This is a genomic window from Nocardia sp. CWNU-33, from assembly GCF_046764895.1.
Classification (GTDB): Bacteria; Actinomycetota; Actinomycetes; order Mycobacteriales; family Mycobacteriaceae; genus Nocardia.
Genome location: NZ_JBKOQN010000038.1, coordinates 1 through 55,357 on the forward strand (window position 1 = coordinate 1; position 55,357 = coordinate 55,357).

Sequence of the window (55,357 nt, forward strand, 5' to 3'; positions counted from 1 at the left end):
TGCGGCTGGAAACTTCCATGGGCGAGCTGGAGGTGGGTATCCGCCCGGGCAGTGCGGTGCGGCTGGAAACCAACACTCTGCACGGCAGCGTGCAGAACGTGATGGGACCGGTCGACCGGCCGCGGGATACCGCGGACATTGTGCGGGTGGATGCACGTAACTCGTTCGGCAACATCATCATCCGGCACGCCACCGCCGTTTAGCGCACTCAGCTTCCATCGATCCCGAGGTGCCCGGCGAGCTGTTCGCCCGAGCGTGACATCAGAGAGAAACGCAACCATGAAAATCCAATCCCCAACCGCCGCACAGGATCGCCCGGAACTGCAGAAGGCTATCCAGCAGATCGTCGATTCCGGTTTCGCCGGGGTGTCACTGCGCGTGCACGATGAGCAAGGCGAGTGGGTCGGCAGCGCCGGAGTGAGCGAGCTCGGTGAGACCGAGAAGCCGCCGATCGACGGGCACATCCGGATCGGCAGCAACACCAAGACCTTTACTGCGACCCTGGTGCTGCAACTGGTGGCCGAGGGCAAGATCGGGCTGGACGACCCGGCAGCGGACTACCTGCCCGAGTTCGGGCTGGACCAGCGGATCACGGTGCGGATGCTGCTGCAGCACACCAGCGGGGTGTTCAACTTCACCGGCGAGTACTACCCCGACGGGACGACTGCGCCTGGGATCGCCTGGTCGGGCAAGGAGTGGGTGGACAACCGGTTCAAGACCTACCGGCCCGAGGAGTTGGTGCGGCTGGCGTTGTCCAAGCCGGCACGGTTCGAGCCGGGGACGGACTGGAGCTATTCCAACACCAACTACGTGCTGGCCAGACTGCTGATCGAGAAGGTCACCGGCCGCTTGTTGGCCGAGGAGATGCAGCGGCTGATTCTGGAGCCGCTCGGACTGTCGGACACCGTGGCACCGGCCATCCAGCCGGAGCTCCCCGAGCCGCACGCGCACGCCTACTACCGGTACGAGGACGCCGGCGAGGAGAAGACGGTCGACGTCACCCGTCAGAACCCTTCCTGGATCTCCAGCGGCGGTGACATGATCTCGACTACCCGCGACCTCCACACGTTCATCTCCGCGCTGATGGGCGGCGAGCTGCTGCCGGCCCCGCTGCTGGCCGAGATGTGCACGCCGGAATCCAAGGTCGGTTACGGCCTGGGGGTGTTCGTGCAGGACGCGGGCCCGAACGGCGGCACCGTCATCTCCCACAACGGCGGCATCGCGGGCCACGCGGCGCTGATGTACAGCACGCCCGACGGCGCCAAGACCCTGACCGCCTCGCTGAACTATGTGGACGACGCCGCAATGTCCTTGGCAGCGGCGTTCCAGAAGGCGACGCAGCGACTCGTCGAGGAGGTGTTCGGCGGCGGGCAGGCCGGGTCTGCTGACGCGGCCTAGCCGGCACAGCCGACGGGTTGGACACCGCATGTGCCACGTTCAACGAGCGAGCGTAGACGCGACCAGTTCACGCCAGCTCGCTTGTGCACCCTCCCTCGTCGCCTCGGTGAAGCGCGCTTCACCGAGGCGACGTCGTGCTGTCTGCTCGATCCGGGCCACATCCGGTTGGGAACGATCGGGCAGTCCGCGTACTCCGGCACTCGCCGCGAGCAGCCGCACAGCCTGCTCGTTTTGGTCGTCACGTAGCGCCAGGTCAGCGATCCCGACGAGTATCTGAGCGACAAGAGGCGCGTGCCCCGCCGTGGTTGCTGCCTGGAAGGCCGCGGCATGTTGTTCCCGGGCTTCGTCGAGACCGCTTGCCAGATAGCCGAGCAGGTCATGTATCACCGCACTCATGTTCACCTGCTCCGCGTCGCTGCCCACCATGGTCGTCGCGACGTCGATCTGCTGGTACGCCTGCTCGGTATCACCGCTCCAGCGGGCCAGCTCCGCCTTCGCCAGGGCCAGTTCGGCCAGTGCGTTCGGCCAGGCGACCTGATCCGCGCAGCGCTGCGCCTCGGCCATAGCGGCCGCGCTCGCCTCCGCATCACCCAGTAGCCAGTACAGCTGAGCCTGCCGCGATCGCATCCGGACCACATCCTCGATCGCGCCGACCTCGGTGACCACCGCGATCGCCTGGTCGAGGTGCTCGCACGCACCGGCGAACTCGCCGCGCATGGCGATTCGATTCGCCAGCTCGGTCAGCGCGAACGACATCCCCCAGCGCTCGCCGAGGGCCCGGAACTCGGCGAGCGCCAGCTCGAGATACGCGTCCGCATCCCGCCCGTCGTGGCCGAGCACAATCCGCAACTTGCCCAGCTGCAGCCGGGCCAGTGCACGCACCCAGGGGTCATCGTCGGTGAGCAGCGATTCGAACGCGGGCAGATACTCGTCCGGCCCTTGCAACATGCGTTCCAGCGCGACGACGAACGCCAATGTCGGATGGCCGGCCCGACTGCCCCGGCTGAACTGGTACGCCTTGTGGATCCATTCCTCCACCTGGTACTCGTCATTCCGTCCGGAGCTCACGAAATGCACGACCAGCCCGTACACCGTCGCGCGGGTCCCGTCGTCCACCTCGCCGGGCGCGTCGGCGGCCGCGGTGATCAGTTCCAGGCCCTCGGCCTTGTGCCCGCCGAGCCACCAGTACCAGCCGGCGGCCGCCGCGAGCCGCAGCGCCCCGGTCGCGTCGCCGGCCGCGAGCGCGCCGCGCATCGCAACCGCGATGTTGTCGTGCTCGACCTCGAGCGTGGCGAGCCACTCCAACTGCTCGGCGCGGCGCAGATGCGGCTCCGCGGTGTCGGCGAGTCCGGTGAAGTACGAAAGATGCGCATGGCGTGCCGAATCCGATTCCCCCGCCTCCACGAGCCGGTCCCGGGCGTACTGCTTGATCGTGTCGAGCATCCGATAGCGCGGCCCGCTTTCCCCCGCAGTGTGCAGCAGCGATTTCTCGGTCAGCGCGGTCAGCAGCTCGAGGACCTCCCACTGCTCTACCGCCGCGTTCTTCCCGCCCCCCTGCCCTTCGGGTCCGCCGCCTGTGCCCGTGCAGACCTGCTCGGCCGCCTCCAGGCTCGCGCCGCCGGCGAACACCGCGAGCCTGCGCAGGACCATCCGTTCGGCGTCGGTGAGCAGCTCCCAGCTCCAGTCGACCACCGCTCGCAACGTCCGGTGCTGCGGCAGCGCGGTACGGCTGCCGCCGGTCAGCAGGCGGAACCGATCATCGAGACGGTTGGCGAGCTGATCGAGGGACATGGTGCGCAGTCTGGCCGCGGCCAGTTCGATCGCCAGCGGTATCCCGTCGAGCGCCCGGCAGACGCGCGCCATGGTCGACAGTGTGCGGGCATCGGCCGTGAGATCCTTGTGCACCGCACTGGCCCGGTCCCACAACAGCTGAATGGCCGGGGAGGACTCGATCTCGCTGGGGTCCGCGTTCTCGGTCGGCAACGCCAGCGGCTCGACCTGCCATAATGCCTCACCCGTGATGCCGAGCGGTTCCCTGCTCGTGGCAAGGATCCGCAGCCGCCGGCACTCCCCGAGCACCCGGTGGGCGAACGCCGCCGCGGACTCGATCACGTGCTCACAGTTGTCCAGGATCAACAGCGTTTCGCGCTCGCGGATCGCCGCGATGAGCCGGTCCATCGGTTCCGCATTCGGTGCGCCGCCGAGCAGCGCATCCCGGAGCCCGAGCGCGGCGAGCGCCGATTGTGCCACGTCACCACTCGCGCCGACGGACGCCAGTTCCACCACCCAGGCCCCGTCCGGCAGGTCGTCGAGCAGGGTCCGCGCGGTTTCCAGGGCCAGCCGGGTTTTCCCTGAGCCACCGGGCCCGGTCAACGTGGTGAGCCGATGGTCGGCGATGAGTTCGCGCACGACGGCGACGTCGGCGTATTTGCCGACGAAACTGGTCAACTCGGCCCGCAGGTTCGTCCTGCGGTCTTCCTCCCGCACTCCCACTTCGCCGCGCAACAGCGCAACGTGCAGCGCGGACAGCTCCGGTGAGGGATCTACGCCCAGCGTGTCGGCGAGTGCCTCCCGTGCACTTTGGTACACGATCAGTGCCTCGGCGCCACGACCCGCGGCGCCGAGCGCACGCATCAGCGCGGTGACGAGCCGTTCCCGTACCGGATGCCGGGCCACCAGCTCGGTAAGCTCGGTGATCAACTCGGTACCCCGGCCGAGGCGGATCTCCGTTTCGTATCGATCCTCCAGAGCGGCGAGGCGCAGCCCCTCGAACCGGGCAACCACCGCGTCGACAGCCGCGTTGTCCCGCACATCGACGTCCTGCATCAGCGAACCGCGCCACAGGTCGAGGGCTTCGCGCAGCGGCTCGGCCCGTTGCGCGTCGTCACCGCCGCGGGCCTGGTCGAGAAGCTGTTCGAACCGCACGGCGTCGACAGCGTGGGGTTTCACCGTCAGCCGGTATCCGCCCGCCTGCTTGTCGAGCAACCCGTCCGGCAGCACCCTCCGCAGTCGGGAGACCAGTGCCTGCAAGGCGTTCGCCGCGTCGGAGGGCGGCTCCTCACCCCAAATCCAGTCGACCAGCGTCGCTTTCGGGACCACGCGACCGGGTTCGAGCGCAAGGGCGATCAACAGCGCCCGTAATCGAGCACCTGGTACCTCTATCAATCCGCCGTCATCTACTCGGATCTCGAGCGGTCCAAGCATCCCGATCTGCACCCGGACCATTCTGCCGTGGACGACTGGCAGTCAGCGGGCCGCCCCTCGGATGACAACCGCTCCGAACAACGACCAGCACAGCCCCGGAAGAGTAGACGCGTCGCTGCCAGCGATTCGTCCGCTGCTTCCACTGCCGGATAGTCGGCAGTAGCGCATCCGGGGCACCAGTCGGAACATGTTGCCGGGCAAGCAATTCGATGCCCGATGTGACCAGGTCGAACACCGTGTCAGGTCGGTATCAGGTCCTTATCAGCCGGGCTGGCGACAGTGTTCATATGAATAGTTCAGCAATTGCAGCTTCTGGCCTGCGGAAGGCGTACCGGGACAAGACGATCCTCGATGGCATTTACGGCGTGCGCTCCCTCCCGGTCACCTGGGAGGAGGGGTAACTGATGGAACTCGAGGTGGACCGGGAGCGCTGCATCGGCGCCGGCATGTGCGCACTGACCGCCCCCGGAGTATTCGACCAGGACACGGAGGACGGCCGGGTGGTGCCGCTGGACCCCACACCCGCGCCTGAGCAGGAGCCGGCCGTCCGAGAGGCCGCCCAGGTGTGCCCGTCCGGCGCGATCACCATCGTCTCCGACAACTAGACCATGTCTCCAACACAGCAACCACCACGAAAGGAAACCCGATGAGTCAAACGGTTCCCATCCCCAACGGCCTCCCCTTGGAGCGCAATGCGGGCCCCTTCGACCCGCCCCGCGAGATCACCCGGCTGCGCGAGGCTCGCCCTGTCAGTCCCATGGTCTTCCCCGACGGTCACGAAGGCTGGCTCGTCACTGGCTACGACGCGGTCCGCCGGCTCATGGCCGACACCCGGTTCAGCTCCCGCCGGGACATCGGCGTTGTCCACGTGCCGTACGAGACCCCCGGTATGCCCGTCGCCACCGAGCCGTCCCCGCAGCTGCCGGGCTTGTTCATCGCCATGGACCCGCCGGACCACACCCGGTTGCGACGCAAGCTCACCGGGGCCTTCACCGTAAGACGCATGAAAATGCTCGAAGAGCAGATCATCGACATCGCCGAGCGGCAACTGGACGAGATGGCACGCCTTACCCCGCCGGTCGACCTGGTCAAGGAGTTCGCGCTGCCGGTGCCTTCGCTGGTGATCTGCGAACTGCTCGGTGTCCCCTACGCAGACCGGGAGAACTTCCAGGTCAACTCCGCCAAGTTCTTGGTCAAGGACCAGTCGCTCGAGGAGAAGATGGCCGCATTCGGCGCAATGACCACGTACCTGGCCGAACTGGTCACGCACAAGCGCGCCGCCCCTGGCGAAGACATACTGTCCGACCTGGCCCGCCATGACGACCTCAGCATCGAGGAGCTGACCGGCATCGCCTTCCTGCTGCTGCTCGCGGGCCATGAGACCACCGCCAACATGCTGGCACTGGGCACCTTCGCGCTCCTCGAGTACCCCGAGCAGCTGGCCGAACTGCGCGCTGATCCGGAGCTGGTCCCTGATGCTGTCGAGGAACTCATGCGCTACCTGTCCGTTGCCGATATCTTCTATCGCTACGCCACGGAGGACATCGAACTCGGCGGTGAAACAATCGGCAAAGGATCGACTGTCGTTGTCTCATTACTGGCCGCCAACCACGACCCCCAGCGCTTCGACAACCCCGACACCCTGGATATTCACCGCAAGGCCCGCGGTCACCTGTCCTTCGGCCACGGTGTCCATCAATGCCTCGGCCAGCAGCTGGCCCGCATCGAGATGCGCGCCGGTTTCGACGGACTGCTGCGTCGCTTCCCGACCCTCGAGCTCGCCATTCCCGCCGACGAGGTCAAACTCAAGACCGATATGAATATCTACGGCGTCCACGAACTGCCGGTCACCTGGACGGAAACGGCCCGGTAGAACCGTCGGGCGAGCGCGTCACCTGGGTGGGCAGGCCAATCGAACAGCGGTTCAGGCAACGCCGCGCCCTGTTCGGGTAGGACGATACATCGCGGTGCCGACAGCCTTTTGTCTTGCGGATCGGTCGAGAAAATCGGTCTCCGGTTGCGTTCAGCTCGTCCGGCGTGGACTTGCTGCGAGCTCGATTCGCTGGGCAAGAGCGGTGCAGTCGATTGGTTGGGTCGTGTCGACTACGACGGTGGGTGTGATGCCGAGTGGCTCGGCTTGCTCGGCCCACACCTGCCAGTCGTCGGCCAGGCGCTGCTGGTCCTGATACAGGGCTGGACGGCATCTGCTCGCATAGCGGGCCCTTGCTACCTCGGCTGGGACGTTGCACCACACTTCGACAGCGCGGTCGGCCCGCGTCTGTTCGATGCCTGCCTCGGCGAATGGCAAGTCGCGTGGTTTGAACCACCACGAGTCGATGACAACGGTCGTCGGTGTTGCCCGCGCGAGCGCCCACACCGCGTCCATGGCGATCCCGCCGATTGCGGGGATGACGACCGTATCGTCGACACAGCCGGCCAGTGCCTCCTTCACGACGTCCTTGGACAGGAATTGAGCCCCCAGCGTTGCGGCCAATGACCGGCCCAGCGTCGATTTGCCCGAGCCCGGCAATCCGTTGACCAGCACCAGAAGTTTGTCCACCGGGACATCATGACGAGGGCAGGTCGTGATCGAAGAATGTGAGGACAGGTGGACGGCGGAAGTTCCCCGCTCGATTCGGCGCTGATGTCAGGTGATCCTGATCGGCAGGTCGGTGCGTTGATCGAATTGATCAAGCTCGGTGATGGTGCGGCTGTTGCCGACATTCTGCCGCTTGTCGGTTCGCGTGATGTCGCCGTTCGTAGTGAAGCGGTGCGGGCAATCGGATACCTGGGTGTGGCGCAGGTTCCGGTTGTCGGTCCGGTGCTGGTGCGGATGCTGTCGGATTCGGACGAGATGGTTCGCAACGAAGCGGCCGAGGCGCTCGGCATCGTTCGGTACGATCTCGCGGTCGACGTGCTCGTGGACCTGCTGCGCACCGAGATGTCGTGGCTTGTTCGCGCTTCGATCTCCGAGGCGTTGGGGGGCTATCCGGGACGTGCGACCGCCGCACTGGTCGGGCGCGTGCGCGACGTTGAAGAACTCGGTCCGGTGCGGCGGTACGCGATTGGTTCACTGGGCCGTGCCGGTGACCTGGGGCGTGCTGAAATATCCGCTCTTGCTGAGGAATTCGGTTTGGACGAGGAGATCGGACCGCAATTGCGAATCGCCGCCTATCGGTCGGGCGATCGATCGCAGTTAGAGGGGATCACTCGCGACGCAGCTCGAATGGAAGAGGACGAATCGGCCCGCTTCCTCAACGATTTAGAGGATCTGTTGCGGCCCCCGGTACCACCGACGTTGTCGGAGGACTCCACGCTCATCACGACCATCCTCGATCTGGTCGCGATGCGCTGGCCGTTGTACTCGCGGCAGGCCAGGCATATCCGCGACCAGCTGCCGACAGCGTGACCCAGCGGGCAGCTCGCTGTCGATTTCCACCTCACTTGTCACATCTCGACCATGTCGATCTCACCGCTGGTGACGAATATGACCGGTATGCGGCAACGGCCCTGTAGTCATAACCAGCGAAGATCAGGGTGTTTCCTGATGGTCGGGTGTCGGTGGGGCGTGCCAGTATCGAAAGCATGTACCCGTCTGTGCCCGCGTTCGATGCTGCCCGTGGGTTCGATGCTGCCCGGGGGTTCGACCCTGGTCGGGGATTCGGCGTGCCCGGCGGATCGGGGTCGATGCCGGTGTTCGATCCCGGGCGGTCGCCGTATCCGCGGCTGGTGCGGCGCTCGGGTGGGCGGATTGTCGGCGGGGTAGCGGGCGGTATCGCCGATCACTTCGGGATCGACGTTTTCAAGGTGCGGATGGCATTTGTGCTGCTGTCTGCGTTGGCCGGGGCGGGCATCGTCGGCTATGGGTTGTTGTGGATCTTCACCCCGGGCGGTGCGGATGCGGCTCGGCCTTCCGGTGCGGAGCGCCGGCAGGGGATCGGGCTCGCGCTGCTCGGGATCGGGCTGGCGGTCGCGGTGTCGTGGCTGCTCAGCGGGACCGCGGCAAAGGTGATCATGCCGATCGTGGTGGTTGCGGTCGGTGCGGCGCTGGTGTGGCGCGAATACGACACCGATGGTCCGCGGTCGCTGCTCGGACTGCCCGCGCGTCCGTCGGTGGTGACCTGGTCGCGCATCGTCGCGGGGGTCACGCTGATCGTGCTCGGACTCGGTGTGGTGGTGCTGGCCAGGATCGATCTGAGTTCCCTCGGGTCCGCGCTGATCGCGGTGGCGGTCACCTTGGTGGGGGCCGGTCTGCTGACGGTGCCGCTGTGGCTGCGCATGATGCGGGCGCTGAATGCCGAACGCGCGGCCCGTATCCGCAATGAGGAACGCGAGGAGATCGCATCGCACCTGCACGATTCGGTGTTGCAGACCCTGGCCCTCATCCAGCGGCAGGCCGACGACCCCCAGGAGGTGGCCCGGCTGGCCCGCGGCCAGGAACGCGAACTGCGGAAGTGGCTTTTCGAGGATGCCGGCCCCGCGCAGTCGAGTTTGGCCGCGGCCTTGCGCACGATCGCGGGTGAAGTAGAGGACCAGCACGGGGTGAAGGTCACCCCGGTGACCGTCGGGGATGTCTCGATGGATCCCGGCGACACCGGCGCGGGCCTACCCAAGGAGCACTTCACCGCCCTGCTCGGCGCGAGCCGGGAGGCCCTGGTGAACGCGGCCAAGCATGCCGGAGTCCCGGATATCGACCTGTTCGCGGAGACCGAGCCACACCAGGTGAGTGTCTTCGTGCGCGACCGCGGCGCCGGGTTCGATATCGCGGCCACCCCGCAGGATCGGCAGGGTCTGGCGAAATCCATCCGCGGCCGGATCGAACGACGCGGCGGGCAAGTGGAGATTCTGTCGAACCCCGGCCGGGGCACCGAGGTGCGGATCATCATGCCGCGCAATGATTCCGGTGGTCACGACGATCAGGATGACGCGTCCGCGCCGACCGCTGCCGAAATGGTAGACCGGGTTCGGCAGCCGGTGCATCCCGGAAAGTGACGCAGTCCGCGCGGTTGGTGTGTCGGTTGTCGCGGATGGATCAGGAAGCCGGGGGGTCCGGGTGAGTCTTGTGGTACCGATTGAGTGCGGGCAGCCCGAGGGTGGCCGGCAGTCAGGGTGGGCGATCCACCGACAGGTAGAGGAGAAGTAGGTGGCCGTGCGGGTCTTTCTCGTCGATGATCACGCCGTATTTCGTTCGGGTGTCCGGGCGGAGCTGAGCCGCGAGCCCGATATGGAGGTCGTCGGGGAGGCCGGTGGGGTGGCCGAGGCGGTTGCCGGGATCAATACCGCCAAGCCCGATGTCGTGCTGCTCGATGTGCACATGCCCGAGGGCGGCGGGGTCGCGGTGCTTTCCGGGATCGAGGATGGGCCGGTGTGTTTGGCGCTGAGCGTGTCCGACGCCGCCGAGGATGTGATCGCGGTGATCAGGGCGGGCGCGCGTGGCTATGTGACCAAGACGATCTCGGGATCCGAACTCGCCGACGGCATCCGCCGGGTTGCCGGTGGCGATGCGGTGTTCAGTCCGCGGTTGGCCGGGTTCGTCCTGGACTCGTTCACCGGCAAGTCGCCGGTGCCGGAGCCGCCGCTGGATCCGGAACTGGATTCGCTGACGCCGCGCGAACTGGAGGTGCTGCGCCTGCTCGCGCGTGGCTACACCTACCGCGAGATCGCGGAAACCCTGTTCATTTCGGTGAAAACTGTGGAGACGCACGCCTCCAACGTGCTCCGCAAAACCCAGCAGTCCAATCGCAATGCGCTGACCCGCTGGGCGCACCGCCGTCGTATCGACTGAACGCGCTCACATCACCGCGATGAGAACGGCGATGATCATGATCAAGCCGATCAGCAGGCCGACGGCGATCGCCAGCGGTGCCATGCTCGGCTGCGGCGGCTTGGCGCGCTGGGGCGCCGGTGCGCTCACCCCCACTGCTTGGGTGCGATGCGGCCGCGGCAGCGGCGTCGAGTGCGGACTGCGCAGTCCTGATGCGGAATTCCGCGCCGCCCACGCCGGAATCGTGCCGTCCTCGGTGCGCACCGGAGCGCCGAGAATATAGGGCCCGGTCCCGGGACCGAAAGCGGCGGTGAGGATTTCGTCCCTTGCCTGGGCCATTGTCGGCCGCCGCTGCGGTGCGGGTTCCATCATGTGCAGCAGGGCGTTGGTGAGCATGCCGCTGCGGGTCGGCGGAATGATCTGCGCCATCGCCGCGCGCGTGACGAGGACATCGGTATCGTCGTCGAGACCGAACGGCGGCTGCCCCTCGATCGCGGTGTAGAGGGTGGCGCCGAGGGAGAAGACATCGCTCGCCTCGGTCGGCTGTGCGCCGCGCGCCACCTCGGGGGGTAGGTAGGCGGGGGTGCCGGTGATCACGCCGTCCGGGTCGTCGGAGCCTTCGCCCGCGCCGCGCGAGATGCCGAAGTCGCTGAGCTTGGCCATGCCGACGACCGGACCGCGGTCGGCGACGAGGATATTGCCCGGCTTGATATCGCGGTGCACGATGCCCGCGGCATGCGCGGCGGCCAATGCATCGGCGACCTGGGCGCCGATCTGCGCCACCTCGATCGGCGGCAGCGTGTCGACCAGCGACAATGCCTTCGCGACATTGCGCGATGGCAGGTGCTCCATCACCAGCCATGGCTCGCCCGCCTCCAGTACTACGTCGTAGACGGCGATGGCGTGCTCGTGTGAGAGCTTCGCCGCCACCCGTCCCTCGTGCATGATCTGGCTGCGGATCGCGTTCGCCTCCGCTTCGCCGAGGCCGGCGGTAGAGAGCACCTGCTTGATGGCGACCTCTCGGTTCAGCAGCCTGTCGTGCGCGAGCCACACTGCGCCCATGCCGCCACCACCCAGCTTCGACTGCAGGCGGTAACGGCCGGCGACCAGATAATCCGGGCCGACAATGGGGCGGGGGCGATCGATCATGGGTGCAGGGTATCCGAATTCGGTGGTAGCTGGCCTGATTCGAGTCGAGAGTCCACCAGCCACGGACGGTGATTTCAGCGCTCGTCCATACCGGGCTCGCAGTGCGCGTGACAGTACTCGCGGCGTGCTCTTGACGGATCCCGGGGGTGGGTTTCTACTAAGAAAGTATCGAACGTATATTCGATATCTATCGATAGCTGGATCGGTGCTGGCCTTTGCTTCCGCTGACGGGAATGGGGCTGCCCCGCATGCTTCGCCGTCGGGTCCATCGTGGGAAGTAGGTGGTAGAGATGGGTGCGGATGCGGAATCCCGAACGGGAGTCGGGCGGGATCGGACGCCACCGGGCGTGGCGCGTGGCGATGCGCCGACGCTGGATGAGCTGCGCAGGCGAATGGCGGCGATACCCGGTCGTGGTGCGGCGGCGGCCGAGCGGATCCCGCTCGGCTCCGAACTGCGCCGTGAATCGCTTGCGGTTCCGCCCGCTCTTGCCGAGTTATTGCCCGATGGCGGCCTGGCCAAGGGCTCGGTCGTGGCCTACAACGGGACGAGTTCATTGCTGGCGGGCTTGCTGGCCGCGGTGACCGAGGGCGGTGGGCACGCCGCGGTGGTCGGGGTGCCACGGCTCGGTCTGCTCGCCGCGGTCGAGATGGGCGCTCAGCTCCAGCGGTTGGCGGTCGTCGCCGATCCCGGCCCCGATCCGGTGGAGGTGGCCGCAGTGTTGCTCGACGGCCTCGATCTGGTGGTGCTCGGCCTCGGCGGCGTCGCCGTCCCGCCTGTTCGGGCTCGCGTGATCGCCGCCCGCACTCGCAATAAGGGAGCCACTTTGGTGGTCACCAATGGTGGCTGGGCCAATCCGTCGCTTCGTCTGGACACCAGGGTCGCCGGATACGCGGGCCTCGGCGCGGGCCGTGGCAGGCTCCGCTCGGTATGCCTGGAAGTCGATGTCCGTAGCAAGGCGGGACCGCCTCGCCGCGGTCGGATAGCGCTGCGCCCGCGCGCGGGCCGAGTGGAATGGGTGTCGCTCGAAACCCTCGACGCGACAGTGGAAACGCCGGACATGCGCGGTGCGGCATCGTGAGCGCGTACTTCGGGGGTGTGTCATTCGGGGCGGTAGATCCGGCAAGTGAGGTGACGCCCGATGTGCGTGGTGCGGCACCGTGAGCCGAGCGGGCCTGTGGTGTCGCTCGCCGATGCGAGGTCGGATACGCATGGCCGCGGCCCGATGTGCCGACCTGCACGCTGCCCGGCGCATCGGGACCGGGGCGTCGGACGCGGATGGGCGAGGCCGGACGATACGGCCGATTCATGGGGCGTGGCACGGTGATTCAGCCGGGCCGGGTGCGGAGCGGTTCGCGGGTGCTGGCGCTGTGGTGCCTGGATTGGCCCGCGGTTGCGGCGGCGGCCGTGGCGCAGGTTCCGGCGACTCGCCCGGTGGCGGTGCTGGCGGCGGGCAAGGTGGTCGCGTGTTCGGCGATCGCGCGGTCCGAAGGGGTGCGGCGCGGGCTGCGGCGGCGTGAGGCGCAGGCGCGGTGCCCGAATCTTCTTATCGTGCAGTCGGATCCGGATCGGGATGCACGGTTGTTCGAGCCGGTGGTCGCGGCCGTCGATGCGACGGTGCCTGGGGTGGAGGTGTTGCGGCCGGGGCTGCTTGTGCTCGGTGCGCGTGGCGCGGCGCGGTTCTTCGGATCCGAGGAGGTGGCCGCGGAGCGACTGGTCGATGCGGTGGCCGCGGTCGGGGTGGAAGCTCAGGTCGGGATCGCCGACGAACTGTCCACGGCGGTGATCGCGGCGCGGCGCGGCGCGATCGTGCCGCCGGGGGACGGCGCGCGATACCTTGCTCCACTGCCGATAGCCGAGCTCGCCGTCGAGCCGAGCTTGGCTGCGCCGGAGCGCGCCGACCTGGTCGATCTATTGCACCGCTTGGGACTACGACGGATCGGTAACTTTGCCGCGCTGACCTCGGTCGAGGTCGGATCGCGCTTCGGCGCCGACGCCGTGCTCGCGCACCGCAGCGCGCGTGGCGTGCCCGAGCGCCCGCCGTCGGCTCGTCGTCCGTCGCCGGATCTGACGGTGCAGTACCGCTGCGATCCGCCGATCGATCGAATCGATGCGGCCGCCTTCGCCGGTCGCATGCTCGCCACCCGATTGCACGCTGTGCTCGCCGCGGCCTCGGTGTCCTGCACCCGGTTGTCGGTATTCGCGGAAACTGAATCGGGCGAACAACTTTCGCGTATCTGGCGGTGTGCGGAGCCGCTGACTCCCGAGGGCACCGCCGACCGGGTGCGCTGGCAATTGGATGGCTGGCTCACTCGACGCGACGGTGCCAGGCCCACCGCGCCGATCACGCTGCTGCGACTGGAACCCGTCGAAGTGGTGGCCTCCGGTGCGCTCCAGCTAGGGCTGTGGGGTGGGGTCGGCGAGGAGGACGAGCGGGCTCGTCGCGCCCTGATCCGGGTGCAGGGCCTGCTCGGCGGCGAGGCGGTGCAGGTCGGTGTGCTCAGCGGCGGTCGCGGCCCCGAGGAACGCATCACCATGGTCGCGCTCGGCGACGAGCCGGTGCCCGCCACCGACCCGGCCCTGCCCTGGCCGGGCCGCATGCCCCAGCCCGCGCCCGCGGTAATCCTGGTGAACCGTCCCGCGGTGCGCCTGGAAGCGGCTGACGGCACCCCGGTCCAGGTCACCGACCGTGGTCTGTTCACCGCGGACCCGGCCCGCCTGCACTGGGGGAGCCGGAACTGGCACTTGGCGGGCTGGGCTGGACCATGGCCGGTGGACGAGCAGTGGTGGACGCCCGAATCGCCCACCGTCGCGGCCGGCGTCGCGGCCCGCGCGCAGGCTCAACTCGCAGGCGAACCTGCCGACGTCCGCGTTCTGCTCCTCATCTACTACTCCGAAACCTGGCGCGCCGAAGGGCTTTACGACTGACCGGGCCGCGTCCAGACCATGGCCATGGTGAAGGGATGACCGCGCAGGTCCGCCCATTTGGGCTTGGCCGCCAGCCAGGCGTCGTCCACAAGCGCCTCGACCATTTCGGTGAGCACCCAGCCCGCCGCCAGCGCCGCGGACATGTGCGCGCTTACCAGATGCAGCTCGGTGCTGATCGCGACCGGCGCACCCGATGCAGTCGTGTAATGCGTCGGCATCCCGGTCACCATCATGAACTGGGGGTGGTAACTGACCATGACGCAGGAAGCGCCCGGCGCGGCCAGCCGCCATGCCTCTGCGTAGTAGGGCTCGAGTTGCGGCAGGTGCTCGTCGATCAGCGAGGAGATCACCAGATCGTAAGCGCCGTTGGGCAATCCGGTATCACGAACGTCTGCCCGCGCCAGCGTGGTGTGCGCACCGCGGGTCCTGGCCAGCTCCAACATGCCCGTGCTCATATCGACGCCGTCGATATTCGTGATCCCACGACCGCGCAGCCAAGCGCCGGTGCGGCCGGTCCCGCAGCCGAGATCGGCGGCGCGCCGCACGCGCGCCCAATCCGGATGGTGCAGCCGCGCCAGCAGTGCGAGGTCCATCTCGTCCATGACGGTCTGCTCGTAGGTCGGAGCCCACCCGTCGTATCCGGTGGCGACGTCGACGGTGGGATAGTTACGGCGGTCGAAATCCGCGAAGGACGGCATGGAGCGAAGTATTGCCTGGACCGCGCGGCACTCGCCAGCCGATTTCCGCCGGATGCGCCGACCGATCGCCACGCGTAGCGAGTCCGCACTCATCCTGATGATGATGCCCCGGGTTGTTGCGGAGGTGCTCCTGGGACTCGGTGTGGTCGATGGTGCGTCTGGGAGTGATCCCCGCAACAAGTCGGGAGTCGGTGCCGGGTGCCCTCGGTATCCTCGGAGATCGTGGATCTGACCGTGAGCCGGGCTGTGCTCGATGACGTACAGATCGCCTACCGGGATTTGGGGGCGGTCTCGCTCGATGCCGTTCCGGTAGTGCTCGTGCACGGCATGGGTGGGGATGGGCATACCTGGGATCGGTTCGCGCACACGTTGGTGCAGGCGGGCCGCCGGGTGATCATCCCCGACCTGCGCGGGCACGGCCGCAGTTCCCACACCGACTCCTACCTGTTCGGTGAATTCGGCGCCGATGTGCTGAAACTGTGTGACCGACTCGGTCTGAGCACCGTGGACCTGGTCGGACATTCGCTCGGCGGCTACGCGGTGTCCTGCGTTGCGCAGGAGCGGCCCGAATTGGTGCGACGTCTCGTCATCGAGGAATGCCCGCTGCCGCTGCGCTCCGGGGACGAAGAAATGACGCTGACCCGCCGCTTTCCGACCGTGCCCGAACTCTGGCACGCCGCTACCAGCCTGATCCGGCACCCACGCGCAGTGCTGGCTTTCGACCGTTCGATGACGCGGACCGCGCTGGAACAATTCCGCAAACCCAACCCGGAATGGTGGGACCGGTTGCGTGACATCACCGCACCGACCCTGGTGCTGCGCGGCGGCCCCGGCGGCATGGTCGACCCGGAGAAACTGGCCATCATGCGTACCGACATCCCGGACTGCACAGTGACGGCGTTCTCCTGCGGCCACAGCATCCACCGCGACCGCTACCGTGAATTCGAGGCCGCCGTCCTTCCGTTCCTCGCGATGTACTGAGGAATCCATTCTCTTTCTCGCGGGAGTTAGTCAACAGAAGTTGCTTATTGCCGCCGATGCGGTATCGGCGCTGTCGGGCAAGATCTACAGTAAAGCGATGTTCGCACTCGACCATTCGGTCTTGTTCTTTCTTGACGAGCAGTCGTTGCGTGCTCGGCTCGTGGACAACCACGCCTCGGTGGACGGGGTATGGCCGAGATTCGGCAACAAGGGACCGGTGCACGTTTCGCTGAACCAGATGCGAGCGCGGCGTATCGAGAAGTTCGCGCTGAAGTTCGCCGATGGCAAGCTGGGCTGACGTGGCACGGGTCGTGACGCGCCGATGAGCGGATTCGAGGGCATGTTGTGTTCGGCGGCGACCGCCGATATTCCATTGCCGGGTACCGCGACTCGGGTGACCGGCTGGCTGTGCGTCGAGCAGCCGGGTGCGTGGGGCCGCGATGTCATCGGTGACGAGGTGCTCGGGCCGGAGATCACTGCCGAACTGGCGGCCCGCACCAAGGCGGCGCAGGTCCGTCCGACGCTGATCCGGCGGCCGGGACGCAGTGAATTCACCGGTGCCAGAACGGTTTTGATCGCAAGCTCGCGGCCAGAGGGTTCGTGGTGCGAACGCTTCGAGATCACCGATCTGAAGCAGCTGCTCGACCTGGATCTGCACCTGCTCAACGGTCCGCCACCGGGAATCGGTGCACCCGTCGACGATCCGCTCGTCCTGGTGTGCGCCCACGGAAAACGCGACCAATGCTGTGCGCTGCTCGGCCGCCCGATCGCCGCGAGCCTGGCCGCCGAATACCCCGGCCGCGCGTGGGAGTGCTCGCACACCGGTGGCCACCGCTTCGCCCCCGCTGTGGTCCTGCTGCCCTCCGGCCTGACCTACGGTCGCCTCGATGCCGCCGGCGCGAGGCAAGCGATCGAAGCCGCCACCCGCGGCGAGGTCTCGATGACCGGTCTTCGCGGCCGCAGCTGCTACAAGCCCATCGAACAGGTCGCCGAACTCGCTGTGCGCGAACAGATTTCCGCAGCTACCGACGAACTCGCGGTGCAACTCGAGCCCACCGCAACTACCTTCGGCCCGATGGGTGCCTCGGTGGAGTCTGCGTCGGCTTCTGTGCCGGTGGGGGACTCGGCAGGGTCTGTGTCGGCCTCCGCGCAGGTCGGTGCCTCGGTGGCGCCCACGACCGCCCCCACGGTGGCGAGTGCCTCGGCCGACCCGACGCTGGCAGGCGCAGCAGTGGTCACTCACCGTGATGGCCGTCGTTGGCGTGTGACCGCACGCTCGGTGGCCTTCGCTCCACGTCAAGCCAGTTGTGGCGCGGCGCCGAAGCCGGTGACCGCGGTGGTCGCCGACGAAATCGAGCTCCTCGCCGACGATTAACGCTCGAGATCGCCGAATCTCGAGTGGCGGGTAACCTACGGGCCGCTGGAGTGTTCGCCGAGGGAGGGCTTGATGACAAATCCAATGTGGGGGCCGAATATGCAAGGGGCACTGCCTCATCCGGGTGGACAGCACTCGCATCCCGGCGGAAATCCCGTGCCGCCGGGTTTTCAACCGCCGCCGGGATATGAGCAGCCTGTGCCCGGGCTCCAGCCGCCGCCCGGATACCATTCGCCGCCGGGGTATCAGTCGCCGTCGCCCGGGTATCAGCCTCCTGCTCCGGGGTATCAACCGTCGCAGCCGGGGTATCAGCCTCTTGCGCCCGGGTACCAGCACCCCTCACAACCTCCCGAGCCTCATGGTGCACCACCGCAGCAGCCTCCTGCTCTCGACCCCACCGCGACGGGGAGCCCGGCGGTGCAGGCGTATCTCGCGGCGGTCGCACATCACATGGCCGGTGGCCAGATGCAGATCTCGCAGAACTGGATCGGTCAGGTGTGGAGCCTGATCGGCATCGCCTCGGCCGTCGAAACGCCGGTCAATCCGATGACGCTCACGATCTGCGTCGCCACTGTGGCCGAGGTGTCGCCTGCCGCGCTCGCCGACTTTCCGCGCCAGGTCGACGGTTTCGCGCGGTCCCTGCGCAAACAGAGCGTGTTCGGGGTGAAGGGCGGCACGATGGCCGTCGCCGCGCTGGTGTCCGAACGCGTGCGTCCCGGCGTTCTGAAGAAGTTGACCAATAAGCCGATGAGTTTCGGTTCGATAGTCGTGCCCGCGGTGGTCGATCTCGGGGCCGGGCAGCTGCACATCGCCGCCAACACCCCGTTCTTCGGCATGGCTATGTGGGGCGCCGTCCGTGCGCAGGCGCGCAACTATCTCCCGGAACCGCGCCTGGTACTGGGCTGATCGCTGCGGCGCCATCGCCCCCTGCGCGATGGCGCAGCAGCGCTCACCAGTGGGTGCCGGGAACCCAGCGACCGGCGCGGCGCAGGGCGGTGCCGGTGACGCGGCGTGCCGTCGACTGCGGACGTGGCTCACGTTGGGGGGTAAGGGTTTCCGATATTTCCTCCGGGTCGGATTCCGTTTGCTCGCCCTTGGCCGCAGGAGAGTCGGGCAGTGCGCGGTAATAGCGGTGCAGGATGCGGTCGCGGATCTTGGGGGTGAGCAGGGCGCCGTATTCGGCGAAGGTGCCCAGTGGCACATCGATGCGCTTGGGGCGTTCGGTGAGCGCGCGCACGATGGTGGCCGCCGCCCATTCCGGGGACTCGGCCGGGCCCTGATCGCCGCTCGGGGTGATCATCGGAGTGCGCACCAGCGGCATGTGGATGGTGGTGAAAGTGACACCGTCGGCCATGGTTTCGACCGCAGCCACCTCGGTGAACTTGTCCAGCGCTGCCTTGCTCGCGAGATATGCGGCGAAGCGCGGGGTGGCCACCTGCACACCGGCGCTGCTGATGTTGACGATGTGGCCGAACTTGCGTTCCCGCATCTGCGGCAGCAGGGCAAGCGTGAGCCGTAATGCGCCGAAGTAGTTGACCGCCATGGTGCGTTCGAAATCGTGCAGCCGGTCGGTGGAGCGGTGGATGGCGCGGCGGATGGAGCGGCCGGCATTGTTGACCAGCATGTCGACGTGACCGTGTTCGTCGAGGATGGCCTTGACGACCTGGTCGACGGATTCGGAATCGGTGATGTCGCACTGATATCCGTAGGCGATGCCGCCCTCGGCTCTGATTTCTTCGACCACGGTCGTGAGTTCGTCGCCACGGCGCGCGAGCAGGAACACGATGGCTTTCTTGTCCGCGACGGCAAGTGCCGCCGCCCGGCCGATGCCGGAGGAAGCGCCGGTGATGAGGATGTGTCGGCCGGTGAGGTCGCGGCGGTTGCGCCGGGCCGGGCCGCGCGGGCCGGTGTCGTCAGCGGATGCTCGGGTCATCGCTGCTCCTTTGCAGGTCGATTTGGCACGAACTTACTCTTAAGTAAGTTTACCTGCCAAGTGGGCCCCGTCACAGCAGGGCTCACGTTCGAACGCATCTCGAATCCTTCGAACATATGTGCGATACTCTGCGCATGGCGGACGATCGGATGGCGGAAGTATTTGCCGCGGTGCGGCTCGGAAGTGGGAACCCGGAGGCGGCCCAGCGGCTGCTCGAGGAATTGTGGATCGAGATCGGTGCCGGCGGAGATCCCTTGCACCGCTGCCTGATTGCGCATCATCTTGCCGATCTGCAGGACGCCGCCGATGGGGCGCTGCTGTGGGATCAGCGCGCGCTCGCCGCGGTATTCGGTCCCGGTGTTCCGCTCGACGAAGGGCTCCGCGGTTTCCTCCCCGCGCTGTATCTCAGCCTGGCCGACAGTCATCGCCGCGTCGGCGATTTCGACACCGCCCGTATGCAATTGGCCATCGCCCGCGGCCATCTCGACATCCTCGCCAACGACGCCTACGGCGCTGTGATCCGAGCCAAGCTCGACCGGGTCGGGGCCGCGCTGACCGCCGCGTCGAAAGAGTCGCTGTCAGCCGGCTGACCTGCGACGACGGGTGAATCTCCGAGATCGCCGCCCGTTGCCCCTTCTTAATCTTTCGAATGTATGTTCGAGAATTGAGGAGGTGATATGTCATGGGTTGGAGCAACGGTCCACCGACCTGGGCGGAGCTGGAGCGGGTGCTGTCCGGGCGTCCCGGCCGGACCAACCCGGAGGCGATGTACCCCGGCGACGGCGGCGACAGTCCGGCGTGGTCGCGCAAGCGCGGCGCGTATCGGGCCGAGCCGGTCGAACCCGCCGAGGGGCCGGTGGTGCCGTATGCGGAGTTGCACGCGCATTCGGCCTACAGCTTCCTGGACGGGGCGAGCCAGCCGGAGGAACTGGTGGAGGAGGCGGTCCGGCTCGGGTTGGCGGCGATCGCGCTCACCGACCACGACGGCTTCTACGGAACCGTGCGCTTCGCGGAGGCGGCCAAGGAATGGGGGATGCCCACGGTCTTCGGCGCGGAGCTGTCACTCGGTGCGCAGCGGCAGGCGGCGGCGCAGGCCGCAGGCGCGGATTCGGCGCCGCGCACCGGCTCGCCCGACCCCGCCGGTCCGCATCTGCTCGTACTCGCCAGGGGCCAAGAGGGGTATCGGCGACTATCGCGTGAGATCGCGGCCGCCCACATGGCCGCGGGGGAGAAGGGCATTCTCCGCTACGACCTCGACGCGCTCACCGCCGCGGCGGACGGGCACTGGCATATCCTGACCGGTTGCCGCAAAGGCCATGTCCGCCAAGCCCTCGAGCGTGACCTCGGTGCGGGCGACTCTCGCCTCGCCGAGGCGGAAGCGGCCCTGCGCGATCTGATGGCACGGTTCGGCGCCGACCGGGTGAGCGTGGAGCTCACTCACCACGGCATTCCGGAGGACGACGAGCGCAACGCCCATCTCGTCGCGCTGGCCGACCGGCTCGGTCTACCTGTGCTGGCCACCACCGGAGCGCATTTCGCGGGACCCGGCCAGCGTCGCCGCGCCATGGCGCTCGCGGCGATCAGGTCGCGCCGGAGCCTGGACGAGATCGCAGGCTGGCTGGCCCCCACCGGGGGTGCACACTTGCGCTCCGGCGCGGAGATGGCGCAGCTGTTCGCCGCCTGTCCGCAGGCGGTGGCGAACGCGGTGGCGCTCGCCCGCGAATGCGCCTTCGATCTGAAGTTGATCGCACCGAGGTTGCCGCCGTTCGATGTGCCCGCCGGCCACGACGAGAAGTCGTGGCTGCGTGAGCTGACACTCGCGGGCGCTGCCGACCGATATGGTCCACGAGCGGGAAATCCCCGGGCATACCAGCAGATCGAGCACGAGCTCGCCGTGATCGACAAGCTGGAGTTCCCCGGCTACTTCCTGGTGGTGCACGACATCGTCACCTTCTGCAAGGACAACGACATCCTGTGCCAGGGCCGCGGTTCGGCGGCCAACTCGGCGGTCTGCTACGCGATCGGCATCACCAATGTCGACCCCGTCGCCAACAATCTGCTGTTCGAACGGTTCCTCTCCCCGGAGCGCGACGGTCCGCCCGATATCGATGTCGACATCGAATCCGATCGCCGTGAGGAGGCGATCCAGCACGTCTACACCAAATACGGTCGCGACTATGCCGCTCAGGTGGCCAATGTGATCACCTACCGCGGTAAGTCCGCGGTGCGTGATGCCGCACGCGCACTGGGCTTTTCACCGGGCCAGCAGGATGCGTGGAGCAAACAGGTGAGCCGCTGGACCGGTGTCGGTGGCGAGACCGGCACCGACATTCCCGCGGAGGTGCTCGAGTTGGCCACCGAAATCGAGGGTTTGCCGAGGCATCTGGGCATCCACTCCGGCGGCATGGTGATCTGCGACCGGCCCATCGCCGATGTCTGCCCGGTGGAGTGGGCGCGGATGCCCGGCCGCAGTGTGCTGCAGTGGGACAAGGACGATTGCGCCGCGGTCAATCTGGTGAAGTTCGATCTGCTCGGCCTCGGCATGCTCTCCGCACTGCACTACATGATCGATATGGTGCGCGAGCACAAGGAGGAGACGGTCGAGCTGCACAAGCTGGACCTGAAGGAAGCCGCCGTCTACGAAATGCTGTCGCGCGCCGACTCGGTGGGCGTTTTCCAGGTGGAGTCACGCGCTCAGATGGCCACGCTGCCCCGGTTGAAACCGCGGAAATTCTACGACCTGGTCGTGGAGGTGGCGCTGATTCGACCGGGTCCGATCCAAGGCGGCTCGGTACACCCCTACATCCGCCGCCGCAACGGGCTCGAAGAGGTGACCTATGACCATGAGGCCCTGCGGAATTCGCTCGCGCGTACCCTCGGCGTGCCGCTGTTCCAGGAGCAGCTCATGCAGATGGCCGTCGATGTCGCCGGTTTCACCGCCGCCGAGGCCGACCAGCTGCGCCGTGCCATGGGTTCCAAACGCTCCCCGGAGCGCATGGAGCGACTCAAGGACCGGCTGTACGAGGGTATGCGCGAGCTGCACGGCATCACCGGCGAGATCGCCGACCGGATCTACGAAAAGCTCTATGCCTTTGCGAATTTCGGCTTTCCGGAAAGCCATTCGCAGAGCTTCGCCTCGATCGTGTTCTATTCGTCGTGGTTCAAGCTGCACCATCCCGCGGCCTTCTGCGCCGGTTTGCTGCGCGCCCAGCCGATGGGCTTCTACTCTCCGCAGTCGCTGGTCGCCGATGCCCGCAGGCACGGGGTGCTCGTGCACGGTCCCGACATCAATGCCAGCCGCGCCGAACCGACTCTCGAGCAGCGCGGCACCCAGGTGCGCCTCGGCCTCGCGACAATCCGCCACATCGGCGCCGATCTCGCCGAACGCATTGTCGCGGCCCGCGGGTCGGTGCCGTACACCTCCTTCGTCGACCTCACCGGCCGCGTGGAACTCACTGTCACTCAAGCGGAGTCACTCGCCACGGCGGGCGCGCTCGGCAGCCTCGGCAGCACTCGCCGCGAGGCGCTCTGGGCGGCGGGCGCCGCCGCGGGTGAACGTCCCGACCGTCTGCCCGGCACTGGCGCCGCCACCACCGCCCCTGCCCTGCCCGGCATGAGCGAACTCGAACTCGCCGCCGCCGACGTCTGGGCCACCGGCGTCTCCCCTGGCAGCTACCCCACCGAATTCCTGCGCCCCCAACTCGACGCCCTCGGTGTCATCCCCGCCTCCGGCCTGCTCGCCGTCCCCGACGGCTCCCGAGTCCTGGTCGGCGGCGCCGTCACCCACCGGCAGCGCCCCGCCACCGCCGCGGGCGTCACCTTCCTCAACCTGGAAGACGAAACCGGCATGGTGAACGTCGTCTGCTCGGTGGGCCTGTGGACCCGTTACCGCCGCCTGGCCCAGGGCGCCCCTGCTCTCCTCATCCGCGGCCGCGTCCAGAACGCCGAAGGTGCGGTCAGCGTGGTCGCCGAGCATCTGCAGCGCATGGACCTGCGTATCGAGGCGAAGTCTCGCGACTTCCGTTGATGCTCAGAACATTCCGTTCTGGTTGACCGAATCCGCCGGGATCGGCTGCGTGCGGCAGTCCACGGTGCGGTATCGATCCGACTCAACCAGCCGGACCAGCCGTGGCCGCCGCTCACCGATCAGATCGAAAGGTTCCTCGTCAGGCTGGTCGGTGTCGCACCGGCGGGATAACCCGGGTGGCGAGCTCGGTGACCGAACTCACTGCAGCGGCTAGTCTTCGGTCATGCGCAAGCTTGCTGTCGTGATGACCGGCCTGCTGGGTTTGACGTTGCTCGTCGGGTGCGGTGACGACAACGGCAGCTCCGCCTCGGATGGGTCGACCATGGCCACTGCCGTCGCTCCCGCACCCGCGATCGCGCCGCCAGGGCTGCGCGAACAAGGCCCGGCGACGAAACAGGACAACCGTGGGCAAGGCGGTGAGTCGATCGCGCTGCGTAAGGAGGTCGTCACCGGCAGCGTGTCCCTCACCGCGAGCGACCCGGTCGGCACCGCCGGCAAGGTCGCTGATCAGGTGCGGCTGCTCGACGGCCGGATCGATAGCCGCACCGAACAACCGGGCAGCGACGACGTCGACCCGAGCGCCACGCTCACGGTGCGGGTGCCCTCGGACAAGACGGACAAGTTCATCGACGGCCTCGGCGGCCTCGGCCGCGTCACCCAAGTGAGCACCAACCGCGATGACGTCACAATGCGGTGGGAAGACCTCGACGCGCGGATCAAGGCGCTCCAGGCCTCGGTCGACCGGCTGCGCGCACTCATCGTCGGCGCAACAAGCACCGCGGATCTCATTGCCGCCGAAAGCGCATTGTCCAGCCGCCAAGGCGAACTCGACAGCCTCACCGCGCAGAAGCGTCACCTCGACGACCAGGTCGCACTGTCCACGTTGACCATCGACATCACCACCGCAGACAAGAAGTCCGACGACGACGGGCCGACCAATTTCTGGGACGGCATCGTCTCGGGTTGGCACTCGCTGATGGACTGGCTGAAGGACGCGGTTGTCTTCAGCGGCAAGGCAATTCCGTGGCTCGGTTTCCTCGTGGTCGTCGGCGCGGTGGTCTGGGGCATCGTGCGCATCGTGCGGCGGCCCGGCCGGAAACCAGGTGCCACGGCGACAGAAGAATCGGCCACGCCGAAGAAACCGGCGGTCGCGGCGGAATCGGTGCCCGAACCGAAGGCTGCGGCCACCTCGAAGAGCCCCGATACCAGCGGCGAGACAGGAGCGGCAGGTGTCGACAGTAGTAAGGGCGACGATAAAACCGAACAGCCGTAAAGGCCCGCTCGTCGAAACCCTCGACGACGGCACTCTGCAGCTGTACGTCCGCGCCCCCGCCGTCGAAGGCAAGGCGAACAAGGCCGCCATCGAACTCCTTGCCGAGCACTACGGCGTTCCCAAATCCGCTGTCCGCCTGGCCGCCGGCGCGACCTCGCGCTTCAAACGCTTCGAAGTCGACCTCTGAAATTCGTGGGCTCCCGGATAAGGGACGAGGCGTTTACACCCCGCCGGGAAAACCGAGTTGCCGCCAAGCTTCGTACACGGTGACCGCGGCTGCGTTGGACAGGTTCATCGACCGCCGCCCCGGCAGCATGGGAATCCGCAACTGCTCAGTGATATGCGAGTCGGCAAGCACCTCCGTGGGCAGACCGGTTGGCTCGGTGCCGAACAACAGCACATCCCCCTTCCGATAGGTCACCTCGGTGTAGTGCGTCCGGGCCTGCGTAGTGAACGCGAACACTCGCTCGGGCCGCAGCGCCTGCCACGCCGCCGCCAAATTCTCGTGCACCGTCACCGAAGCCAGATCGTGGTAGTCCAACCCGGCCCGTCGCAGCTTCGACTCCGAAAGGTCGAACCCCAGCGGTTCGACCAAATGCAGCTCACACCCGGTCCCGGCGACCAGTCGGATCGCATTGCCGGTATTCCCTGGGATGGCCGGCTCGTGAAACATCAATCGGAACACCAGGCCAGTCAATCAGGTTCTGTTGCAGCCAACTTGTTTGCCTACCGTCGGCGATCGCAGGATCGGCCATGGTTCACTGACTGAGCTGGTCAGTCGGGTAACAGGCGGAAGGGTTCCCGGCGACGGGTGCGGACGACGCTGAAGTGTCGCCTGTCCAATGTCGCCACTTCGCCTATGTCGAGTCGTTCTGCCACCGCGATAACAGACGCATCGACAGTGGGAAGTCGGCGTATTTCCGGACAAGTTCGGCCATCCGCAGGAGGTCGGCCTGTGTGAGATCAACAAGCTTGATCTCCTCGTTTGCGATCGACTCCAGGAAGGTGGCTTCCGCCTCGGGCCCTACGCGGGTCTCCAAGAAATAGCAGACTTCTGCAAGCACCGGGCTCGGTATGAGTAGCGGTCCGGTATGCAGCTCGAGGAGGTCCAGACAACGTCGATGGTCCGCGTCATTGTCGTTGAGTACGGCAACGAGAGGCCCTGTGTCGCAGACGATCACTCGGCTTGTCTACCACGTTCCTCGCGGAGGAACTCCTCCGACCTGGCAGCAAGATCGGGCTCGGCATGCATCAAACCTGCGAAGGAGAGTCGCCTGCGTCGTTCACCGGTCGGTTTGCTCGCCGCACCGCTTTCAGCGGAATCAACGACGACCAGCTGCAGCGCGACAGCACGCAGCGCACGTGCCTGGTCCGGGGTGAGGCGATCGACCAGACTGTGCAGGTCGTCATAGTCATGCGCTGCGGTCATGCCATTGATTCTAGTGAATCCAATTGATTCGACTGCATCGAAACGGTTCGCAATCGGTCATCCGCGGCAGTATCCGCATACCACGCGGGTGCGTGGCTGTGGGCCGGAGAAGCCCTACTGGGCAGGCCGCTCCGGCAGGGCGCAGGCCATGCCGTCCGCCATTCCGGTTGGACGCACGCCGAGGCCCTGGTTGAGGCGGGCCCGTTCGTTCTCCCAGGCGATGGTGGTGGCCAACTCGGCGACCTGTGCCTTGGTCAGCTGTGCCAGCAAGGCGGTGCGCAGGTCGTCGAGCTCGGTGGCCGGGGTCGCGGTCATGGCTTCGGCGAAGGAGATGACGAGTCTCTCCAGGTCGCTGTAGGCGTCGCTGGTTCGGTAACGCGGCAGGTCGGTGAGTTGCTGCTCGGTGAGGCCGCTCGACCGGGCCACCGCGGAGCCGATGTCGAGGCAGAACTCGCAGTTGACAAGGCCGGCGGTTTTCAGTTCGGCAAGGTCCTTGAGCTTCGGATCCAGTCGATTGCTGAACAGCATGGCCGTCTCGTACCCGATCGTGCTTATCAGGACCTGTGGTCGTCGGATGAGCCAGCCGAGTAGATCGGACCGGTTTCGCTTCGCCTGTCGAATCGCGAGCAGGGTTTGTCGAATCCGTGCGAATGCCTTCATTGCCGGTACCTCCTTGCGTCGGATCAACCCACCGTACCTCGAAACTACGCTCTGTAGTAGAAACTTTCCACGCTCCGAAATAGTGGTGCCAGTCGGCGGCGCGGCTTTGTTTACGCCGGACATCTCATCGAGGTCGAAGGCGTCGCCGTCGTCGAATAACTCACGGTGGGATGACCGCTGTCTGTGACCGGCCGCCTGGTGTCTGCAAGAATCGGTGCCGTGACCGACGTGGACGCCTCTGCCGCCGACCGGCAGTCCGGTAGGAACCGGGGTGAGCAGTTCCTGCGCTCTCACCTGCCGATGGTCATCGTGGCGGTGGTCATCGTGCTCGCGGTGATTTTTGTCGCCTCGGATCGCTGGCGTCGTGGGGCGCTGTTCTTCGGTGGCGCGACGCTGCTGGCTGCCGCCTTCCGGCTGTGTCTGCCGACGGCTCGGGTCGGCCTGCTCGCGGTGCGCAGCAAGCCCTTCGATGTCGCGACCTTGAGCATCCTCGGCACCCTGATCGTCTTCATCGCCGCGACGATCAACACCCTCGGCGTCAGCTGACGGGGCAGCGCTCGCATCGGATCCGTGACTGGGGGTGACGGAGCGAAATTTAGGTGGGCACAAGGTCGTTCGGTTGTCCTCGCCGATGTCGTCGGCGAGGACGACGCCCGCATCGGCTAGTTCACCGGTCGGCGGGGTAGCGCTCGGCGAACACGGTGTGCTCGCGCGGGCGGCGACCGGGGTGCGGTGGGTTGGCGTCGCTGTAGCCGAGGGTGACCATGACCGTGATGGCGAGGTCGGGGCGGTCGTCGATGCCGATGGCCTTCTTGACGAGGTCCGGGTCCCAGCCGTTCATCGGCGCCGAGGACAGGCCGAGGCTGGTGGCTGCGAGCATGACGTAGGTTGCCGCGATCATCGCGTTCTTCACGGCGTTCTCGCGGATCAGCCCGCGTTGGTGCAGCGAGTGGAATTCGGCGCGGGAGTCGAACATCGCGGTGAACTCCGCGTTCCATGCGCCGTTGCGGCCCGCCAGTTCAGCGATGTCGGTATTGCTCGCCTCCCAGGCTGCCGTCTCGGCGACGAAGACCAGCACCACCGGCGCCTCCAGTGGTTGCGGCTGGCCGAAGGCGGCGGACGACAGGTTGTGGCGGCCGGACTCACTGGTCACCACCACGATCGAACGGTCTTGCATATTCCACGCAGTTGGCGCCTCGACCGCCAGATCCAGCAGCTCCTCGAGCAATTCCCTCGGCACCGGGTCCGGGCGGTAGTGGCGCGTGGTGCGGCGGGTGCGAATGGCGTCGGGAACCGAAAGTGTCTGTGTTGTCATGATTCTTACTATCGGAGAGTTACTCTCCAATGTGAAGACGGCACTTGAAAGTGCGTTACACTCGAAAACGTGCGTACGATCCATGAGGCCAGTGGGCTGCCTGCCGATGTCTACTCGGCGAAGTGTCCTACCCGGCAGCTCCTCGACCAGGTCGCGGGTAAGTGGACGGTGTTGATCGTGGATGCCCTCGCCGACGGGACGATGCGCTACACAGACCTGTACCGCCGCATCGATGGCGTCTCGCAGAAGATGCTCACGCAAACTCTGCGTCAGCTCGAAACGGACGGATTCGTCACGCGCACAGTGCATCCCACCATTCCACCGCGCGTCGACTACGACCTCACGGAGCTGGGCCACAGCCTGCGCACTCCGATCGCGGCGCTGCGCGAGTGGATCGAGACCAATATCAACCGGGTCGAGGAGGCCAGGCGTCTCGCGGCAGGCTGAGGCCGGTGCGGATATCGCGACCCGATCCACGCCAGGTGTCTCAGGTAGTAAACTGAATCCTCCGGCTCGCAATGGTTTTCATGAGCTATAGCTCGGATGCCTGGCGAGTCCGAGGCCGTCCGGGAACCCGACGGTCCGGTCCGATGCAGCGACTCCAGTGCAGGGGAAACGGCATGAGTGATACCGATGACGGGAGCGGCGGGGCGCATTCGCTGTGGACCGTGGTGGCCTTCGACGACAACGGCCGCGAGGGCGCGCCGCTCGTGGGGACCGCCATGGCGGGCAATCTGGATATGGCGGCGGGGCTGGTCTGCGCGTATCTACCCGTCCTGGAACAGGATTCGAAGGGCTACTACCTGGTCGCCACGCGCAGCAGGGCGGGCGCGGGTCGGTTGACCGGCTGCCCCGCGCGGCCTGCGTGGATCAGTAAGCCGTTTCGCAACGGTGCGGAATGGGCGACAGGACCGTGGAGCGCGCTGGAGGATGATCGCGCACCCGAGGGGTAGTGCCCTATCTCGCTTCGGCCACGACCGCGCGTCCGCTGCGCGCACCGTAGCGGCTGCGCGCCTGTGCCGGTGTGATCGTCTCGAGCTCCGCGGGCGGTGCTCCCTTCAGGTGCTGTTCGAGGATCTGACCCGCCATCGGAGCGATGAACGGCGCCGAGACAATGAGGCCGTAGGAATTGAACGCCGATGCCCCCCACGCGATGATCCGCGCGGCGGGGCGGACCAGCAGATCCACGATGCGCGGCCGATCGAACCTGCCGAGCTTGCGCATCCACTTCGGCAGCGTGGCGACCGAAGCCAGCGACAGTAGCCTGCTGCCCGCGAAATAGCTGAGGCCCGCACCGTTGCGCAGTGAGGTCCACAGCAGGTGGTGCATGCCTTCCTCGGCGCGCTCGGAGGTGCACAGTCGCGGGCGGACCCTGGCGAAGTACGCGCGCACCTCCTCGCGGGAGCGCGGCAGGTCTTCCGGCTTGCAGGTCTGCAGTTCGGCTGCGATCGCATGGACCGGTGGAGGTGAAACGGCAGTGACTCGATCGCACACCGCGGCCGACCGTCCGCGCAGGCGATACGCACCGCGTCTGCCTCCGGAGCAGCGTCGTGCCCAACTGCTCGACGCGGCCTTCACGGTATTGGGCAGGATGGAACTGCACGAGCTGAGCATGGAGGCGGTCGCGCACGAGGCAGGTGTCGGAAAACCGGTGCTCTACACCGTGTTCAAGACCCGCACCGAGCTGGTGACGGCGCTGCTGGAGCGGGAAAATGAGCGCGGCCTCGAACAGGTCGCCGCGACATTGCCCACCGATCTGATGGGCGCTGATCCGGTTGTCGCAGCCTCGGCGACGGTCGAGGCGTTCGTCGGTGTGACACTGGAGAATCCGACACGCTGGCGATTGATTCTCACCGCGCCGGGCAATGCTCCCGGCGAATACCGTGACGCGCTGCAGAATTCGCGTGCGGGCATCTTCGATCAGGCCGAGGCGCTGGTCCGCATGGGCACCGCGCTCGAGCCGCGGTGGGCGGGTGTGGATTCCGCGCTGCTCACCAACTCGCTGCTGACCATTGCCGAGATGCTCGGCCGGTTGGCGGTCAGTGAGCCCGACGTCTATCCCAGAGAACGGCTGCAGGCCTACGTGCGTTCCATCGTCGGTCTGCTCGTCGGCGCACCCGTCGCCGAATAGGCTTGGGACAAGGTATTTCGTATGCCCGGTAACCAGTGCCCGGGCTCGCCGAAATAGCGGGTGTCAGTCGCCCGGCTTGCGGTGCACCCGAGCCAGCCGCATCGTCTCGGTCAGCAGCTTCGACACCGCGGCCGCCTCGGTGAGGAACCCGTCGTGGCCGTCGCGCGAATGCACGATCTCCAGTCCATCGCAGCCGGGCAGCCCATCGGCCAGTTCCTGCTGGGTGCGCAGTGGATAGAGCCGATCGGAGTCGACGCCGCCGACCACACACGGCACCGGCGTCGCGGCAAGCGCGGCCTCGACCCCGCCGCGCCCGCGCCCGATGTCGTGCCGGTTCATCGCCTCGGTGAGCAAGACGTAGGTGGCCGGATCGAAACGGCTACAGAGCTTATCGGCCTGATGGTCCAGATAGCTCTGCACCGCATAGCGGCCGCCGCGCCACGGATCCTCGTCGCCCTGTGCGTTGTTCTCGAAGCGGTGATCCAGCTCGGACTCGGTCCGATAGGTCAGGTGCGCGATGCGCCGTGCGATGCCCATGCCGGTCGTCGGGGCGCGATCGGTGTCGTGATAGTCGCCGCCCTGCCAGTCGGGGTCGGCCTTGATCGCGGCGATTTGCGTTGTCTGCGTGCCGATCTGGTCGGCGGTGGCGCGCGCGCCGACGGCGAGCACCAGGGCGGCGCCGACCCGATCCGGGGTGCCGACCATCCACTCCAGCACTCGCATGCCGCCCATCGACCCGCCGACGACCGCGGCCAGCCTTTCGATGCCGAGCAGATCCATCAGCGCCACTTCCGCGTTCACCTGATCGCGGATCGAAATCTCCGGAAACCTTGCACCCCATGGCTTTCCGTCCGGAGCCAGCGAGGTGGGTCCGGTGCTGCCCATGCAGCCGCCGAGCACATTCGCCGCGATGACACACCACTCGTCGGTGTCGATCGGCGCGCCGGGGCCGACCATGCCGTCCCACCACCCCGGCAGCGGATGGATGTCGTCCGGGCGTCCGATCACATGCGAGTCGCCGGTCAGCGCGTGCTCGACCAGCACCACGTTGTCCAGCGTGGGGGAGAGCTCACCCCAGCGCTGCACGGCCAGGTGCACGTCCTGGACGAGCGCGCCGTTCTCCAGCCGCACGTCCCCGATGGCGATCATGTCGAGCCGCCCGTCCGGCGGTGGCAGGGCCACCGCCGCGGCGGGTCGCACGGCACTCGGTTCGGCGCGCACGGTCACGTCGCCGCCGCCGCGAAACCGGCTCGCAGATCGGCGAGGATGTCGTCGATTCCCTCGATGCCCACCGCCAACCGAACCAGCCCCGGCGTGACGCCGGAGGCCAACTGCTCCTCGGGTGTCAGCTGCGAGTGCGTGGTCGAGGCGGGATGGATCACGAGAGAACGCACATCACCGATGTTAGCGACATGACTGTGCAGGGCTAATGCGTCCACGAACTTCTTGCCCGCATCGACACCGCCGCTGAGCTCGAACGCAACAATCGCGCCCGGCCCCTTCGGTGCGAGCTGCTTGGCGCGCTCGTGCCACGGCGAGGACGGCAGGCCCGCGTAGTACACCGCTTCGACGGCGGGCCGGCCGGTCAGGAACTCGGCCACCGCCTGCGCATTGGCGACGTGGCGCTCCAGGCGCAGGCTCAGCGTCTCGACGCCCTGACTGATCAAGAAGGCGTTGAACGGCGACACCGCGGCACCGAGGTCGCGCAGCAGCTGCACGCGCGCCTTCAGCGCGTACGCGGGTGCGCCGAGGTCGGCGAACACCGCACCGTGATAGCTCGGGTCCGGTGTGGTGAAACCCGGGAACCGCGGCTCGCCCTGCTCGTCACGCACGGTCCAGTCGAACGTGCCGCCGTCGACGATCACACCCGCGACCGCGGTGCCGTGGCCGCCCAGGTACTTGGTCGCCGAGTGCACGACGATGTCGGCACCGTGCGCGAGCGGCTGGATCAGGTACGGGGTGGCGACCGTGTTGTCCACGATCAGTGGCAGTCCGTTGGCATGCGCGATCGCGGAGATTCCCGGGATGTCGAAGATGGCGCTGCTCGGGTTGGCGATGGTCTCGCCGTAGAACGCCTTGGTGTTCGGCCGGATGGCCGCACGCCACTGCTCCAGGTCGTCGGGGTCCGCCACGAAGGAGACCTCGATGCCGAGCTTGGGCAGCGAGTAGTGGAAGAGGTTGTAGGTGCCGCCGTAGAGGTGCGGACTGGACACGATGTGGTCGCCTGCCGAGGCCAGGTTGAGGATCGCGTAGGTCTCCGCGGCCTGTCCCGAGGCCAGCAGCAGCGCGGCGACGCCACCCTCCAGGGCGGCGATGCGCTGCTCGACCACGTCCTGGGTCGGGTTCATGATCCTGGTGTAGATGTTGCCCGGCTCGGCGAGGCCGAACAACGCGGCCGCGTGATCAGTGTCACGGAAGGCGTAGGAGGTGGTCTGGTAGATCGGGAGGGCGCGGGCGCCGGTGGCCTCGTCCGGGGCCTGCCCCGCGTGGACCTGCTTGGTCTCGAAGGACCACTGCGTCGGATCGGATGCGATCGGATCGAGATCGGCCGCGGACGCGATGGGGTCACTCATGTCTTGCTCCAAAGGGGTTGTTCGCCAGAACTACTTGCTAATGGGATGTGGGCGACGGACAACAACACATTGGGGGTACCTCCTGAAGTGCGCGCTTGCTCTCGACTTTCGAGAGCCCGGTCATCACCCGGAGCACCCCACCGCTGCAGGAGGGTTGCCGTCCAGCAAGCCGGGGCTTCGCGCTGGCACTCATGACCTGATCGGCATCATAGCTGGCGGTCGGTCGACGATCGAAATCATCGTCGAAAACTCACCGGGTTGCGGCGGCCAGGGGGACGCAGCAGATGCGCACGAACTCGTCGAAGGTGGAGAGGAACGCGGCGCGGCCCGCCAAGGCCGCCGCCGCCGGATCGTGTTCGTCGAAGATGTCGACCGAACATTCCATCCCGAGCTGTCCGATCAGCTGCCAGGTGCCGACGATCAGGCGCACCTGCAACGAGTCGGGCTGGGTGTGGAGTCGTTGCGCGAGTACATCGGCGATCGCGGCGGTCTTGTTGTCGGCGTGCTCGAGGCTGCGCGCACTGACCGACGGACTGCTGCGCAGGATGCGCTGCATTTGCTGGAACTGCCGGAACGACAGCATCATGTCATTTCCATCTACCGCCTGGTCGACGGTCCGTAGGAAGGCTTCACGCAGCGCTTGCAGCTCGTTGCCGGTGACCGGGAGTCCGCGCAGGGTCTCGGCGACGGTGCGGCCGAAGTCCTTGATCGGCCCGAGGATGATGTCCTCTTTGCTGTCGAAATACCGGTTGATCGTGCGGGGTGAGACGTCGGCGGCATTGGCGATCTGCTCGACGGTGGTGGCGTCGAAACCGTGCGCGTCGCAGAGGTCGAGTCCGACCTCGATGATGCGCAACCGGGTTTGCTGCTTCTTGCGCTCGCGTAGGCCGGGAGGCGCCGGATTTACGGCCCGGTCCTGGTCCGGGTCCTGGTTCGACTCGGCGCTGGCAGAGGAGTCCGCTGCTGCGCTCGCGCCGGTCGGCGTTGATGACTCGAGCATCCTTCCACTGTATCGCAACCGGGACTTTTCGTGTCGTTAACAGTCAAATGTCGGATTGCGACATTTTTCCCTTGACGACAAATGTCTGACAATGACAGGATGGCGTCACGACTTCGAGTTTCAAGGAGATCAAGGTGACCGAGACTGCGACAGCGGTAGACGTTCCGGGAAAACAGGGCAGTTCGGCGCGCTGGTGGGCCCTGGGGGTGATCGCATTGGCCCAGCTCATGGTGGTGCTGGATGCCACCATCGTGACCATCTCGCTGCCGTTCGCACAACGTGATCTCGACATCAGTGATGGCAACAAGCAATGGATGCTCACTGCCTACACGCTGATCTTCGGCGGTCTGCTGTTGCTCGGCGGCCGGCTCGCCGACTACCTCGGCAGGCGCCGGATCTTCATTGTCGGTCTCGTCGGATTCGCTGCGGCCTCCGCGCTGGCGGGTCTCGCGCAGAACGGTGTGGAGCTGTTCGCGGGCCGCGCGTTGCAGGGCGCGTTCGCGGCTTTGCTTGCGCCAGCGGCACTTTCGCTGCTCTCGGTCACTTTCACCGAGGCCAAAGAACGCGCGACCGCGTTCGGTGTCTTCGCTGGAATCTCCGCGGGCGGAGCCGCGCTCGGTCTGATCGCGGGTGGCGCGCTCACCGAGTACGCCTCCTGGCGCTGGTGCCTGCTGGTGAACACCCCGATCGCCATTCTCGCTCTGGTCGGTGCGCTGGCCTTTGTGGTGAAGGACATACCGGCCCCACGCACCGGCGGCTACGACGTGCCAGGTGCCGTCACCGTGACGCTCGGCCTGATCGCGATCGTGTACGGCTTCAGCCGCGCCGCCGACGACGGCTGGCTGGCGGGCAGCACCCTCGGGCTGATCGTCGCGGGTGTCGCGCTGCTGATCGCATTCGTCGCGATCGAGCGTCGCTCCTCGAATCCGCTGCTGCCGCTGCACATTCCGGGTGAGATCAACCGCGGCGGCGCCTTCCTCGCCGCGCTGCTCATCCCGATCGCGATGTTCGCGATGTTCCTGTTCCTGAGCTACTACTTCCAGATCACGCTCGGCTACTCGTCGCTGAAGGCCGGCTTCGCGTTCCTGCCGTTCCCCGCGGGCATCGCGATCTCCGCCGGTGTCACCAGTGCGCTGCTGCCGAAGCTCGGCCCGCGACCGCTGATGGTGGCGGGCTCCGTGCTCGGTGTCCTTGGTCTGCTGTGGCTGGCGCAGTTGAGCTATGGCGACAGCTACGCGGCGAGTGTGCTGCCCGCGCAGGTGCTGATCGCGCTCGGCATGGGTCCGCTGTTCGTCGGCATGCAGACCGTCGCGCTGCATCAGGTCGAGGAAGAGGATTCGGGTGTGGCAAGTGCGTTGCTGAACGCCGCGCAGCAGGTCGGCGGCGCGGTCGGCACCGCACTGCTGACCACCATCTCGGTGCAGACGGCCAAGTCGTTCGCGGAGGGCAATCCGACGCTCGACAACCTGGTTGCCCGTGCCTCGATCCACAGCTACGACGTGGCGTTCTACGTCGGCGCCGGTTTCTTCCTCGCCGCGGTCCCGGTGATCGCGTTCATGATCAGGGACAAGCCGCAGAACCTGATCGAGGGCTCCGAGGACGGCGCTCGGGTCCACGTCGGGGTCTGAGATCTTCCTCTCACGGCATCGGAAGTCCGCGTATCGCCTCCGCTCGGCGGCGATACCCGGACTTTCTTTTGCCCGCCGCAGGACACGCCGTGGTGACGGGGGCAACGCCGCGTCGGTCGTCGGCCCGCGAGTGATCGGGGCCACTCCCGACCTACTTGTCGGTAACCATTTCGGGCGCGCTCACTCGGGGGGCTGCCCGCGCGGTGAGATCCTCACCAGCAGTACGCTTGTCTTGTTTGCACCACACGTTCCGCGGACAACGCGGGGCATATACGTTGTCTTTGGAACAGCTGGGGTCCGCTCACAAGTGTTCGCCTGGCCGTGCAATGAGGGCACCATCCTAGGAGGACACGAAGATCCATGTCCAAGATCAAGGTTGAAGGCACCGTCGTAGAACTCGACGGCGACGAGATGACTCGGATCATTTGGCAGTTCATCAAGGACAAGCTGATCCATCCGTATCTCGACGTGAACCTCGAGTACTACGACCTCGGCATCGAGTACCGGGACAAGACAGACGACCAGGTCACCATCGACGCCGCCAATGCCATCAAGCAGCACGGCGTCGGCGTGAAGTGCGCCACCATCACCCCGGATGAGGCGCGCGTCGAGGAGTTCGGCCTGAAGAAGATGTGGCGGTCGCCCAACGGCACCATCCGCAACATTCTCGGCGGCACGATCTTCCGCGCCCCGATCATTATTTCGAACGTCCCGCGCCTGGTGCCCGGCTGGACCAAGCCGATCATCATCGGCCGCCACGCCTTCGGCGACCAGTACCGCGCCACCGATTTCAAGGTGTTCCAGGGCGGTACTGTCACCCTCACCTTCACCCCGGACGACGGCAGCGAGCCGATCGTGCACGAGGTCGTGAAAATGCCCGAGGACGGCGGCGTCGTGATGGGCATGTACAACTTCAAGAAGTCCATCGAGGATTTCGCGCGCGCATCGCTCAACTACGGGCTCGCGCAGAACTACCCGGTGTACATGTCCACGAAGAACACCATCCTGAAGGCCTACGACGGCATGTTCAAGGACACCTTCCAGGAGGTCTTCGACGCCGAGTTCAAGACCCAGTTCGACGCGGCGGGGCTCACCTACGAGCACCGGCTGATCGACGACATGGTGGCCTCCTCCATGAAGTGGGAGGGCGGCTACGTCTGGGCCTGCAAGAACTACGACGGCGACGTGCAGTCCGACACGGTCGCGCAGGGCTTCGGCTCGCTCGGCCTGATGACGTCGGTGCTGCTGACCCCGGACGGGCGCACCTGTGAGGCCGAGGCCGCACACGGCACGGTCACCCGGCACTACCGCCAGCACCAGCAGGGCAAGCCGACCTCGACCAACCCGATCGCGTCGATCTTCGCCTGGACCCGTGGTCTCGAGCACCGCGGCAAGCTGGACAACACCCCCGAGGTTATCGGCTTCGCGCAGACTCTCGAGGACGTCGTCATCAAGACCGTCGAAGGCGGGCAGATGACCAAGGACCTGGCCGCGCTCGTCGGCGGCGACCAGGGCTACCTGACCACCGAGGAGTTCCTCGGCGCGCTCGACGCCAATCTGGCCCGCGCCCTGCGCTGACCGGACTCCCACCACTCCCGGCGCTGGAACATTCCGGCGCCGGGCGCGAACAAACGGGCACCCGCACCACGCCGCGGGCGACTGCATGCCGGTCGCTCGGATCGGCAAGTGGTACGGGTGCCCGAACTGTTTGCGGCTCGAGCCGGTCAACTCCGCTCGGAGATTGCGGCCCCGAGTAGACCACTGACGACGCGGGTGAAGCTGTCGGCGCCGTTGCCCAGTTCTGCCTGCTCGTCGAACATGCGCTGCAAGGGGTCGAGCAGGTCTGTCGGGACCCCCTGATCGCGGCTGGCGGTGCGGATATTGCGCAGACCGGCCCGATTGCCTGCCAGGTCGGAGAAATTAACCTCGAACTGCCGCGAATCGATCTCCTCGGCCAGGGTCGGCAGCACGTCGATGATCGAGCGCAGCCACGGCATCAAGAACGCTGCGGTGAACTCGCCCGTGGGGAAGCCCGCGCTGCCGACCATCGCCGCCGCTTGGAAGAAACCGCCGAACAGCCCGTACATCCCAGCCAATACCGCCATGTCGTGCAGTGCGGCGAGGCCGGCGTCCGCGCCGAGGTATTTCGCGGTGCCGAGCTCGGCGATGGTGTCGCCGTGCGCGGCCTGCGCTTCGGGCGAGCCGCTGTACATGACCATGGTGTCCGGCGTGCCGAGTGTCTGGGGCTCACCGTGGACGCGCTCGCGGCGAAGGCGAACATGAGTCCGCGCACCTTCTTCCGGCATGTGCAGCAGGCGACCGGCGCGACACCGATGCAATGGCTGCTCGGCCAGCGGCTGTCACACGCCCAATCCCTCTTGGAATCCAGTGATTTCGGCATCGATCGGATCAGCAGCATGTCCGGCCTCGGCACGGCGGCCAACCTACGCCGTCATTTCGCGAGCGTCATCGGTGTGTCACCCGCCGAGTACCGGCGCACCTTCGAACGCCGCGAGCCACTGCATTCCGGCTGAGCGCTGGATTGCCCGGTGGCTGCCCGAAGGGGGTGTGCGCCGGATGACCTGCGCGATGTATCGACGCTGAGGTGGGCGAACTCACGTTTGCCCGGGAAGCGGAAGGGTCGGGCGGGCGGTTACATGAATACGTGACCAGTTCCGTAGCCCCGCCGCCCACCGCACCAGTCGAGGCCGAACGGAGGGATTGGCACATCCCGGCGATGCTGGCGCTGGCGCTCGGCGGCTTCGGGATCGGGACGACCGAGTTCGTCACCATGGGGTTGCTGCCCGATATCGCGAGTGCTATGGGTGTGTCGGAGCCGACGGCAGGGCACGCGGTGTCGGCGTATGCGTTGGGCGTGGTCGTCGGCGCTCCACTGATCGCCGCCCTGTGCGCCCGGGTGCCGCGCAAGCGTCTGCTCGTTGTGCTGATGGTGGCGTTCACCATCGGAAATGCCTTGACCGTGCTCGCGCCGACGTTCGCAACCCTCGTTGTCGCACGTTGCATCGCCGGCCTACCGCACGGCGCCTATTTCGGCGTTGCGTCGCTGGCCGCCGCGACCCTCGCCCCGGTGGGGCAGCGTGCCAAGGCTGTTGCTGCGGTTATGCTGGGTTTGAGCGCCGCCAACGTTGTCGGCGTTCCCAGTGCCACCTGGCTGGGCCAGCATCTCGGCTGGCGGGACGCCTTCGTCGTGGTCGCCGCGATCGGACTGGCGACTGTGGCCGCCCTTCTGCGTTACGTGCCGGAGCTCACCGGCATCAGAACCACCAACCCGATGACCGAACTCGGTGCGCTGCGCCGCCCGCAAGTTCTGCTGACTCTGCTCGTCGGCGCGGTCGGCTTCGGCGGCATGTTCGCCGTCTACACCTACATCACCACCACGCTCACCGACGTCGCCGGTATGCGAGCGGGTCTGGTCCCGCTTGTGCTCATGCTCTTCGGCCTGGGCATGGTGGCAGGCAACATCGTCGGCGGCGTTCTGGCCGACCGTGGGGTCGATTTCGCGATCTTCGCCGCCCTCGGTGCGATGGTCGTCATCCTCGCGGGATTCGTTGCCGCCGCACACAACCCGTACTCCGCCGCCATCGGCGCCTTCCTCATCGGCGCCTCGGGCGCGGCACTGGCCCCTGCCCTCCAGACCCGGCTGATGGACGTCGCCGCCGACGCCCAAACCCTCGCCGCGGCCCTCAACCATGCCGCCCTCAACGTCGCCAATGCCGCGGGCGCCTGGCTCGGCGGCCTCGTTATCGCCGCGGGCCTCGGTTACACCGCTCCCGCGACCGTCGGTGCGGGCCTCGCGGTACTCGGCGTCGTGCTGTTCACCATCACCGCCTGGACCTCGCGGCGCACTGTGCACTCCTGACGTTCCGTCGTCCGGGCGAGCCCTGCGGCTGGGTGTGGAAACGCCGTGGGGAAGGCACTACCGCTCATGGTCTGCTGGTGCATTGCTGCCGGTCGCGGCTGACGCCTGTCGCGGAGCGGTCCGAACAGTGCCGGAAGAGTTGCTCGGCGTCGTAGGGTCGGCGTAGCGAAGTTGCAGCGAGCCCGTCACACCGAGGACCTTCGACCGGTAGGGAGTAATCGTGGCCGATACGTTCCATCCGCTCGATCCGCTGTCGTCCGACGAGTTCCGTCGAGTTGTCGCCGTGCTGACCCGTACGCACGGCGTCGGCCCCGGCTGGCGGTACGCGTCGATCGAACTCGCCGAGCCGTCGAAGCCCGAGATAGCAGCGTTCGATGCCGACGCAGTGGTGCCCGACCGCAACGCGCACGTGGTGTGTTTCGAGCGGGCCGAGAACAAGACCTACAAGGCGCTCGTCTCGCTGACCACCGACACCGTGCTGTCCTGGACGCACCTGCCTGGCGTGCAGGCGAACTTCACCCTCGACGAATGGGAGGAGGCCGACGCGGCGCTGCGCGCGCATCCCGAGGTGATCGCGGCCTTGGCCGCGCGGGGGATCACCGATATGAGCCTGGTGTTCATGGACACCTGGACCTACGGTGACGCGGTGCTGCCGCCGCAGTATCGAGGTCGCAGGCTCGGCTGGTCCGATACCTGGGTCAGGGCCGCCGACGGCGCGAACCCCTATGCCGGGCCGGTCAACGGATTCCACTGCATCATCGACATGAACACCATGGAGCTCCTCGAGATCGAGGACACCGGCACGGTCGACACACCGGAGATCATGGGCGAGTACGTCCCTCGCCACATCCCGGACCGGATTCGCGCCGCGAGCACCCGGCAACCGTTGCGCCCCTTGGAGATAACGCAGCCGGACGGGCCGTCCTTTTCGGTGGCGGGCAATAAGGTCGAGTGGCAGAACTGGTCGCTGCGCGTCGGTTTCAACTATCGCGAGGGCATGACACTGCATGCGGTGAAGTACAACGACTGCGGCCGGATCCGCTCGATCGCGAACCGGCTCTCTTTCGCGGAGATGATGGTTCCGTACCGGGATCACTGCACCGACCACTACCGCCGAACGGCCTTCGACATCGGTGAGTGGGGCATCGGATTCATGACCACCTCGCTCGAATTGGGCTGCGACTGCCTCGGCGAGATCCGTTACCTCGATGCGGTGGTGCACAACAGCAGTGGTGAACCCGTCACGATCAGGAACGCCATCTGTCTCCACGAAGAGGACAACGCCGTCCTGTGGAAACACGTCGACCATCACGCGGGCGCCGAGGTGCGCCGAATGCGCAGGCTGACAGTGTCTTCCCACGTCACCGTCGCGAACTACGAGTACCTCGTCTACTGGCGCTTCTACCAGGACGGCAATATCGAGTGTGAGGTCCGTGCGACCGGAATCATGGTTGTCGGTCACTTCCCGGCAGGCGGTGCGCACCCGCACGGCACATTGGTCGACCAGCGCACCTACGCGCCGTTCCATCAGCACTTTCTGGTTGCCCGCCTGGATCTCGACATCGACGGCACCGAGAATACGGTCTACCGCACCGAGACCGAGATCGTCCCGATGGGACCGGATAACCCCTACGGACTTTCGTTGCGGCAGAACAACACTCCATTGCGCACCGAAGCCGAAGGAAAGCAGGACTTCGACTGGTCGACCCAGCGCGCCTGGAAAGTGGCCAACGACAACACCACCAACGGACTGGGCACCGCACCGGCCTACAAGCTGGTGCCGGGGGGCGCGATTCCGGCTATGTTCGATCCGCGATCGCCGATCCTCGCGCGCTGCAAGGCAATCGAGCACACCTTGTGGGTCACTCCGAATTCCCCGGACGAGCGCTGGCCCGCAGGCGAATTCGTCACCCAGAGCAAGGTCGATCACGGGCTGCCCGAGTGGACGGCGGCGAACCGCTCCATCGTGAACACCGACGTAGTGCTCTGGTACGTCTTCGGCATCCACCACATCACCCGCCCGGAGGACTGGCCGATCATGCCGGTGGACACGGTGAACTTCTGGCTCAAACCTGTCGGCTTCTTCGACCGCAATCCCGCGCTCGACGTCGCACCGACTCCGCCGAAAGCCTGCCGCCAGAGCCCATGACAGTCGCTTCGGGCAGTCAGCGGTGGTCGGGCCTGCCGAATTCGCCGACGATGCGCGCCAGCGCGCGGATCTGATCGGTTTCGGACTCGCTGTGCCAGACCAGCGCCCAGCGGAGCAGGTGTGCGTCGGTGATGGGGAGATAGCTGACGCCGGGCCGGTTGTAGTACCGGGGCAGATGGTCGGAGACGTTATGGATGGCGCCGTCGGAGCCCAGCACGGACGTGGACACGGTGTCACCATTCGACACCGTCGAGATCCGTTGGGTGGAGCGGCCTTTGACCCCGGCCAGTTCACGGTTCTCCGACACCGCCGCGACCACCGGCTCGGTGAACAGCGTCGGCCCCACCGTGAGGTCGGGCTCCTCGACCGGCAGCCAGGCGATGACGACGTCGGTCTCGCCGCGGCGCAGTGGGCCGAACGGGTCGGTGAACGAAATGGACCGGATCTGCAGCACGAATTCGGGGTATCTGGTGCGGAAGGTCTGCCAGATCGAGCGGTAGTCGTGGCCGTTCCCGCCGATAATGCCGATGCGCAGCATCGTGGAGGCACTGCCCGCGGCCGACCGCGCCCGGTCCAGCGCCTGTCGCACATCGCGATACGCCGGAAGCAGGTCGGCGCACAATTGCGTGCCGAGCGGTGTCAGTCGGATATTGCGCGGGTTGGTGCGATCGACGAGAAGCGCGCCGAGACGCCGTTCCTGGCCCTTGATCGACTGACTGATCCGCGCCTGGGACAACTGCAATCGCTGCGCGGTGCGGCCGAAGTGCAGCTCCTGGGCCAGCGTCAGGAGAATCTCTATGTCCCGCAGTTCCACGGCATTACCGCCTTCCGTTGTCGCCCCGTTCGCGCACTCGTGCAACGCCGGGAGTGGGAGATCATTCCGAGCACCTGATGCGTCGCCGCCGGGACCGACCCCTCGAAGGTCGCGACGGCGAGCAGTGGCCGGGCGGTGTCAGTGCACCTTTGCGAAGAAGCCGCGGATGTCATCCAGCAGCAGGTCGGGCACCTCGTGGGCCGCCCAGTGACCGCCGATCTCGTATTTGTTCCACTGCACGATGTTGGCGTGGTCGCGTTCGGCGAACTTGCGCGGCGGTGTGAAGTCGTAGCCGAAGGAGGCCAGTCCGATCGGCACGGTCGTCGGCGCGTCCGCGTCGCTGGTTTCGAAGGAGAACCGGGCCGACGGCGCCGCGGTGCTGGTGAACCAGTAGATCGAAATATTGGTCAGCAGCTCGTCCGGTGTCATCGAATCGGTGAGCACCTGCCCGCTCCAGGTGGGTTGTCCGCTCCACGCGATCAAGGCTGCGGGCGAATCCGTGCGCGCCCGGCCGATGGCCTGCCGTTGTGCCCGCCATGCGGAGTCGTGGATGGCGTTTTTGAGGAACTGCTGCCCGAAACCCATCAGCTTCAGTTCGAATTCACTGAGCCCGTTCAGCTCGTCCGGTTCCCCTTTGGCGAAGGAGAAAATCTGGTCGACGTGCACGCCGATCACCTTGTCCGGGGCGAGTCTGCCCATTTCCGGTGCGACGATGGCGCCGCCGTCGTTGCCGTGCACGCCGAACCGGTCGTAGCCGAGTCTGGCCATCAGTCCGTTGAAGGCGGCGGCGACCCGCACCGGATGCCAGCCGGCTCGATCCGCCGGCTTGGAGAACGCGAAGCCGGGGTAGGACGGGATGACGACATGGAAAGCATGGGCGGGGTCGCCGCCGTGCGTGCGTGGATCGGTCAACTCGTCGATCAGGCCGAGAAATTCGGTGAAGGAGCTGGGCCAGCCGTGGACGAGAAGCAGTGGTGTCGCGTCCGGTTCCGGGGAGCGGACGTGCACGAAATGAATGTTCTGTCCATCGATCTCGGTGGTGAACTGGGGAAAACTGTTGAGCCGCTGTTCTTGTGCGCGCCAGTCGAACCGATCGCGCCAGTATTCGAGAAGCGGTTGCACGTATGACCGCGGCCCCCGGTAGTCCCAGCTGAGCTGGACCGGCAGCTCGAAGTCGGCATTACCCACGAGCTCGTCGAAGGGAGCCTCCGACCGGGTGTTCGCCAGGCGCTGCGCCAGATCATCCAGGTCGGCCTGGGGAATTTCGATACGGAACGGTCTGATCTCTGGCACTGCCTTAGCCTGCGAGAATGGCCCGTCGGGAACAACACCGAGTTCCCGATCAGTTTGGCTTATCGACCTGTCGCGCACCGAGGCGTCGGAGGCGGCGAATCACCTTGGGGTCGGCTGGCTGGCGATGCTGAGCAGGCGGTCGACGAGGGTGTCGACATACTCGTCACGGACGGGGGCGGTGCCGAACAGGGTGCGGGTGTACATCGGCGCCAAGATCATGTCGACGACCTCGAGCACCTCGGGGGCGGCTTCGCCGCGGGCGGCGGCCCGGTCGAGCATGCGCTGGATCTGATCGACGCGGTCGGCGAGGAATCGGTCGCGGGTTTCTTCGCCTGCCGCGCCGGTATCGATGAGCGCGAGGATCGTGCGAAGCAACGCAAATCCGTTGGGGCCGCTCACATCTCGGGCCGCATTCGCCGCGTAGGCGCGCAGGTCGCCGTCGAGGGTTCCGGTGTCGGGGATCGCGGACTCGGTGGTGAGTCGATCGACCGCAACCTCCATGGCCAGCGCTTCGAGATTGCCCCAGCGGCGGTAGATGCTCGTATCGGCCACACCTGCGCGGGCCGCGACCTCGGCGACGGTGAAGTTCCCGTATCCGCGTTCGACGACGAGTTCGGTGACCGCCCGGTGCACCGCCGCGCGGACGCGGGCGCTGCGACCGCCGGGGCGGCGGGTGCGTTCCTCCATGCCGACCACTTTAACGCAGTTCGCACTTGCGTTTACGCGGTCGCAGTCGCTACTGTTCAATTAACGCCGTTACCAACTGCGTTTAGGAGCTGGAGTGCACCGACTCGGCACTCCTGAGCGTTGTCCGGCGAACCAATCCTCTTGGCTGTCACCATCTTCTGGAGCATCACATGAACGCCATGATCAACCGCATAGACCGCGCCATCGACATGACCGCCGCCGTCGTTGCAGGAATCCCTGCCGACCGCATGAGCGCGCCGACCCCGTGCGTCGAGTGGGACGTCCACTACCTGCTCAACCACCTGGTGGGCGGCATGCATATCTTCGCCACGCAACTCGAGCGCGAGGACCCTGACCGAGACCACCACGACGACTGGCTCGGCGCAGATCCGCACGGGGCGTACGCCGCAGCGGCCGTCGCCGACAGCGCGGCGTGGCATCGTCCCGACGCGCTCGAACAGACCGTGCGCCTCGGATTCGGTGTCGTGCCCGGTCCCATGGCCGCGGTGATCCACCTGACCGAAGTACTCGTGCACGGCATCGACCTCGCGATCGCCACCGATCAGGAACAGCTGCTCGACCAGCAATTATGCGGCGAGATGCTGGCGATCATGCGCGACATGGGTGTCGACAACTTCCGCACACCCGGCATGTTCGGACCCGAGCTCCCGGCATCGGGCGATGCCCCCGCGCATCGGAAGCTGTTCGCTTACCTCGGCCGGACATGGTAGGCGGCTGCCTCGCCTTCGCTCGGTCCGGCGCGATTAGTGACGGACTGTGTCCGGCAGTGTCATGGGGAGGCAGACTGTCCGACCAGGTCCGGGCGTGGCCGTCGGTGGGCCGAGCGCCCCCGTTGTGCGGTTCTTCAGATCACCTTGGTGAAGAAGCCGCGGATATCGGCGAGCAGCAGGTCAGGGGCTTCGTGTGCGGCCCAGTGTCCGCCGCGGTCGTATTCGTTCCACTGCGCGATGTTGGTGTGGTCGCGTTCGGCGAACCTGCGCGGCGTTGTGAAGTCGGAGCCGAAGGAGGCCAATCCGACCGGCACGGTGGTCGGCTCGGTCGGCGCCGCCGCGTGATGGTTCTCGAAGTAGAACCGGGCCGAGGGGGCCGAGGTATTGGTGAACCAGTAGATCGACACATTGGTGAGCAGCTGGTCGGCCGTCATCGCGTCCGCGATCAGCTGGCCGCTCCAGGCGAGTTGTCCGGTCGGGGAATCCGACAGTGCATGACCGAGGGTCTGCGGCTGCGCCCGCTGGGCGGAGTCGTGGACGGCGTGGTCGAGAAACTTCTGCGCGAACCGCACCTGCATCAGCTCGTCCTCGCTGAGTCCGTCCAGCTCACCAGGCGCGCCCGCAGGGAAGGAGAAGATCTGGTTCACGTGCACCCCGATGACCTGGTCGGGGGCCAGCCGGCCCATTTCGGGCGCAACGATGGCCCCGCCGTCGTTGCCGTGCACGCCGAAGCAGTCGTAGCCGAGCCTGTCCATCAGCTCGTTGAACGCCGCCGCCATCCGCACCGGATGCCAGCCCGCCACCTGGGTCGGGCCGGAGAAGGCGAATCCGGGATACGAAGGGATCACCACGTGGAAGGCGTCGGCTGGATCACCGCCGTGCGCACGCGGATCGGTCAATTCGCCTACCAGCCCGAGGAATTCGGTGAAGGAGCTCGGCCAGCCGTGCAGGAGTATCAGCGGGGTCGCATCCGGCTCCGGCGAGGTGACGTGCACGAAATGGATGTTCTGGCCGTCGATTTCGGTGGTGAACTGCGGGAAGGTGTTGAGCCACTGCTCTTGTGCGCGCCAGTCGAAGCGGTCGCGCCAGTATTGGTGCAGCGGCCGGACGAACGACAGCGGGACGCCGTACTCCCATCCGGGTCGTATCGGGATGCCGATGTTCACCCGGCCCGCGACCTCTTGGGCGGGCAGCTCCGCGACGTATCTCGTGTGTGCGAGGCGGTAGGCGAGGTCGTCGAGGTCGGCTTGCTCGATGTCGATACGGAAAGGTGTAATCGCGGACAATTCGGCTCCATGGGTTGTTCCAACGTGCCGGCTCAGCCTCGGTGACGTGGTGGTGTCGGAACAACGCCGAATTCGCGCACGGCTGATCAGTTCTGCTTATCAGCCGTGGTGGATGGTGGAGGGGCCCGGCCCGCGTGAACATACAGATCTGTATGTAAGTGTAGAATCGTCGAAATGACCAGGTCTGCAGCGCCCAAACAGCAGCGCCGCACGCAGGAGCAGCGTAGCAGCGAGATGCGTACGCGGCTGCTCGATGCCACCATCGACTGCCTGGTCGAGTACGGATACGCCGGGACGACGACACCCCGGGTCGCCGAGCGTGCCGGGGTCACCCGCGGGGCCCAGGTTCATCATTTCGGGTCGAAGACCGATCTGGTGGTGGCCGCCATCAGCCACCTGGCGCAATTGCGCGCGGAGACCGCGATGCGAGAGATGTCCAAGATCGAGAGCGTCGACGATCCGGTCGGCGCGGCCTTGGACTCGCTGTGGGAACTGCACCAGGGACCGCTGTTCATCGCGACCGCGGAGCTCTGGGTGGCAGGCCGGACCGACCGAGTGCTCGCCTCGGCCATGGAGAAGGTCGAGCCGTTCGTGAACAACGCGGTGCTGATGGCGGTCGCCCGATTCGTGCCGGATGAGATGCGGCGTAAGGAAGCTCGGGACTTCGTCTATACCGCGATGGACGCGCTGCGCGGAATCCTGGTGTCCAACTTCATCGATCCGGATACCGAACGGGCGCATCGGCGTTGGCGGCGGGCCTCGGTGCACCTGCGCGAGATCGCGACCGCCGCACTTGCCGCACACCGTCCTGTCGAGAAGTCCGAATAGGTACGGCCACCGGGCTTTCCGTCTGATCGCCGTGTCTGCGGCGCCTGCCTGTTTCGGTGTTGCCGGGGCGGTAGGTGTGCGCCGTCCTGGTGGGTGGGCAGCGCCGGTGAACTGATGTGCCGGATCTCGCCTTCCGGGCCGGGCACCGATCACGTCCGGTCTGTCGAACTCGACTCCGGTGACATGGCAGGTCGGCATCTCGCCCGACGGATTGCCGTGCTCGTCCAACGCAGGCTGGTCGATGCCGTCCTCGCGGCGGTGCGGCTCGATGGTGCAACATACGCGACTGGCTGTATGTCCAGACCGATCGGTCTGAGCTGGCAATTATGTCGAATGCCGGGCTATGTGGGTCACGAACCTTGCGGTCTTACATACAGCTCTGTATGTTTGTTTCTGTTCGGTCCGGACGGATCGGTCACTGTCGGCCGCCGCTTGCGGACCGCCACTGCCGAGTGCGCACCGGGGCAGGTACTACGTGAGGAGTTCGATGGCGAACAAGGTCTACGTCGTCGGCGTCGGCATGACGAAGTTCGAGAAGCCGGGCCGCCGCAAGAACGAAGACGGCAGCGATTGGGACTACCCGGATATGGCTCGGGAGTCGGGGACCAAGGCGCTCGCCGATGCCGGAATCGCCTACGGCCTCGTGGAGCAGGCCTATGTCGGCTACGTCTACGGCGAATCGACCTCGGGGCAGCGCGCGGTCTACGAACTGGGCATGACCGGCATTCCCGTCGTCAATGTCAACAACAACTGCTCGACCGGCTCGACCGCGCTCTACCTTGCGGCACAGGCGATTCGGGGCGGTCTCGCCGAGTGCACGCTGGCACTCGGTTTCGAGAAAATGCAGCCGGGCTCGCTCGGCTCCACCTGGGACGACCGCGAGCAGCCGATGGCCAAGCACATCATGGCGCTCGCCGAGATCTCCGAGGTGCTTTTCCCGGTGGCGCCGTGGATGTTCGGCGCCGCGGGCCGCGAACACATGAAGCAATACGGCACCACCGCCGAGCATTTCGCGAAGATCGGCTACAAGAACCACAAGCACTCGGTGAACAACCCGTATTCGCAGTTCCAGGACGCATATTCACTCGACGACATCCTCGCCTCGCGAATGATCTACGACCCGCTCACCAAACTGCAGTGCTCACCGACCTCGGACGGCTCCGGCGCAGTGATCCTGGCGAGCGAGGACTTCGTGAACACCCACGACCTCGCCGCGCAGGCGGTGGAGATCGTCGGGCAGGCCATGACTACCGACTTCGCCTCGACCTTCGACGACTCCGCCAAGAACCTGATCGGCTATGACATGAATGTCCGAGCCGCACGCAAGGTTTACGAGCAGGCGGGCCTCGGCGCGGAGGACTTCCAGGTCATCGAGCTGCACGACTGCTTCTCCGCCAACGAACTGCTGCTCTACGAAGCCCTCGGGCTCTGCGGTGAGGGTGCGGCCGGACAGCTCATCGACGACAACCAGACCACCTACGGCGGCAAATGGGTCGTGAACCCCTCGGGTGGCCTGATCTCCAAGGGACACCCCTTGGGCGCGACGGGTTTGGCGCAGTGCTCCGAACTCACCTGGCAGCTGCGCGGCACCGCGGACAAGCGCCAGGTCGACAACGTCACCGCCGCCCTCCAGCACAACATCGGCCTCGGCGGCGCCGCGGTCGTCACCGCCTACCAGCGGGCCGACCGCTGACCTGATTCGTCGCCCCGGCGAAAGTCCGGGCACACCAAGGCTATTCACCACTCGACGAGGAGTAACTCATGGGCCACATCGAAGCCAACAAGGACGTCAACGCCGCCCCCGATGCGCTCTGGGCGGTCGTCTCCGACCCGAACAGCTGGGACAAGTGGTTCACCATCCACGAGCGCTTCATGGAGGAGCCGCCCGCCACCCTCACCGAAGGGGCCAAGCTGGTCGCGAAGATCGTCATGCTCGGCATGGCGAACAAGCTGGAGTGGACCGTCGTCTCGGTGCAGCAGCCGAGCAGGCTCACCCTCGGCGGCACCGGCATGGCCGGTGTGAAGACCGAATTCACCTTCGATATCCAGCCCAAGGGCGACGGCGGCAGCACCATCCTGGTCTCCGGGGACTTCGAAGGCGCGCTGATCAAGGGTGCGCTCGGCAAGGCGGTCGAGAAGGACGGTCGCAAGCAGCTGGACAAATCCCTCGAGCAGCTCGACGCGCTGGCCTCGGTCTGATGCCGGATCGCGTCGAGCGAAGGAGAGTGCGATGACAGCGGAGGCCGCCGCGGCCCGGCTGGTCGAGTTCGACGACAGTGGGCTCGAAACCTGGTGTGACGACGAGCGATTCGAGGTCACACCGGAGCGGATCGCGGAATACGCGGCCGCGACCAATGATCCGATCGAGGCCCATCTCACCGGCAAGTCGGCCGCGCCGGTTTTTGGTATCGTGCCGGTCTTCGAAGCCATGATGATGCCGGTGATCGATGTCGCGCCGATGGACATTTTCGGCCGAGTTGTGCACGGGGAGCAGGATTTCCACTTCCATCGCGCGATCCAGCCGGGAGACAAGCTGGTCTCGCGGGCCAAGGCGACCGGGTACACCAGCCGCTCGAACGGCACCGCCATCACCATCCTCATCGAATGTCGCACGGAGGATGGCGAGTTGGTCAATGAGCAGTATATGACCGCGTTCTTCCGCAACATCGACGCCGGAAAGACGGTCGGCGCACCAGCGCCTGCACACAAGTTCGACGAGAGCCTGCGGGCGCAGGATCCGGTGGCAGTGGTGCCGCAGCACGTGGATCTCGACCAGACCTACCGCTACGCACCGGCCTCCGGTGATCCGGTGCCGCTGCATCTGGACGAGCAGGTCGCCAAGGATGCCGGATTGCCCGGCATCATCGCGCACGGCCTGTGCACCATGGCTTTCGCGTCGTGGGCCGTGCTCACCGAGGTCGCGGGCTCGGATGTGCACCGGCTGAAGCGATTTGCCGTGCGCTTCGCCAAGATGGTCTTCCCCGGCGACGATCTGGAGACCCGGATCTGGCAGGTCGGCTCCGAGCACGGCGTCACCACCTATGCCTTCGAGACCGTGCGCGGCGATGATGTCGTGCTCAGCGACGGCCTGGCGGAGATCGAGGACTGATCGCCGATGCTGCTCTGTCGTTTCGGGCTGTGCGCCGGTCGATAGGGACGCCGACATAGCAGGCGTTTGCGGCTGCGGCCGGAGCGCCGGGGGCCAAGCAGAAACCGAACGCCGGGGGACGAGGACAGGAGGCACTCCATGGGTGCATTGGAAGGACGGGTCGCCGTCATCACCGGCGCGGGTCGCGGCATCGGGCGTGAGCACGCCCTGCTGTTCGCTCATGAGGGCGCGGCGGTGGTGGTCAACGACCTCGGTGGCAGCAATGCCGGTGAAGGCGCCGATGTCGGTCCGGCGCAGGAAGTCGCGAACGACATCGTGGCCGCCGGCGGCAAGGCGGTCGCCAACACCGACAACATCGCGACGTGGGACGGCGCGCGCAACCTCATCGAGCAGGCCGTTTCGGAGCTGGGCGGGCTCGACATCGTCATCAACAACGCAGGCATTCTGCGCGACAGCTTCATTGCCGGCCTGGAGGAATCGCAGTGGGACGCCGTCGTCGCGGTGCACCTCAAAGGCCATGCCGCGGTGCTGCACCACGCCGCCGCGTACTGGAAGGCACAGTCCAAGGCGGGCAACCAGCCCAACGCCGCGGTCGTCAACACCGCGTCGGCCTCGGGCGTCACCGTGCCCAACGCTGGTCAGGCCAACTACGGGGCCGCCAAGGCAGGGATCGCGGCACTGACCCTGGTCGCCGCCGACGAGCTGGAACGCTACGGCGTGCGCGTCAATGCGATCGCCCCGATCGCTCGCACCCGGCTCACGCTGGCCACCCCCGGCATGGGCGCGATCCTCGGCGCCGAGGTCGAGGAGGGCGAATTCGATGCCTTCAGCCCGGCCAATATCTCGCCGCTGGTCGCCTACCTCGCGTCGGATAAGTGCCCGGTCACCGGCAAGGTTTTCGCAGTGCAGGGCGGAGCCATCTCCGAGCTGGCAGGCTGGCACGACGTGAAGACGATCGAGACCGAAGGGCCCTGGCTCATCGACGATATCGCCGCCCGGCTGCCTTGATCTCGCGCTGTCCGGCTGAACAAGTTTAGGAGAACGACGATGTTCGAATGGTCCGAGACCGACGAGATGATCCGCGAGGCGGTGCGTTCCTTCATCGACAAGGAGGTCCGCCCGAACCTCGACGCGCTCGACAGCGGTGCCATGTCGCCCTACCCGATCATCCGGAAGTTGTTCAGCGACTTCGGGATCGATGCCATGGGCGCCGATGCGGTCGAGAAGCTGCTCGCCAAGCAGCGGAAGAAAGAAGCGGCGATCGCGGCAGGCGAGCCGCTGCCGGAGAAGAAGGAAAAGCCCTCCGGTGGTAGCCCGTTCAGCGGTCAGGAATCGCTGATGGCGGTGCTCATCGGGGAACTCTCCGGCGTCTGCATGGGCATGGTCACCGCGATGGGCGTCAGCATCGGCCTCGGCGCGACGACCATTATGTCGCGTGGCACGCTGGCCCAGAAGGAGCGCTGGCTGCCCGACCTCGTGACCATGAAAAAGGTCGCTTCCTGGGCGATCACCGAGCCGGACTCGGGTTCGGACGCCTTCGGCGGCATGAAGACCTACGTGCGGCGCGACGGTGCGGACTACATCCTCAACGGGCAGAAGACCTTCATCACCAACGGCCCCTTCGCCGACGTGATGATCGTCTACGCAAAGCTCGACGAGGGCGACGGCGGCGACAAGCGTGAGCGCAAGGTGCTCACGTTCGTGCTGGACAAAGGCATGGAGGGCCTCACGCAGGGCAAGCCGTTCAAGAAGATGGGGCTGCACGCCTCGCCGACCGGAGAACTGTTCTTCGACAACGTCCGGCTGTCCAAGGACCGGCTGCTGGGGGAGACCGAGGAACACAAGGGTGGCGACGGCCGCGACAGCGCGCGCTCCAGCTTCACCGCCGAACGCATCGGCGTCGGCTTCATGGCGCTCGGCATCATCAACGAATGCCACCGGCTCTGCCTGGACTACGCCAAGAACCGCAAGCTCTGGGGCCAGGAGATCGGCCGCTTCCAGTTGGTTCAGCTCAAGCTGGCCAAGATGGAGATCGCCCGAATGAACGTGCAGAACATGGTGTTCAACACGCTGGAGCGGGGTCGGGCCGGTAAGCCGCCCACGCTTGCCGAGGCCTCGGCCATCAAGCTGTACGCCTCCGAGGCCGCCACCGAGGTGGCCATGGAGGCGGTGCAACTGTTCGGCGGCAACGGCTACATGACCGAATACCGCGTCGAACAGCTTGCCCGTGACGCGAAGTCGCTGATGATCTACGCGGGCAGCAACGAGATCCAGGTGACCCACATCGCGAAGGGTCTGCTGGCCCGGTAGACAGATCGGCCCCGGTGCGTCACAACGGCGTGCGCGCCCGGGTGTGGTTCCGAACCATATTCGATCTGTGGATGACGCTGACCTATGGATATCCGTCGAGTCAGACCGCGCGCAGGTGGGTGCGGCTCGCGTAGATGTGTTCGGCGATGAGGGTGGCTATCCGGTCGGGGGCCTCCAGCATCGGGACGTGGCCGACGCCGTTGACCAGGATTCGGTCGGCGGAGTCGGGAAGTTCCTTCAGGAAGCGGCGGGCGTAGACGCGGTTGGGTATCACCCGGTCGTATTCGGCCATCAGCAGCCGCACGGGGGTGGCGAGCGTCGAGAGGTCTTCCAGTGCGGGGGCGCGCAGGTTGCCGACGATGAAGGGCAGCATGGCATCGCAGTGCAGTATCGCGGCGATCATGGCGGCGATATCGCGGCGGGGTACGGTGGCGGCGTTCTTGCTCAATGCCAGCAGTGCGAATCGTTGCACCAGAACGTTGTGCACCGCGAATCCGCCGAGGCGCTTGCCGATTTCGACGATCGGCACCAGCGACAGGAACTTCAGTCCGGCCCGGAATTGGGTGAGCGACGGTGAGTTCCAGCCGCCTGCCGGTGCGATCGCGGTGAGCGTGCGGGCACGGCCGCGCCGCGCCAATTCGAAGCCGACCCAGGCGCCCAGTGAGTTGCCCGCGATATGGCACGTGCGCCAGCCGAGTTCGTCGAGTTGGTCCTCGATCCGGTCGGCCAGGGTGTAGACGTCGACCGACCAGCCCTCGACGCCCCCACCACCCCAGTGTCCGGCGAACGCGGGCGCGAACACCTCACAGTTCGAGGACAACCGGATCGCGACCTGTTCCCAGGAATGCGGCGACAGCAGGAACCCGTGCAACAGCAGTACCGGATCGCCGGAACCCAGGTGCAGGGCCTTGATCGGCTGGGGATCGGTCGCGGACTTGGCGACAGCGGACGTGGTGGTGTGAGACGTCATCGTCGACACCCCTTCCTGGACGGCGGTGTCCGGGGAAATTCATCTGACCAGCATTGTACGGTCGTGAGGTGCCGACCATCATCTCAACGATCAACGTCAACGGCGTCCGCGCCGCCGCGGGCAAAGGCATGCTCGCCTGGCTCGCGTCCACCGAGGCCGACATCGTCTGCCTACAGGAGACCCGCGCCACCGACGAGCAGACCAGAGCGGCGCTCGCGCCCGCACTGGCCGACGGCTGGTGGCTCACGCACGCCGAACCGGAGTCCAAGGGCAGGGCAGGGGTCGGCATCCTGTCCAGGCGCGAGCCGAAGGCTGCGCGAATCGGGTTCGGCAGCAACGAGTTCGGAGCCTCTGGTCGATATGTGGAGGCCGATTTCGATGATGTCACCGCGGCCAGCGTGTACGTGCATTCCGGTGATGCCGGCACGCCGCGCCAGGACGAAAAGTACCGCTTCCTAGCCGAGCTCGGCGCCTACCTCGCCGGCCGCACCGGCGAATTCGTGGTGAGCGGCGACTGGAACATCGCACCGTCGGAGCTCGACATCAAGAACTGGAAGGGGAATCTGAAGTCGGCCGGATTCCTGCCGGAAGAGCGCGCCTGGATCCAGGAGTTGCTCGCCGCGGGTTATGCGGATGTGGTGCGCAGCCTGCATCCGGGCGTCGAGGGCCCTTACAGCTGGTGGTCCTACCGCGGCCGCGCCTTCGACAACGATTCGGGTTGGCGCATCGACGCGGTTTACGCAATGAAGGGTATCGCATCCCGCGCTGTGTCGGCGCGGGTGGAGCGTGCAGCGACGTACGCGGAGCGTTGGTCGGACCATGCCCCGGTCACCGTGACGTTTGCGGATAAGGTACGCGAACCCCTGGTCAGCGTCTCGTATCTATCGCCCGACATATCAGCGTTCGGGCAGCCTCACCAGTCTCTGACTGACCGGCAAGGATGTCGAATGTCTGGTGATAGATCTTGATCTCTCTCGGCTGAGTGATATTCAGCTCCGCCGTGATGCCTTCTACAAGAACCATCTTGTTGTCGAACATCAGGAAACTGGTTGTAACGGTCTCGAATGGTGCCATGAATGGAATTATCCCCAGCGTTACCCGTGGCATCCCTTGGACGGCTAATAGTCGATCCATTTGGCCGACCATTGTCTGATCATCCCCAACCGTCGTGTACAGAGCTTGCTCAGCGATGACGAAATGAAACAAATGATCTTGCTGATACAACACCTGCTGACGTTCCAAGCGTTTAGAGACGCCATCATCGAGATCATTAGGTATCTGCTGAAACTCGATAACCTTACGCAGAATGCCGGTAGCGTAGTCGGCTGTTTGAAGCAGGCCAGGAATGAGGACAGGCTCAAACGATCGAAGTATCCGAGCCTCAGACTCCCACTTGATCGAAGCTTGCTGGCGTCGTTTGGTGCCGGTACCGAGAATCTTCCGCCATTCTAGATACGCGGTATCTATGTTCTGCCGGGTAGCGTGAAGGTCTGCTAACTGATCTTCTGCGTTGCAGTCACGGCAATACGCGGAAATGTCTTCAAGTGACGGCTTGATCCTGCCGTACTCGATCTTAGAAACCTTGCTAGCGTCCCAGCCGTTATGACGCGCAAGCTCTGCGCCGGACAACCCAGCTGTAAAACGAATCTCCCGAAGTCGTGCCCCGAGAGATTCGCGCTGTTGATGAACAGAACCAGTCACCGTGTGACGTACTCCGAATACGGGACACCCAGCGACCAGAACCGTTCTTTTAGTTGACGGCAATAAGCGGCAATGTTCGGATCGGTGGTTACCGCTCCGGACCAGCCTCCTGGTTCTCCGAACGCAGAGAAGATG

54 protein-coding genes, 2 pseudogenes and 1 riboswitch (1 of these 57 cut by a window edge) are annotated in these 55,357 nt (G+C 66.3%); of the genes and pseudogenes, 34 read left to right on the forward strand and 22 right to left on the reverse strand.

Translation table 11 applies throughout. From position 1 onward, the window contains the following. Both ACLMAL_RS33255 and ACLMAL_RS33260 read left to right on the forward strand, forming a co-directional pair. Positions 1-203, forward strand: a pseudogene (locus tag ACLMAL_RS33255) (hypothetical protein); the annotation flags it as partial. A gap of 76 nt (positions 204-279) precedes the next feature. After that, positions 280-1,398 carry a serine hydrolase domain-containing protein gene (locus tag ACLMAL_RS33260; protein ID WP_412002692.1) on the forward strand — a complete coding sequence of 373 codons (1,119 nt, stop codon included), beginning with the start codon at positions 280-282 and terminating at the stop codon, positions 1,396-1,398. 39 nt (positions 1,399-1,437) lie between these two features. Here ACLMAL_RS33260 and ACLMAL_RS33265 read toward each other — a convergent pair whose 3' ends face one another. Next, a complete protein-coding gene (locus ACLMAL_RS33265; RefSeq protein WP_412002693.1) occupies positions 1,438-4,623 on the reverse strand; it encodes a BTAD domain-containing putative transcriptional regulator in 3,186 nt (1,061 codons plus the stop codon). 383 nt (positions 4,624-5,006) lie between these two features. Here ACLMAL_RS33265 and ACLMAL_RS33270 point away from each other — a divergent pair, with 383 nt between their 5' ends. Both ACLMAL_RS33270 and ACLMAL_RS33275 read left to right on the forward strand, forming a co-directional pair. Continuing rightward, the gene (locus ACLMAL_RS33270) at positions 5,007-5,207 is read left to right on the forward strand and encodes a ferredoxin (protein ID WP_412002694.1); all 201 of its coding nucleotides are present in this window, start codon (positions 5,007-5,009) and stop codon (positions 5,205-5,207) included. 41 nt (positions 5,208-5,248) lie between these two features. Then, positions 5,249-6,475, forward strand: coding sequence for a cytochrome P450 (locus ACLMAL_RS33275; protein WP_412002695.1), 1,227 nt, complete (start codon positions 5,249-5,251; stop codon positions 6,473-6,475). A 150-nt stretch (positions 6,476-6,625) separates the two neighbouring features. On the opposite strand, the gene ACLMAL_RS33280 is transcribed toward ACLMAL_RS33275, so the two are convergent. Beyond that, positions 6,626-7,162, reverse strand: coding sequence for an AAA family ATPase (locus ACLMAL_RS33280; protein ID WP_412002696.1), 537 nt, complete (start codon positions 7,160-7,162; stop codon positions 6,626-6,628). A 48-nt stretch (positions 7,163-7,210) separates the two neighbouring features. Here ACLMAL_RS33280 and ACLMAL_RS33285 point away from each other — a divergent pair, with 48 nt between their 5' ends. The 3 genes from ACLMAL_RS33285 to ACLMAL_RS33295 all read left to right on the forward strand — a co-directional run bounded on the left by ACLMAL_RS33285 (position 7,211) and on the right by ACLMAL_RS33295 (position 10,387). Continuing rightward, on the forward strand, positions 7,211-8,011 hold the full coding sequence (locus ACLMAL_RS33285; RefSeq protein ID WP_412002697.1) for a HEAT repeat domain-containing protein: 801 nt from the start codon (positions 7,211-7,213) through the stop codon (positions 8,009-8,011). 278 nt (positions 8,012-8,289) lie between these two features. Beyond that, on the forward strand, positions 8,290-9,594 hold the full coding sequence (locus ACLMAL_RS33290; protein WP_412002741.1) for a PspC domain-containing protein: 1,305 nt from the start codon (positions 8,290-8,292) through the stop codon (positions 9,592-9,594). A gap of 157 nt (positions 9,595-9,751) precedes the next feature. Continuing rightward, complete coding sequence (locus tag ACLMAL_RS33295) at positions 9,752-10,387, forward strand: response regulator transcription factor (protein WP_328412751.1); 636 nt, start codon at positions 9,752-9,754, stop codon at positions 10,385-10,387. A gap of 6 nt (positions 10,388-10,393) precedes the next feature. Here the strand turns inward: ACLMAL_RS33295 and ACLMAL_RS33300 are convergent, their stop codons facing one another. Next, positions 10,394-11,515 (reverse strand): protein kinase domain-containing protein, encoded by a 1,122-nt coding sequence (locus tag ACLMAL_RS33300; protein WP_412002698.1) that lies wholly within the window; start codon positions 11,513-11,515, stop codon positions 10,394-10,396. A gap of 290 nt (positions 11,516-11,805) precedes the next feature. Here ACLMAL_RS33300 and ACLMAL_RS33305 point away from each other — a divergent pair, with 290 nt between their 5' ends. Together ACLMAL_RS33305 and ACLMAL_RS33310 are read left to right on the forward strand one after the other, a co-directional pair. Next, complete coding sequence (locus ACLMAL_RS33305) at positions 11,806-12,594, forward strand: hypothetical protein (protein ID WP_412002699.1); 789 nt, start codon at positions 11,806-11,808, stop codon at positions 12,592-12,594. Between the two features lie 227 nt (positions 12,595-12,821). Next, positions 12,822-14,441 carry a DNA polymerase Y family protein gene (locus tag ACLMAL_RS33310; RefSeq protein ID WP_412002700.1) on the forward strand — a complete coding sequence of 540 codons (1,620 nt, stop codon included), beginning with the start codon at positions 12,822-12,824 and terminating at the stop codon, positions 14,439-14,441. On the opposite strand, the gene ACLMAL_RS33315 is transcribed toward ACLMAL_RS33310, so the two are convergent. Further along, positions 14,432-15,139 carry a class I SAM-dependent DNA methyltransferase gene (locus ACLMAL_RS33315; RefSeq protein WP_412002701.1) on the reverse strand — a complete coding sequence of 236 codons (708 nt, stop codon included), beginning with the start codon at positions 15,137-15,139 and terminating at the stop codon, positions 14,432-14,434. The genes ACLMAL_RS33310 and ACLMAL_RS33315 overlap by 10 nt on opposite strands. Positions 15,140-15,361: 222 nt before the next feature. On the opposite strand from ACLMAL_RS33315, the gene ACLMAL_RS33320 reads away from it, so the two are divergent. The 4 genes from ACLMAL_RS33320 to ACLMAL_RS33335 all read left to right on the forward strand — a co-directional run bounded on the left by ACLMAL_RS33320 (position 15,362) and on the right by ACLMAL_RS33335 (position 18,401). Beyond that, positions 15,362-16,120, forward strand: a complete 759-nt coding sequence (locus tag ACLMAL_RS33320; protein WP_412002702.1) for an alpha/beta fold hydrolase — start codon at positions 15,362-15,364, stop codon at positions 16,118-16,120. Between the two features lie 97 nt (positions 16,121-16,217). Next, positions 16,218-16,418 (forward strand): hypothetical protein, encoded by a 201-nt coding sequence (locus tag ACLMAL_RS33325; RefSeq protein ID WP_412002703.1) that lies wholly within the window; start codon positions 16,218-16,220, stop codon positions 16,416-16,418. 24 nt (positions 16,419-16,442) lie between these two features. Further along, on the forward strand, positions 16,443-17,495 hold the full coding sequence (locus ACLMAL_RS33330) for a sucrase ferredoxin (RefSeq protein ID WP_412002704.1): 1,053 nt from the start codon (positions 16,443-16,445) through the stop codon (positions 17,493-17,495). Between the two features lie 417 nt (positions 17,496-17,912). Next, positions 17,913-18,401, forward strand: coding sequence for a hypothetical protein (locus ACLMAL_RS33335; protein ID WP_412002705.1), 489 nt, complete (start codon positions 17,913-17,915; stop codon positions 18,399-18,401). 43 nt (positions 18,402-18,444) lie between these two features. On the opposite strand, the gene ACLMAL_RS33340 is transcribed toward ACLMAL_RS33335, so the two are convergent. Then, positions 18,445-19,428, reverse strand: a complete 984-nt coding sequence (locus ACLMAL_RS33340; protein ID WP_412002706.1) for an SDR family NAD(P)-dependent oxidoreductase — start codon at positions 19,426-19,428, stop codon at positions 18,445-18,447. A gap of 134 nt (positions 19,429-19,562) precedes the next feature. Here ACLMAL_RS33340 and ACLMAL_RS33345 point away from each other — a divergent pair, with 134 nt between their 5' ends. The 4 genes from ACLMAL_RS33345 to ACLMAL_RS33360 all read left to right on the forward strand — a co-directional run bounded on the left by ACLMAL_RS33345 (position 19,563) and on the right by ACLMAL_RS33360 (position 24,915). Further along, on the forward strand, positions 19,563-20,018 hold the full coding sequence (locus tag ACLMAL_RS33345) for a hypothetical protein (protein ID WP_412002707.1): 456 nt from the start codon (positions 19,563-19,565) through the stop codon (positions 20,016-20,018). Positions 20,019-20,110: 92 nt separating this feature from the next. Further along, positions 20,111-23,455, forward strand: coding sequence for an error-prone DNA polymerase (locus ACLMAL_RS33350; RefSeq protein WP_412002708.1), 3,345 nt, complete (start codon positions 20,111-20,113; stop codon positions 23,453-23,455). A 223-nt stretch (positions 23,456-23,678) separates the two neighbouring features. Further along, complete coding sequence (locus ACLMAL_RS33355) at positions 23,679-24,728, forward strand: DUF4349 domain-containing protein (RefSeq protein ID WP_412002709.1); 1,050 nt, start codon at positions 23,679-23,681, stop codon at positions 24,726-24,728. After that, positions 24,685-24,915 (forward strand): DUF167 domain-containing protein, encoded by a 231-nt coding sequence (locus tag ACLMAL_RS33360; RefSeq protein WP_328409481.1) that lies wholly within the window; start codon positions 24,685-24,687, stop codon positions 24,913-24,915. Before ACLMAL_RS33355 ends, ACLMAL_RS33360 begins: the two co-directional genes overlap by 44 nt. Positions 24,916-24,948: 33 nt before the next feature. Here the strand turns inward: ACLMAL_RS33360 and ACLMAL_RS33365 are convergent, their stop codons facing one another. The 4 genes from ACLMAL_RS33365 to ACLMAL_RS33380 all read right to left on the reverse strand — a co-directional run bounded on the left by ACLMAL_RS33365 (position 24,949) and on the right by ACLMAL_RS33380 (position 26,817). Next, positions 24,949-25,413: a tRNA (cytidine(34)-2'-O)-methyltransferase gene (locus ACLMAL_RS33365; protein ID WP_412002710.1), complete on the reverse strand. Its 465-nt coding sequence runs from the start codon at positions 25,411-25,413 to the stop codon at positions 24,949-24,951. A 172-nt stretch (positions 25,414-25,585) separates the two neighbouring features. After that, positions 25,586-25,909, reverse strand: a complete 324-nt coding sequence (locus tag ACLMAL_RS33370; RefSeq protein ID WP_412002711.1) for a type II toxin-antitoxin system VapC family toxin — start codon at positions 25,907-25,909, stop codon at positions 25,586-25,588. After that, on the reverse strand, positions 25,906-26,157 hold the full coding sequence (locus tag ACLMAL_RS33375) for a hypothetical protein (protein WP_412002712.1): 252 nt from the start codon (positions 26,155-26,157) through the stop codon (positions 25,906-25,908). Before ACLMAL_RS33375 ends, ACLMAL_RS33370 begins: the two co-directional genes overlap by 4 nt. Positions 26,158-26,271: 114 nt before the next feature. Next, positions 26,272-26,817, reverse strand: a complete 546-nt coding sequence (locus ACLMAL_RS33380) for a carboxymuconolactone decarboxylase family protein (protein WP_412002713.1) — start codon at positions 26,815-26,817, stop codon at positions 26,272-26,274. A 300-nt stretch (positions 26,818-27,117) separates the two neighbouring features. Here ACLMAL_RS33380 and ACLMAL_RS33385 point away from each other — a divergent pair, with 300 nt between their 5' ends. Then, positions 27,118-27,363 (forward strand): DUF3017 domain-containing protein, encoded by a 246-nt coding sequence (locus tag ACLMAL_RS33385; protein WP_412002742.1) that lies wholly within the window; start codon positions 27,118-27,120, stop codon positions 27,361-27,363. A gap of 121 nt (positions 27,364-27,484) precedes the next feature. Here ACLMAL_RS33385 and ACLMAL_RS33390 read toward each other — a convergent pair whose 3' ends face one another. Then, positions 27,485-28,132 carry a nitroreductase family protein gene (locus ACLMAL_RS33390; protein WP_328409487.1) on the reverse strand — a complete coding sequence of 216 codons (648 nt, stop codon included), beginning with the start codon at positions 28,130-28,132 and terminating at the stop codon, positions 27,485-27,487. Positions 28,133-28,201: 69 nt separating this feature from the next. Here ACLMAL_RS33390 and ACLMAL_RS33395 point away from each other — a divergent pair, with 69 nt between their 5' ends. Continuing rightward, positions 28,202-28,579 (forward strand): winged helix-turn-helix transcriptional regulator, encoded by a 378-nt coding sequence (locus ACLMAL_RS33395; RefSeq protein WP_412002714.1) that lies wholly within the window; start codon positions 28,202-28,204, stop codon positions 28,577-28,579. Positions 28,580-28,752: 173 nt separating this feature from the next. Beyond that, a complete protein-coding gene (locus ACLMAL_RS33400; protein WP_412002715.1) occupies positions 28,753-29,085 on the forward strand; it encodes a hypothetical protein in 333 nt (110 codons plus the stop codon). A gap of 4 nt (positions 29,086-29,089) precedes the next feature. Here the strand turns inward: ACLMAL_RS33400 and ACLMAL_RS33405 are convergent, their stop codons facing one another. Beyond that, positions 29,090-29,626 (reverse strand): oxygenase MpaB family protein, encoded by a 537-nt coding sequence (locus ACLMAL_RS33405; protein WP_412002716.1) that lies wholly within the window; start codon positions 29,624-29,626, stop codon positions 29,090-29,092. Here ACLMAL_RS33405 and ACLMAL_RS33410 point away from each other — a divergent pair. Then, a complete protein-coding gene (locus ACLMAL_RS33410) occupies positions 29,610-30,263 on the forward strand; it encodes a TetR/AcrR family transcriptional regulator (RefSeq protein WP_412002717.1) in 654 nt (217 codons plus the stop codon). The two genes, ACLMAL_RS33405 and ACLMAL_RS33410, sit on opposite strands and share 17 nt — an antisense overlap. 63 nt (positions 30,264-30,326) lie before the next feature. On the opposite strand, the gene metX is transcribed toward ACLMAL_RS33410, so the two are convergent. The 3 genes from metX to ACLMAL_RS33425 all read right to left on the reverse strand — a co-directional run bounded on the left by metX (position 30,327) and on the right by ACLMAL_RS33425 (position 33,836). Further along, positions 30,327-31,490, reverse strand: coding sequence for a homoserine O-acetyltransferase MetX (gene metX, locus ACLMAL_RS33415; protein ID WP_412002718.1), 1,164 nt, complete (start codon positions 31,488-31,490; stop codon positions 30,327-30,329). Beyond that, positions 31,487-32,836, reverse strand: coding sequence for a bifunctional o-acetylhomoserine/o-acetylserine sulfhydrylase (locus ACLMAL_RS33420; RefSeq protein WP_412002719.1), 1,350 nt, complete (start codon positions 32,834-32,836; stop codon positions 31,487-31,489). Before ACLMAL_RS33420 ends, metX begins: the two co-directional genes overlap by 4 nt. A gap of 86 nt (positions 32,837-32,922) precedes the next feature. Then, positions 32,923-33,033, reverse strand: a riboswitch (SAM riboswitch). 53 nt (positions 33,034-33,086) lie between these two features. Next, positions 33,087-33,836, reverse strand: a complete 750-nt coding sequence (locus ACLMAL_RS33425) for a TetR/AcrR family transcriptional regulator (protein WP_412002720.1) — start codon at positions 33,834-33,836, stop codon at positions 33,087-33,089. A gap of 134 nt (positions 33,837-33,970) precedes the next feature. Between ACLMAL_RS33425 and ACLMAL_RS33430 the strand changes: the two genes are divergently transcribed. Together ACLMAL_RS33430 and ACLMAL_RS33435 are read left to right on the forward strand one after the other, a co-directional pair. Beyond that, entirely contained in the window at positions 33,971-35,464 is a 1,494-nt protein-coding gene (locus ACLMAL_RS33430; RefSeq protein WP_328409501.1) for an MFS transporter, read from the forward strand. A 360-nt stretch (positions 35,465-35,824) separates the two neighbouring features. Continuing rightward, a complete protein-coding gene (locus ACLMAL_RS33435; RefSeq protein ID WP_406236555.1) occupies positions 35,825-37,042 on the forward strand; it encodes an NADP-dependent isocitrate dehydrogenase in 1,218 nt (405 codons plus the stop codon). Between the two features lie 146 nt (positions 37,043-37,188). On the opposite strand, the gene ACLMAL_RS33440 is transcribed toward ACLMAL_RS33435, so the two are convergent. Beyond that, positions 37,189-37,683, reverse strand: coding sequence for a hypothetical protein (locus tag ACLMAL_RS33440; protein ID WP_412002721.1), 495 nt, complete (start codon positions 37,681-37,683; stop codon positions 37,189-37,191). 33 nt (positions 37,684-37,716) lie between these two features. Between ACLMAL_RS33440 and ACLMAL_RS33445 the strand changes: the two genes are divergently transcribed. From ACLMAL_RS33445 to ACLMAL_RS33455, 3 genes are all read left to right on the forward strand, one after another. Then, positions 37,717-37,998 (forward strand): helix-turn-helix domain-containing protein, encoded by a 282-nt coding sequence (locus ACLMAL_RS33445; protein WP_412002722.1) that lies wholly within the window; start codon positions 37,717-37,719, stop codon positions 37,996-37,998. 203 nt (positions 37,999-38,201) lie between these two features. Next, a complete protein-coding gene (locus ACLMAL_RS33450; RefSeq protein WP_412002743.1) occupies positions 38,202-39,344 on the forward strand; it encodes an MFS transporter in 1,143 nt (380 codons plus the stop codon). Positions 39,345-39,561: 217 nt separating this feature from the next. Further along, entirely contained in the window at positions 39,562-41,493 is a 1,932-nt protein-coding gene (locus ACLMAL_RS33455; RefSeq protein WP_412002744.1) for a primary-amine oxidase, read from the forward strand. A gap of 16 nt (positions 41,494-41,509) precedes the next feature. Here ACLMAL_RS33455 and ACLMAL_RS33460 read toward each other — a convergent pair whose 3' ends face one another. The 3 genes from ACLMAL_RS33460 to ACLMAL_RS33470 all read right to left on the reverse strand — a co-directional run bounded on the left by ACLMAL_RS33460 (position 41,510) and on the right by ACLMAL_RS33470 (position 44,287). Continuing rightward, on the reverse strand, positions 41,510-42,307 hold the full coding sequence (locus ACLMAL_RS33460; RefSeq protein ID WP_412002723.1) for a LysR family transcriptional regulator: 798 nt from the start codon (positions 42,305-42,307) through the stop codon (positions 41,510-41,512). Positions 42,308-42,445: 138 nt separating this feature from the next. Beyond that, positions 42,446-43,600 (reverse strand): epoxide hydrolase family protein, encoded by a 1,155-nt coding sequence (locus ACLMAL_RS33465; protein WP_412002724.1) that lies wholly within the window; start codon positions 43,598-43,600, stop codon positions 42,446-42,448. Between the two features lie 99 nt (positions 43,601-43,699). Beyond that, positions 43,700-44,287, reverse strand: a complete 588-nt coding sequence (locus tag ACLMAL_RS33470) for a TetR/AcrR family transcriptional regulator (protein ID WP_412002725.1) — start codon at positions 44,285-44,287, stop codon at positions 43,700-43,702. 170 nt (positions 44,288-44,457) lie between these two features. Between ACLMAL_RS33470 and ACLMAL_RS33475 the strand changes: the two genes are divergently transcribed. Beyond that, a complete protein-coding gene (locus ACLMAL_RS33475) occupies positions 44,458-45,018 on the forward strand; it encodes a TIGR03086 family metal-binding protein (protein WP_412002726.1) in 561 nt (186 codons plus the stop codon). A 134-nt stretch (positions 45,019-45,152) separates the two neighbouring features. On the opposite strand, the gene ACLMAL_RS33480 is transcribed toward ACLMAL_RS33475, so the two are convergent. Then, positions 45,153-46,304 carry an epoxide hydrolase family protein gene (locus ACLMAL_RS33480; protein ID WP_412002727.1) on the reverse strand — a complete coding sequence of 384 codons (1,152 nt, stop codon included), beginning with the start codon at positions 46,302-46,304 and terminating at the stop codon, positions 45,153-45,155. A gap of 174 nt (positions 46,305-46,478) precedes the next feature. On the opposite strand from ACLMAL_RS33480, the gene ACLMAL_RS33485 reads away from it, so the two are divergent. The 6 genes from ACLMAL_RS33485 to ACLMAL_RS33510 all read left to right on the forward strand — a co-directional run bounded on the left by ACLMAL_RS33485 (position 46,479) and on the right by ACLMAL_RS33510 (position 52,551). Beyond that, complete coding sequence (locus ACLMAL_RS33485) at positions 46,479-47,132, forward strand: TetR/AcrR family transcriptional regulator (protein ID WP_406236562.1); 654 nt, start codon at positions 46,479-46,481, stop codon at positions 47,130-47,132. Positions 47,133-47,619: 487 nt separating this feature from the next. Next, positions 47,620-48,825 (forward strand): lipid-transfer protein, encoded by a 1,206-nt coding sequence (locus tag ACLMAL_RS33490; protein WP_412002728.1) that lies wholly within the window; start codon positions 47,620-47,622, stop codon positions 48,823-48,825. A 68-nt stretch (positions 48,826-48,893) separates the two neighbouring features. Beyond that, complete coding sequence (locus ACLMAL_RS33495) at positions 48,894-49,331, forward strand: SRPBCC family protein (RefSeq protein WP_412002729.1); 438 nt, start codon at positions 48,894-48,896, stop codon at positions 49,329-49,331. A 31-nt stretch (positions 49,332-49,362) separates the two neighbouring features. Further along, entirely contained in the window at positions 49,363-50,241 is an 879-nt protein-coding gene (locus tag ACLMAL_RS33500; RefSeq protein ID WP_412002730.1) for a MaoC/PaaZ C-terminal domain-containing protein, read from the forward strand. A 138-nt stretch (positions 50,242-50,379) separates the two neighbouring features. Further along, positions 50,380-51,249 carry an SDR family oxidoreductase gene (locus ACLMAL_RS33505; RefSeq protein WP_412002731.1) on the forward strand — a complete coding sequence of 290 codons (870 nt, stop codon included), beginning with the start codon at positions 50,380-50,382 and terminating at the stop codon, positions 51,247-51,249. Between the two features lie 39 nt (positions 51,250-51,288). Further along, positions 51,289-52,551, forward strand: a complete 1,263-nt coding sequence (locus ACLMAL_RS33510) for an acyl-CoA dehydrogenase family protein (RefSeq protein WP_412002732.1) — start codon at positions 51,289-51,291, stop codon at positions 52,549-52,551. Positions 52,552-52,651: 100 nt separating this feature from the next. Here ACLMAL_RS33510 and ACLMAL_RS33515 read toward each other — a convergent pair whose 3' ends face one another. Further along, positions 52,652-53,521 carry an alpha/beta fold hydrolase gene (locus tag ACLMAL_RS33515; RefSeq protein WP_412002733.1) on the reverse strand — a complete coding sequence of 290 codons (870 nt, stop codon included), beginning with the start codon at positions 53,519-53,521 and terminating at the stop codon, positions 52,652-52,654. A 68-nt stretch (positions 53,522-53,589) separates the two neighbouring features. On the opposite strand from ACLMAL_RS33515, the pseudogene ACLMAL_RS33520 reads away from it, so the two are divergent. Next, a pseudogene (locus ACLMAL_RS33520) lies at positions 53,590-54,363 on the forward strand (exodeoxyribonuclease III); the annotation flags it as partial. A 25-nt stretch (positions 54,364-54,388) separates the two neighbouring features. On the opposite strand, the gene ACLMAL_RS33525 reads toward ACLMAL_RS33520, so the two are convergent. Then, positions 54,389-55,222 (reverse strand): helix-turn-helix domain-containing protein, encoded by an 834-nt coding sequence (locus tag ACLMAL_RS33525; protein ID WP_412002734.1) that lies wholly within the window; start codon positions 55,220-55,222, stop codon positions 54,389-54,391. Then, positions 55,219-55,357, reverse strand: the 3' end of a protein-coding gene (locus tag ACLMAL_RS33530; protein WP_412002735.1) for a DUF6879 family protein. 371 nt of this gene lie beyond the right edge of the window; only the last 139 of its 510 coding nucleotides appear in the window; its start codon lies beyond the right edge, outside the window; the stop codon is at positions 55,219-55,221. The genes ACLMAL_RS33525 and ACLMAL_RS33530 overlap by 4 nt, the downstream gene beginning before the upstream one ends.

Excerpts from the sequence above, each read along its gene's own strand:
- ACLMAL_RS33260 (WP_412002692.1), top strand. The coding sequence starts at position 280 with ATGAAAATCCAATCCCCAACCGCCGCACAGGATCGCCCGGAACTGCAG.
- ACLMAL_RS33265 (WP_412002693.1), bottom strand. The coding sequence starts at position 4,623 with ATGGTCCGGGTGCAGATCGGGATGCTTGGACCGCTCGAGATCCGAGTA.
- ACLMAL_RS33270 (WP_412002694.1), top strand. The coding sequence starts at position 5,007 with ATGGAACTCGAGGTGGACCGGGAGCGCTGCATCGGCGCCGGCATGTGC.
- ACLMAL_RS33275 (WP_412002695.1), top strand. The coding sequence starts at position 5,249 with ATGAGTCAAACGGTTCCCATCCCCAACGGCCTCCCCTTGGAGCGCAAT.
- ACLMAL_RS33290 (WP_412002741.1), top strand. The coding sequence starts at position 8,290 with ATGCCGGTGTTCGATCCCGGGCGGTCGCCGTATCCGCGGCTGGTGCGG.
- ACLMAL_RS33300 (WP_412002698.1), bottom strand. The coding sequence starts at position 11,515 with ATGATCGATCGCCCCCGCCCCATTGTCGGCCCGGATTATCTGGTCGCC.
- ACLMAL_RS33305 (WP_412002699.1), top strand. The coding sequence starts at position 11,806 with ATGGGTGCGGATGCGGAATCCCGAACGGGAGTCGGGCGGGATCGGACG.
- ACLMAL_RS33310 (WP_412002700.1), top strand. The coding sequence starts at position 12,822 with ATGGGGCGTGGCACGGTGATTCAGCCGGGCCGGGTGCGGAGCGGTTCG.
- ACLMAL_RS33315 (WP_412002701.1), bottom strand. The coding sequence starts at position 15,139 with ATGCCGTCCTTCGCGGATTTCGACCGCCGTAACTATCCCACCGTCGAC.
- ACLMAL_RS33325 (WP_412002703.1), top strand. The coding sequence starts at position 16,218 with ATGTTCGCACTCGACCATTCGGTCTTGTTCTTTCTTGACGAGCAGTCG.
- ACLMAL_RS33330 (WP_412002704.1), top strand. The coding sequence starts at position 16,443 with ATGAGCGGATTCGAGGGCATGTTGTGTTCGGCGGCGACCGCCGATATT.
- ACLMAL_RS33340 (WP_412002706.1), bottom strand. The coding sequence starts at position 19,428 with ATGACCCGAGCATCCGCTGACGACACCGGCCCGCGCGGCCCGGCCCGG.
- ACLMAL_RS33345 (WP_412002707.1), top strand. The coding sequence starts at position 19,563 with ATGGCGGACGATCGGATGGCGGAAGTATTTGCCGCGGTGCGGCTCGGA.
- ACLMAL_RS33350 (WP_412002708.1), top strand. The coding sequence starts at position 20,111 with ATGGGTTGGAGCAACGGTCCACCGACCTGGGCGGAGCTGGAGCGGGTG.
- ACLMAL_RS33355 (WP_412002709.1), top strand. The coding sequence starts at position 23,679 with ATGCGCAAGCTTGCTGTCGTGATGACCGGCCTGCTGGGTTTGACGTTG.
- ACLMAL_RS33375 (WP_412002712.1), bottom strand. The coding sequence starts at position 26,157 with ATGACCGCAGCGCATGACTATGACGACCTGCACAGTCTGGTCGATCGC.
- ACLMAL_RS33380 (WP_412002713.1), bottom strand. The coding sequence starts at position 26,817 with ATGAAGGCATTCGCACGGATTCGACAAACCCTGCTCGCGATTCGACAG.
- ACLMAL_RS33385 (WP_412002742.1), top strand. The coding sequence starts at position 27,118 with ATGGTCATCGTGGCGGTGGTCATCGTGCTCGCGGTGATTTTTGTCGCC.
- ACLMAL_RS33390 (WP_328409487.1), bottom strand. The coding sequence starts at position 28,132 with ATGACAACACAGACACTTTCGGTTCCCGACGCCATTCGCACCCGCCGC.
- ACLMAL_RS33400 (WP_412002715.1), top strand. The coding sequence starts at position 28,753 with ATGAGTGATACCGATGACGGGAGCGGCGGGGCGCATTCGCTGTGGACC.
- ACLMAL_RS33420 (WP_412002719.1), bottom strand. The coding sequence starts at position 32,836 with ATGAGTGACCCCATCGCGTCCGCGGCCGATCTCGATCCGATCGCATCC.
- ACLMAL_RS33425 (WP_412002720.1), bottom strand. The coding sequence starts at position 33,836 with ATGCTCGAGTCATCAACGCCGACCGGCGCGAGCGCAGCAGCGGACTCC.
- ACLMAL_RS33435 (WP_406236555.1), top strand. The coding sequence starts at position 35,825 with ATGTCCAAGATCAAGGTTGAAGGCACCGTCGTAGAACTCGACGGCGAC.
- ACLMAL_RS33440 (WP_412002721.1), bottom strand. The coding sequence starts at position 37,683 with ATGGTCATGTACAGCGGCTCGCCCGAAGCGCAGGCCGCGCACGGCGAC.
- ACLMAL_RS33450 (WP_412002743.1), top strand. The coding sequence starts at position 38,202 with ATGCTGGCGCTGGCGCTCGGCGGCTTCGGGATCGGGACGACCGAGTTC.
- ACLMAL_RS33470 (WP_412002725.1), bottom strand. The coding sequence starts at position 44,287 with ATGGAGGAACGCACCCGCCGCCCCGGCGGTCGCAGCGCCCGCGTCCGC.
- ACLMAL_RS33475 (WP_412002726.1), top strand. The coding sequence starts at position 44,458 with ATGAACGCCATGATCAACCGCATAGACCGCGCCATCGACATGACCGCC.
- ACLMAL_RS33485 (WP_406236562.1), top strand. The coding sequence starts at position 46,479 with ATGACCAGGTCTGCAGCGCCCAAACAGCAGCGCCGCACGCAGGAGCAG.
- ACLMAL_RS33490 (WP_412002728.1), top strand. The coding sequence starts at position 47,620 with ATGGCGAACAAGGTCTACGTCGTCGGCGTCGGCATGACGAAGTTCGAG.
- ACLMAL_RS33495 (WP_412002729.1), top strand. The coding sequence starts at position 48,894 with ATGGGCCACATCGAAGCCAACAAGGACGTCAACGCCGCCCCCGATGCG.
- ACLMAL_RS33500 (WP_412002730.1), top strand. The coding sequence starts at position 49,363 with ATGACAGCGGAGGCCGCCGCGGCCCGGCTGGTCGAGTTCGACGACAGT.
- ACLMAL_RS33505 (WP_412002731.1), top strand. The coding sequence starts at position 50,380 with ATGGGTGCATTGGAAGGACGGGTCGCCGTCATCACCGGCGCGGGTCGC.
- ACLMAL_RS33510 (WP_412002732.1), top strand. The coding sequence starts at position 51,289 with ATGTTCGAATGGTCCGAGACCGACGAGATGATCCGCGAGGCGGTGCGT.
- ACLMAL_RS33515 (WP_412002733.1), bottom strand. The coding sequence starts at position 53,521 with ATGACGTCTCACACCACCACGTCCGCTGTCGCCAAGTCCGCGACCGAT.